The sequence below is a fragment of the Nostoc sp. NMS9 genome (genome assembly GCF_017114995.1).
Taxonomy (GTDB): Bacteria; Cyanobacteriota; Cyanobacteriia; order Cyanobacteriales; family Nostocaceae; genus Nostoc.
In genome coordinates this window covers 1-57,671 of record NZ_JABXKL010000091.1, presented here as the reverse complement: position 1 = coordinate 57,671, position 57,671 = coordinate 1, and the positions used below count along the sequence as shown (strand labels likewise).

The 57,671-nt window shown below is 42.2% G+C and carries 53 protein-coding genes and 3 pseudogenes (1 of these 56 running past the window's edge); 28 read left to right on the top strand and 28 right to left on the bottom strand.

Going from position 1 to position 57,671, the window contains the following annotated elements:
- Positions 1 to 383, top strand: partial view of a pentapeptide repeat-containing protein gene (locus tag HWQ40_RS29315; protein ID WP_292785200.1) — the 3' portion only. Its footprint begins 100 nt before the window's first position; 383 of the gene's 483 nt are visible here — the last part of the coding sequence; its start codon lies off the left edge, out of view; the stop codon is at positions 381 to 383.
- A 65-nt stretch (positions 384 to 448) separates the two neighbouring features.
- The gene (gene purT / locus HWQ40_RS29310) at positions 449 to 1,612 is read left to right on the top strand and encodes a formate-dependent phosphoribosylglycinamide formyltransferase (protein ID WP_292785198.1); all 1,164 of its coding nucleotides are present in this window, start codon (positions 449 to 451) and stop codon (positions 1,610 to 1,612) included.
- A gap of 214 nt (positions 1,613 to 1,826) precedes the next feature.
- Here purT and HWQ40_RS29305 read toward each other — a convergent pair whose 3' ends face one another.
- Positions 1,827 to 3,230 carry a serine hydrolase gene (locus HWQ40_RS29305; RefSeq protein WP_366934034.1) on the bottom strand — a complete coding sequence of 468 codons (1,404 nt, stop codon included), beginning with the start codon at positions 3,228 to 3,230 and terminating at the stop codon, positions 1,827 to 1,829.
- Positions 3,231 to 3,486: 256 nt separating this feature from the next.
- On the opposite strand from HWQ40_RS29305, the gene HWQ40_RS29300 reads away from it, so the two are divergent.
- Positions 3,487 to 4,431: a hypothetical protein gene (locus HWQ40_RS29300; RefSeq protein ID WP_292785196.1), complete on the top strand. Its 945-nt coding sequence runs from the start codon at positions 3,487 to 3,489 to the stop codon at positions 4,429 to 4,431.
- A 57-nt stretch (positions 4,432 to 4,488) separates the two neighbouring features.
- Positions 4,489 to 4,878 carry a hypothetical protein gene (locus HWQ40_RS29295; protein WP_292785194.1) on the top strand — a complete coding sequence of 130 codons (390 nt, stop codon included), beginning with the start codon at positions 4,489 to 4,491 and terminating at the stop codon, positions 4,876 to 4,878.
- Here HWQ40_RS29295 and crtH read toward each other — a convergent pair whose 3' ends face one another.
- Positions 4,879 to 6,369 (bottom strand): carotenoid isomerase, encoded by a 1,491-nt coding sequence (gene crtH, locus HWQ40_RS29290; protein WP_292785192.1) that lies wholly within the window; start codon positions 6,367 to 6,369, stop codon positions 4,879 to 4,881. It lies immediately after the preceding gene.
- Between the two features lie 380 nt (positions 6,370 to 6,749).
- On the opposite strand from crtH, the gene upp reads away from it, so the two are divergent.
- From upp to HWQ40_RS29275, 3 genes are all read left to right on the top strand, one after another.
- A complete protein-coding gene (upp, locus tag HWQ40_RS29285) occupies positions 6,750 to 7,400 on the top strand; it encodes a uracil phosphoribosyltransferase (RefSeq protein ID WP_292785190.1) in 651 nt (216 codons plus the stop codon).
- 75 nt (positions 7,401 to 7,475) lie between these two features.
- A complete protein-coding gene (locus tag HWQ40_RS29280) occupies positions 7,476 to 7,829 on the top strand; it encodes a hypothetical protein (RefSeq protein WP_292785515.1) in 354 nt (117 codons plus the stop codon).
- A 129-nt stretch (positions 7,830 to 7,958) separates the two neighbouring features.
- A complete protein-coding gene (locus tag HWQ40_RS29275; RefSeq protein WP_292785188.1) occupies positions 7,959 to 8,228 on the top strand; it encodes a YggT family protein in 270 nt (89 codons plus the stop codon).
- 85 nt (positions 8,229 to 8,313) lie between these two features.
- Here HWQ40_RS29275 and HWQ40_RS29270 read toward each other — a convergent pair whose 3' ends face one another.
- Together HWQ40_RS29270 and HWQ40_RS29265 are read right to left on the bottom strand one after the other, a co-directional pair.
- Positions 8,314 to 8,745: a biotin carboxylase gene (locus HWQ40_RS29270; protein WP_292785186.1), complete on the bottom strand. Its 432-nt coding sequence runs from the start codon at positions 8,743 to 8,745 to the stop codon at positions 8,314 to 8,316.
- Between the two features lie 87 nt (positions 8,746 to 8,832).
- Entirely contained in the window at positions 8,833 to 9,420 is a 588-nt protein-coding gene (locus HWQ40_RS29265; protein ID WP_292785184.1) for a Uma2 family endonuclease, read from the bottom strand.
- 230 nt (positions 9,421 to 9,650) lie between these two features.
- Here HWQ40_RS29265 and HWQ40_RS29260 point away from each other — a divergent pair, with 230 nt between their 5' ends.
- Positions 9,651 to 10,283, top strand: coding sequence for a hypothetical protein (locus HWQ40_RS29260; protein ID WP_292785182.1), 633 nt, complete (start codon positions 9,651 to 9,653; stop codon positions 10,281 to 10,283).
- 47 nt (positions 10,284 to 10,330) lie between these two features.
- Here HWQ40_RS29260 and HWQ40_RS29255 read toward each other — a convergent pair whose 3' ends face one another.
- The 5 genes from HWQ40_RS29255 to HWQ40_RS29235 all read right to left on the bottom strand — a co-directional run bounded on the left by HWQ40_RS29255 (position 10,331) and on the right by HWQ40_RS29235 (position 17,045).
- Complete coding sequence (locus HWQ40_RS29255; protein ID WP_292785180.1) at positions 10,331 to 11,533, bottom strand: alpha/beta hydrolase; 1,203 nt, start codon at positions 11,531 to 11,533, stop codon at positions 10,331 to 10,333.
- Positions 11,534 to 11,581: 48 nt separating this feature from the next.
- Positions 11,582 to 12,529, bottom strand: a complete 948-nt coding sequence (locus tag HWQ40_RS29250; protein WP_292785178.1) for a hypothetical protein — start codon at positions 12,527 to 12,529, stop codon at positions 11,582 to 11,584.
- A gap of 357 nt (positions 12,530 to 12,886) precedes the next feature.
- Complete coding sequence (locus HWQ40_RS29245) at positions 12,887 to 13,534, bottom strand: Uma2 family endonuclease (protein ID WP_292785513.1); 648 nt, start codon at positions 13,532 to 13,534, stop codon at positions 12,887 to 12,889.
- Between the two features lie 317 nt (positions 13,535 to 13,851).
- Positions 13,852 to 15,369, bottom strand: a complete 1,518-nt coding sequence (locus HWQ40_RS29240; RefSeq protein WP_292785176.1) for a pitrilysin family protein — start codon at positions 15,367 to 15,369, stop codon at positions 13,852 to 13,854.
- A gap of 44 nt (positions 15,370 to 15,413) precedes the next feature.
- A complete protein-coding gene (locus HWQ40_RS29235; RefSeq protein ID WP_292785174.1) occupies positions 15,414 to 17,045 on the bottom strand; it encodes a pitrilysin family protein in 1,632 nt (543 codons plus the stop codon).
- A 160-nt stretch (positions 17,046 to 17,205) separates the two neighbouring features.
- Here HWQ40_RS29235 and HWQ40_RS29230 point away from each other — a divergent pair, with 160 nt between their 5' ends.
- The gene (locus HWQ40_RS29230; RefSeq protein ID WP_292785172.1) at positions 17,206 to 17,820 is read left to right on the top strand and encodes a TetR/AcrR family transcriptional regulator; all 615 of its coding nucleotides are present in this window, start codon (positions 17,206 to 17,208) and stop codon (positions 17,818 to 17,820) included.
- A gap of 55 nt (positions 17,821 to 17,875) precedes the next feature.
- Here HWQ40_RS29230 and HWQ40_RS29225 read toward each other — a convergent pair whose 3' ends face one another.
- Both HWQ40_RS29225 and HWQ40_RS29220 read right to left on the bottom strand, forming a co-directional pair.
- Positions 17,876 to 18,316 (bottom strand): DUF4332 domain-containing protein, encoded by a 441-nt coding sequence (locus tag HWQ40_RS29225; RefSeq protein ID WP_292785170.1) that lies wholly within the window; start codon positions 18,314 to 18,316, stop codon positions 17,876 to 17,878.
- 194 nt (positions 18,317 to 18,510) lie between these two features.
- Entirely contained in the window at positions 18,511 to 19,254 is a 744-nt protein-coding gene (locus HWQ40_RS29220; RefSeq protein ID WP_292785168.1) for a class I SAM-dependent methyltransferase, read from the bottom strand.
- Between the two features lie 196 nt (positions 19,255 to 19,450).
- Here HWQ40_RS29220 and HWQ40_RS29215 point away from each other — a divergent pair, with 196 nt between their 5' ends.
- The gene (locus HWQ40_RS29215) at positions 19,451 to 19,915 is read left to right on the top strand and encodes a DUF29 domain-containing protein (protein WP_292785166.1); all 465 of its coding nucleotides are present in this window, start codon (positions 19,451 to 19,453) and stop codon (positions 19,913 to 19,915) included.
- 2 nt (positions 19,916 to 19,917) lie between these two features.
- Here the strand turns inward: HWQ40_RS29215 and HWQ40_RS29210 are convergent, their stop codons facing one another.
- Positions 19,918 to 20,724: a PhzF family phenazine biosynthesis protein gene (locus HWQ40_RS29210; protein ID WP_292785164.1), complete on the bottom strand. Its 807-nt coding sequence runs from the start codon at positions 20,722 to 20,724 to the stop codon at positions 19,918 to 19,920.
- Between the two features lie 311 nt (positions 20,725 to 21,035).
- Here HWQ40_RS29210 and HWQ40_RS29205 point away from each other — a divergent pair, with 311 nt between their 5' ends.
- Positions 21,036 to 21,293, top strand: coding sequence for a hypothetical protein (locus tag HWQ40_RS29205; protein ID WP_292785162.1), 258 nt, complete (start codon positions 21,036 to 21,038; stop codon positions 21,291 to 21,293).
- 47 nt (positions 21,294 to 21,340) lie between these two features.
- A complete protein-coding gene (locus tag HWQ40_RS29200) occupies positions 21,341 to 22,723 on the top strand; it encodes an aminopeptidase P family protein (RefSeq protein ID WP_292785160.1) in 1,383 nt (460 codons plus the stop codon).
- A gap of 149 nt (positions 22,724 to 22,872) precedes the next feature.
- Here HWQ40_RS29200 and HWQ40_RS29195 read toward each other — a convergent pair whose 3' ends face one another.
- Entirely contained in the window at positions 22,873 to 23,754 is an 882-nt protein-coding gene (locus HWQ40_RS29195) for a shikimate dehydrogenase (RefSeq protein WP_292785158.1), read from the bottom strand.
- Positions 23,755 to 23,852: 98 nt separating this feature from the next.
- Here HWQ40_RS29195 and HWQ40_RS29190 point away from each other — a divergent pair, with 98 nt between their 5' ends.
- Complete coding sequence (locus tag HWQ40_RS29190) at positions 23,853 to 24,779, top strand: alpha/beta fold hydrolase (protein ID WP_292785156.1); 927 nt, start codon at positions 23,853 to 23,855, stop codon at positions 24,777 to 24,779.
- Between the two features lie 157 nt (positions 24,780 to 24,936).
- Here the strand turns inward: HWQ40_RS29190 and HWQ40_RS29185 are convergent, their stop codons facing one another.
- Both HWQ40_RS29185 and HWQ40_RS29180 read right to left on the bottom strand, forming a co-directional pair.
- On the bottom strand, positions 24,937 to 25,656 hold the full coding sequence (locus tag HWQ40_RS29185) for a hypothetical protein (RefSeq protein ID WP_292785155.1): 720 nt from the start codon (positions 25,654 to 25,656) through the stop codon (positions 24,937 to 24,939).
- 684 nt (positions 25,657 to 26,340) lie between these two features.
- A pseudogene (locus HWQ40_RS29180) lies at positions 26,341 to 26,901 on the bottom strand (aldo/keto reductase).
- A 79-nt stretch (positions 26,902 to 26,980) separates the two neighbouring features.
- On the opposite strand from HWQ40_RS29180, the gene HWQ40_RS29175 reads away from it, so the two are divergent.
- Together HWQ40_RS29175 and HWQ40_RS29170 are read left to right on the top strand one after the other, a co-directional pair.
- The gene (locus HWQ40_RS29175; RefSeq protein ID WP_292785153.1) at positions 26,981 to 27,580 is read left to right on the top strand and encodes a DUF1802 family protein; all 600 of its coding nucleotides are present in this window, start codon (positions 26,981 to 26,983) and stop codon (positions 27,578 to 27,580) included.
- Positions 27,581 to 28,095: 515 nt separating this feature from the next.
- Entirely contained in the window at positions 28,096 to 28,359 is a 264-nt protein-coding gene (locus HWQ40_RS29170) for a hypothetical protein (protein WP_292785151.1), read from the top strand.
- A 61-nt stretch (positions 28,360 to 28,420) separates the two neighbouring features.
- Here the strand turns inward: HWQ40_RS29170 and ggt are convergent, their stop codons facing one another.
- Complete coding sequence (ggt, locus tag HWQ40_RS29165; protein WP_292785149.1) at positions 28,421 to 30,190, bottom strand: gamma-glutamyltransferase; 1,770 nt, start codon at positions 30,188 to 30,190, stop codon at positions 28,421 to 28,423.
- Between the two features lie 816 nt (positions 30,191 to 31,006).
- On the opposite strand from ggt, the gene HWQ40_RS29160 reads away from it, so the two are divergent.
- From HWQ40_RS29160 to crtE, 7 genes and pseudogenes are all read left to right on the top strand, one after another.
- A complete protein-coding gene (locus tag HWQ40_RS29160) occupies positions 31,007 to 33,991 on the top strand; it encodes a calcium-binding protein (protein WP_292785147.1) in 2,985 nt (994 codons plus the stop codon).
- A 51-nt stretch (positions 33,992 to 34,042) separates the two neighbouring features.
- Positions 34,043 to 34,669, top strand: coding sequence for a Uma2 family endonuclease (locus tag HWQ40_RS29155; RefSeq protein ID WP_292785145.1), 627 nt, complete (start codon positions 34,043 to 34,045; stop codon positions 34,667 to 34,669).
- Between the two features lie 302 nt (positions 34,670 to 34,971).
- Positions 34,972 to 35,821 (top strand): annotated as a pseudogene (locus HWQ40_RS29150) (IS5 family transposase).
- A 1,206-nt stretch (positions 35,822 to 37,027) separates the two neighbouring features.
- Complete coding sequence (locus tag HWQ40_RS29145) at positions 37,028 to 39,379, top strand: family 2 encapsulin nanocompartment cargo protein terpene cyclase (protein ID WP_292785143.1); 2,352 nt, start codon at positions 37,028 to 37,030, stop codon at positions 39,377 to 39,379.
- A 73-nt stretch (positions 39,380 to 39,452) separates the two neighbouring features.
- A complete protein-coding gene (locus HWQ40_RS29140) occupies positions 39,453 to 40,862 on the top strand; it encodes a family 2B encapsulin nanocompartment shell protein (RefSeq protein ID WP_292785141.1) in 1,410 nt (469 codons plus the stop codon).
- 125 nt (positions 40,863 to 40,987) lie between these two features.
- Entirely contained in the window at positions 40,988 to 42,397 is a 1,410-nt protein-coding gene (locus HWQ40_RS29135) for a family 2B encapsulin nanocompartment shell protein (protein ID WP_292785139.1), read from the top strand.
- Positions 42,398 to 42,609: 212 nt separating this feature from the next.
- A complete protein-coding gene (crtE, locus tag HWQ40_RS29130; RefSeq protein WP_292785136.1) occupies positions 42,610 to 43,539 on the top strand; it encodes a geranylgeranyl diphosphate synthase CrtE in 930 nt (309 codons plus the stop codon).
- Positions 43,540 to 43,780: 241 nt separating this feature from the next.
- Here crtE and HWQ40_RS29125 read toward each other — a convergent pair whose 3' ends face one another.
- From HWQ40_RS29125 to HWQ40_RS29115, 3 genes are read right to left on the bottom strand one after another with little or no spacing between them, the layout of a single operon-like run.
- The gene (locus HWQ40_RS29125) at positions 43,781 to 44,683 is read right to left on the bottom strand and encodes a glycine betaine ABC transporter substrate-binding protein (protein ID WP_292785134.1); all 903 of its coding nucleotides are present in this window, start codon (positions 44,681 to 44,683) and stop codon (positions 43,781 to 43,783) included.
- Positions 44,683 to 45,315: an ABC transporter permease gene (locus tag HWQ40_RS29120; protein WP_292785132.1), complete on the bottom strand. Its 633-nt coding sequence runs from the start codon at positions 45,313 to 45,315 to the stop codon at positions 44,683 to 44,685. Before HWQ40_RS29120 ends, HWQ40_RS29125 begins: the two co-directional genes overlap by 1 nt.
- The gene (locus HWQ40_RS29115) at positions 45,312 to 46,070 is read right to left on the bottom strand and encodes an ATP-binding cassette domain-containing protein (RefSeq protein ID WP_292785130.1); all 759 of its coding nucleotides are present in this window, start codon (positions 46,068 to 46,070) and stop codon (positions 45,312 to 45,314) included. The genes HWQ40_RS29120 and HWQ40_RS29115 overlap by 4 nt, the downstream gene beginning before the upstream one ends.
- Before the next feature lie 187 nt (positions 46,071 to 46,257).
- Between HWQ40_RS29115 and HWQ40_RS29110 the strand changes: the two genes are divergently transcribed.
- Both HWQ40_RS29110 and HWQ40_RS29105 read left to right on the top strand, forming a co-directional pair.
- The gene (locus tag HWQ40_RS29110; RefSeq protein WP_292785128.1) at positions 46,258 to 47,412 is read left to right on the top strand and encodes an AAA family ATPase; all 1,155 of its coding nucleotides are present in this window, start codon (positions 46,258 to 46,260) and stop codon (positions 47,410 to 47,412) included.
- Positions 47,409 to 48,014, top strand: a complete 606-nt coding sequence (locus tag HWQ40_RS29105; protein ID WP_292785126.1) for a DUF4276 family protein — start codon at positions 47,409 to 47,411, stop codon at positions 48,012 to 48,014. Before HWQ40_RS29110 ends, HWQ40_RS29105 begins: the two co-directional genes overlap by 4 nt.
- A gap of 160 nt (positions 48,015 to 48,174) precedes the next feature.
- Here HWQ40_RS29105 and HWQ40_RS29100 read toward each other — a convergent pair whose 3' ends face one another.
- From HWQ40_RS29100 to HWQ40_RS29065, 8 genes are all read right to left on the bottom strand, one after another.
- Complete coding sequence (locus HWQ40_RS29100; RefSeq protein ID WP_292785124.1) at positions 48,175 to 49,113, bottom strand: ABC transporter permease; 939 nt, start codon at positions 49,111 to 49,113, stop codon at positions 48,175 to 48,177.
- A 75-nt stretch (positions 49,114 to 49,188) separates the two neighbouring features.
- Positions 49,189 to 50,229, bottom strand: coding sequence for an ABC transporter permease (locus tag HWQ40_RS29095; RefSeq protein ID WP_292785123.1), 1,041 nt, complete (start codon positions 50,227 to 50,229; stop codon positions 49,189 to 49,191).
- Positions 50,230 to 50,346: 117 nt separating this feature from the next.
- Positions 50,347 to 50,529: a hypothetical protein gene (locus HWQ40_RS29090; protein ID WP_292785121.1), complete on the bottom strand. Its 183-nt coding sequence runs from the start codon at positions 50,527 to 50,529 to the stop codon at positions 50,347 to 50,349.
- 103 nt (positions 50,530 to 50,632) lie between these two features.
- Entirely contained in the window at positions 50,633 to 52,099 is a 1,467-nt protein-coding gene (locus tag HWQ40_RS29085) for an ABC transporter ATP-binding protein (protein ID WP_292785119.1), read from the bottom strand.
- Between the two features lie 360 nt (positions 52,100 to 52,459).
- Complete coding sequence (locus HWQ40_RS29080) at positions 52,460 to 53,518, bottom strand: BMP family protein (protein WP_292785117.1); 1,059 nt, start codon at positions 53,516 to 53,518, stop codon at positions 52,460 to 52,462.
- A gap of 171 nt (positions 53,519 to 53,689) precedes the next feature.
- Positions 53,690 to 54,085: a hypothetical protein gene (locus HWQ40_RS29075; RefSeq protein WP_292785115.1), complete on the bottom strand. Its 396-nt coding sequence runs from the start codon at positions 54,083 to 54,085 to the stop codon at positions 53,690 to 53,692.
- A gap of 142 nt (positions 54,086 to 54,227) precedes the next feature.
- A complete protein-coding gene (locus tag HWQ40_RS29070) occupies positions 54,228 to 54,470 on the bottom strand; it encodes a hypothetical protein (RefSeq protein ID WP_292785113.1) in 243 nt (80 codons plus the stop codon).
- 48 nt (positions 54,471 to 54,518) lie between these two features.
- Positions 54,519 to 54,767, bottom strand: a complete 249-nt coding sequence (locus tag HWQ40_RS29065) for a type II toxin-antitoxin system Phd/YefM family antitoxin (RefSeq protein ID WP_292785111.1) — start codon at positions 54,765 to 54,767, stop codon at positions 54,519 to 54,521.
- Between the two features lie 228 nt (positions 54,768 to 54,995).
- On the opposite strand from HWQ40_RS29065, the gene HWQ40_RS29060 reads away from it, so the two are divergent.
- The 4 genes from HWQ40_RS29060 to HWQ40_RS29045 all read left to right on the top strand — a co-directional run bounded on the left by HWQ40_RS29060 (position 54,996) and on the right by HWQ40_RS29045 (position 56,238).
- Positions 54,996 to 55,235, top strand: a complete 240-nt coding sequence (locus HWQ40_RS29060; RefSeq protein WP_292785110.1) for a hypothetical protein — start codon at positions 54,996 to 54,998, stop codon at positions 55,233 to 55,235.
- A gap of 31 nt (positions 55,236 to 55,266) precedes the next feature.
- A complete protein-coding gene (locus tag HWQ40_RS29055; protein WP_292785108.1) occupies positions 55,267 to 55,560 on the top strand; it encodes a DUF433 domain-containing protein in 294 nt (97 codons plus the stop codon).
- A complete protein-coding gene (locus tag HWQ40_RS29050; protein WP_292785106.1) occupies positions 55,557 to 55,925 on the top strand; it encodes a DUF5615 family PIN-like protein in 369 nt (122 codons plus the stop codon). The genes HWQ40_RS29055 and HWQ40_RS29050 overlap by 4 nt, the downstream gene beginning before the upstream one ends.
- Before the next feature lie 85 nt (positions 55,926 to 56,010).
- A complete protein-coding gene (locus tag HWQ40_RS29045) occupies positions 56,011 to 56,238 on the top strand; it encodes an AbrB/MazE/SpoVT family DNA-binding domain-containing protein (RefSeq protein WP_292785104.1) in 228 nt (75 codons plus the stop codon).
- A 205-nt stretch (positions 56,239 to 56,443) separates the two neighbouring features.
- Here HWQ40_RS29045 and HWQ40_RS29040 read toward each other — a convergent pair.
- Positions 56,444 to 57,671 (bottom strand): annotated as a pseudogene (locus HWQ40_RS29040) (hypothetical protein); the annotation flags it as partial.

Below are 57,671 nucleotides of genomic sequence, written 5' to 3'. Positions count from 1 at the left end.
CTCGTTATGATTTTTTAACCAAAATACGACTAAATGAAGCAAATATCATCTGTACGATGCGATTTTTTAAATATCCCAGTCAGCTAAAGTTTCCGAATCTTATAGGAGCAGATTTATCTGGTTTAATTTTAGATGGTGTCAACTTCATCCGAGGAAATTTGTCAGAAGCAAATCTACAAGGTAGTAGTTTAGTAAATGCAGACCTTTTATTTGTAAATTTCACGAAAGCCGATTTGAGAAATGCAGATTTACGAGGTGCAACTCTGAACGAGACTATTTGGTTAGAGACTCTAGTAGATAAGTGTCAGCTTGGCGTAGGTCTTGGTTTAAATAATCTACAACGTCGAGATTTACAACTACGCCAAGCTATATTTAATTCTTGAGAAATTAGTAATGAAAATACAAAAAATTATAAGATGATTGAATTGATATTGACCTGGATAAGTTAATGAGTATTAAGTTGCCCCAAAAATTGATGTTACTGGGTTCAGGAGAACTGGGTAAAGAATTTGCGATCGCTGCTCAACGTCTTGGTAATTATGTGATTGCCATCGACCGCTACGCCAATGCTCCGGCGATGCAAGTTGCTGATGCTTATGAAGTTATTTCTATGCTCAGTGCTGATGATTTAGAAGCTGTAGTGACAAAACATCAGCCACATATTATTATACCAGAAATTGAAGCAATCCGAACAGAAAAATTGATCGAATTTGAACAGCGAGGTATTATAGTTATTCCGACTGCGGCTGCTACGAACTATACAATGAACCGTGATAGAATTCGGGAACTAGCACATCAACAATTGGGCATCAGAACAGCTAAATATGGTTATGCAACAACTCTAGAAGAATTGATTGCAGTTTCTGATGAAATTGGCTTTTCTAATGTTGTTAAACCTGTGATGTCATCATCAGGGAAAGGTCAATCTGTAGTGCAGGATAAGACTGAGGTTGAGAATGCTTGGAATTATGCGATCGCTAATTCTAGAGGAGACAGTCAAAAGGTCATCGTAGAAGAATTTATTAATTTTGAAATTGAGATAACTTTATTGACAATTAAACAGTGGAATGCACCGACAATTTTCTGTTCTTCTATTGGTCATCGCCAAGAACGAGGAGATTATCAAGAGTCGTGGCAACCCGCAGAAATTTCTGAAGATAAAATATTAAAAGCTCAAGAAATAGCCATAAAAGTCACTGATGCTTTAGGAGGAGCCGGAATTTTTGGTGTTGAGTTTTTCATTACCAAAGATGAAGTGATTTTTTCAGAACTTTCTCCTAGACCGCACGATACGGGAATGGTGACATTAATCTCACAAAATCTCAATGAATTTGAACTACATCTACGAGCTATTTTAGACTTGCCAATTCCTCACATAGAACAACTAGGAGCATCAGCTAGTGCGGTAATTTTAGCTTCAGAAAAATCTGATTCTATTGCTTTTAGTGGTGTAGCCGATGCTTTGTCAGAAAAAGATGTAGATATTAAATTATTTGGTAAACCTAATGCTCATCCATATCGGCGAATGGGCGTAGCTTTGGCGAAGGGTGTGAATATCCAAGAGGCTAGGGAAAAGGCTACTAGAGCAGCAAGTAAAATCACGATTATCTAATTACTGTTGGGACGCACAGCTGTCATTGGTGTAAACTTAAGCTCAAACGCTTGTCCCCACATACACTTTACCCCTCCCCTCAATCCCCTCCCCTTGGCAAGGGGAGGGGCGGTTTTGGCTTTAGACAAAACCGGGGTGGGGTGACGCGGTGAGTAGCTGTAAGTGAATGAACTCAATATCACGTCTTGACATACACAGCTATGCGCCCCTATTGCTATCTCGTAACACTGTTAGGTGAATTAACCGCAGCAACTGGATTCGGCTGATTCAGATAATCGTAAACTAATCGGGAAACTTGACGGATAAAGTCTCTCCCTCTTGTGTCCTTATAAGGACGGGTGACGAAGATAGCTGCCAGGTAACGCTTACCATTGGGCATAGTTACAAATCCTGCATCGCCGATGAGAAAGCCGATATCTCCGGTTTTGTTAGCGATAACTGCACCTTTCCCCAAACCGGCGGGAAGCAGTGTATGAATTGTGGTGTGACGCAGAATATCTAAGGCTTGCTCCCGACTTTGTAAAGAAACTAGCTTGTTATTCACAACTAAAGCCAGCACCCGCGCCATATCTTGAGAACTTGTGGTGTTGGTTCCTCTCAAGTCAGCTAAAAGATGGCGAATTACTGTGTCTTTCAGTCCCCAACTACGGAAGCGCTGATTTAGTCGCGCCGCTCCACCTAAGCGATCAATAATCATGTTGGTGGCGGTATTATCGCTAATGGTAATCATCTTAGTGATGGTTTCCAAAGCTGTGTACTTCTTCCCAACTCGCTCATATTGCATACTACCAGAACCATTGGTAACTAAGTCACGCCGCATAGTCAGGTTTTCCTGAAGGGTGACTTTACCAGCATCTAAATCCTGGAAAAAGGCGATGAGTATTGGCAGTTTGATTGTACTAGCAGCCGGGAAAACGCGATCGCCCCCAATATCCAAATAATCCCCAGTATCCAAATCCGAGAAAAACATACCTGTTTTCAGAAAACTGTAGCGACTCATCAAGGCTTTAATTTGAGGTTCCAGCGCTTTCATCGGTGAATGCATTGGAACCACACCAGCAAAGAGAGTGCTATTATCATTCACTCTTGGAGAAATACTCGGAGTTATTTCTAAATATTGCGGCTGGGTTGCAGTCAATCGTATTGGTTTGGGTAACTGCACAGACCAATGATTGGGAGATTCCTCTTGCAGTTGCACCTGTGCTAAATCAAAAGTGTAACCTGGTGCTAAAGTAACTACCATGCGGGTAGTCTCTGCATTAAACTGCTCGATACCAATGTCTTTAATTACTAATCCCACTCTTTGACTAGTCTGTGGATATCCTAATGTAACTCCAGACAAATCAATTACCAGACGAGTCGGGTTGGTAAGTAGTTGTACCTTCGGTTGAACGTTCTCATCTGTGGTGAAATCCAGATGATTACGATTGCTATCAAAATGCCAATTTGCGATGGCTACGCCCGCCGCAGGCATCGCACCATTAGCTTTAACAGTGGAGCCAAACAGGATCAAGCTTAAGAAACTGGGTAGAAGCCAGCTAAATTTTACAATGTTTTCTTTGTGTGTGAGTAGCATCAGCGATCGCTTTGTGTGTGAGGAAGACTCTTGAACGAACAAAAGCCGCCCACCATTAAAGCACAATTATAAAAAGTTTTGTAAATTCTGCGTTTACACGCAAAAGCATCTGTTACAACAAGTATTTAATTTAATCAGTATACAAGTATTCCGTAATACTCTACGGTTACTAAAAATTCCAGCTTATTGGGAAAAAAGATTTAATTCGGACACAATTAGCTTTTTCATCATTTTTATACTGAATTATTTCATGGTGTAAATAAGTAATAACTTTATCTGGACACAGCTAAGTATGTCTATGAGGGTTTCCCATATCCAGAAATTCAGCTTATGGAAATTTTGTATAGTAGCCTGTACTATCAGTTTCACCATCAGCGGTTGTACGCCTGAAAAACGAGCGATGCTGCGAGTAACTGCCGAGACTTTTCGCGACCGGACCGCTGATGCTATTACATCGGTGAAGACAATTTACCAACTGAATAATTTACCTATAGATGATAATTTAGTTGTCGATCAATTACTAACTGATACCAGTATTGAATTCGGAATTCCTACAGAAGTAAATAGCATTATTACCGGAGAAAGTCAGCAAAATCTCCAGTCATCAGATGTCGATCAAACACTCGACGCTTTGAAAGCAGAATATGATACAGCCGTTGATGTATTTAACAATCTGGAAACAATTGATTATGAAAGTAAAAGGATAGTTGCTCAAACGGTCCAGCCAGCAAGATGTCTAACAGTAAAAATGCTACTTTTAGCCAAAAGAATTCAGGAAAGACCACCAAGACCAATGGATTGGGAACGGGTAATCATTAGTTCCAAGCTAAAGGATCTCGGTGAACGATATAGAAAGTTAAGTATATCTTCACAACCAGAAGCAGAAGAAATTAAGCGTCAAGTTATTGAAAAGATAGATGATTGGCGAAAGGTTAATGCTGCTGAACAAGAAAGTTTGAATGAATCTATCTCGAAACTTTTGGCAGCAGCTGACACTGGGCGAAAACTTTCACAACTTATTGACGACTATCCTAATCTTAATTTTGAAGTTATTGCTGCTAGGGTTACTCAGATTGTTGGGGTAGCCACCAGTTTAACTGGTAACAATTACAATTCAACACTTAGACATATTCACACTCTTGAAAGAGAAGTTAACAAAGATCAAGTTTTAAAAGAATTTATGAAAGAAATATCTCTTAGGAACAGACAGTTGCAACCACTAAACTCTCAATTATGCCAATGATTTTTAGGATACAACTAGTCATGAATCATGTTAAAAACTTAACTGAATATAGAAATCATGACCACCAATAATATTTTAGATACTTTTGCAGAAATAATTTCTCAGCTTAAAGAAATTAATGGCAATCAAATCGACTTAGAACAACTCAATAAGACAGAAGAAAAATTACAAGATATTCTTTTTCAGCTTAATTTTGAACTTGTCAACGCCCAACGTCAAAAAAACTGGGGAAAAGTCAATAAGTTTAAGTTAGCGGTTAGCGAATGCAAACTTACTCTTGATCAGGTAAGAGCAGCAATTATAAATGTTAGTATCATCGGCGTCAATCAAAAAAATCTGGCACAGATGCAGAAAATATTAGAGGAAATTGAGACTGCACGTCAAACTCAGGTAAATATAGATTTGGCTATCCGTTTACTAGGCTTTTTGCGTAAGCTGTTCCTGTAATTAAAATCCTAAATCTACGGCAATGCGATGGGCGCAAGCAAACCCAGAAAAAGCGACTGCATTCAACCCTTGACCCGGAAAGGTACTATCCCCTACACAATAAAGTCCTGAAATAGCTGTGCGATTAAAGGGCATATTCAATAATCCCCACAACTTACGCCGGGGAATTGGCCCATAAGTGCCATCCTCACGACCCAAAAAGCGGCGATGGGTGCGGGGTGTGCCCACTTCTAAATAATCCAATCCGGCATCTAAACCGGGAAAAAGCTTCTCTAGGCGGTCAATAATTCGCCAAGCTGCCTCTTCTTTCTTCGCTTCGTACTCACTCGGAGAAAGTTCTTGCCAATCATCAATCCAGTGAGGCGTGAAAGCATGAATGATGTGATATCCATTTGGTGCTAAATCTGGGTCAAGCAATGTGGGAATCGAAACAAACACTGTGCCTTCTGCTGCTGTCATTTTTTCCCAGTCTTCCAGCAAAATATGGTGACACTCTGTCCCCGCAGGTAAAACTGACTCCTTTACCCCGATGTGCAAACTCAAGAAGCTTGGAGATTTTTGGTAGTTTTGTTGCCATTTTTTCTCATTATCTGGCATTGCTTCTGCTGGTAGTAATTGTGTAAATGTATCCCAGCGTGTAGCATTAGAAACTATGCGTTTACCCCAATATACTTTACCATTAGCCAGTTGCACACCTACCGCTTTTCCCTGTTCTGTAAGAATTTTGGTGACTCTAGCTTGGTACTGAATCTGACCTCCAGCCTTTTCTAGACCTTCCACTAGTTTTTGAGCAATTTGTCCGACTCCGCCTTTGGGATAGTTAACTCCGCCATAATGTCTGTCAGAAAAGACCATCCCAGCATTAATCATTGGTGTCATGTCTGATGGAACCACCGACCAGCAATAACATTCCATATCGATAAATTGCAATAATTGTCGGTCTTTGATGTAACGCCGCGCCACATCCCCGGCATTTTGGGGCAGATACTTAGCTAAACCGAGACACGCCAAAGGATGCTGGAAAAATACGCGCAGTAAATACCGAGGTTCTTCCAACGACAGCAAATCCATGCTGTTGAGACACTTGAATACTTTTTGGCATTCGTCATAAAAGCGACGAATCCCTTGTTCTTCATGGCGAAAATGAGCAGTAAGATTTTGCAAAAATTTTTCATAAACCCGGTCAACCTTCAGGTCTAAACCTTGGGGTAGATGATAGTGAATCTGTACCGGATCTGCGATCGCATCTTGGCTGACATTTACACTTGATAATGCACGGGTGAGTAAGTTGGTAGTACCGTTCTGTCCCAACCCAAAAATCATTGATGCGCCAACATCAAATCGATAGCCTTGGCGTTCAAAATAACCAGCGCTACCACCTGGAATCAAATAACGTTCCAGTACCAGCACTTTCGCTCCCTTCGCCGCTAACTGGGTCGCTGTTACTAATCCGCCAATCCCAGAACCAATTACGATTGCGTCATTTGTCATTTGTCATTTGTCCTTTGTCATTTGTACTGAGCGTATCGCTAAAGCGAAAGCTCCGCTAACGCGTAGCGTCTCGTAGAGAAGTATTTGTCCTTTGTCTAGAGTCAATCAATATTTAATTTAACTAATGACCAATAACCAATCCCCAATCAAAAAAAAAGAGGGACGAGCCTGCTACTGCTGGCTAATCCCGTCTGCCGATCCTTAAAAGAGAGGAGAACACTGTATAAGAATATAGCCTTGATTGAGAATTAATGTCAACTACTAATGAAAAATTTTATCAATAAAATTGAGATCGTTAATTTTAAGCTGTCAGCCGGATGCAGGAAAGAGTATTATGGTGTTTCAGTTGTTATACAATAAAAAGGCGCCTATTTCTGGCTATGACGCTACAATTGCGCGTTTATGTTCCACCCCATCCCCTGATCAAGCACTGGCTAGCAGTTGCCCGTGATGCAGGCACGCCTTCAGTATTGTTCCGCAGTGCCATGACTGAGTTGGGAAGATGGCTGACTTATGAAGCTGCACGAGACTGGTTGCCGACTCAAGAAACAGCAGTACAGAGTCCCTTAGATACCTGTCCAGCAACGGTAATCGATCCGCAAGTACCTATGGCAGTAGTGCCGATTCTGCGGGCTGGGCTAGGATTACTAGAGGGAGCGCAGACTTTACTGCCTTTAGCATCGATTTACCACCTTGGCTTGGCGCGAGACGAAGAGACACTGCAACCTCATTGTTATCTGAACAAGTTACCAGAAAAATTTGACCCCCAAACACGAGTGTTAGTTACCGATCCAATGTTGGCAACCGGAGGGTCAATCATGGCGGCAATGGCAGAATTGACACAACGGGGTGCTGACCCAGCTTTGATGCGGATTGTTTGTGTAGTAGCAGCTCCACCAGCTTTGCAAAAATTGAGTGAAGCTTATCCAGGTTTAATAATTTACACCGCTACTATTGACGAAAAACTGGACAGCAAGGGGTATATTGTACCAGGATTGGGAGATGCAGGCGATCGCATCTTTGGGACTTAAGTTAGTATGCAGCTAGGGCAGGAAAATAGCATAACTACTGTAAAAGTTGCAAGGTTTGTTGAAGGCGGTAAATATATGAGTCAGCGAGATGGTTTTGGCAGTGGTTTTGTAGCGGGGGCGTTTGTTGGTGGCATATTTGGCGGTGTTATCGGGGCACTGATTGCTTCTCGACGCGAGCCAGAATTGTTAGTAGAAGAAGAGACAGAACTGACAGATAGCCAAGCCGAAGCTAAGAAAATAGCAGCAAAGCGGCGTCAGATGAAAGCCTCAGAAAGTGAGAGTATTGGTATAGAAACAGCAAGGCGATCGCTAGAAGATAAAATTGCTCAGCTAAATGCCACAATTGATGAAGTGCGAAAGCAACTGGGAAATGTTAATGGCGGTTCACCCCAAGCAACCAATGACCGCTCCCTCACTAAAGACTCCTGAAGTTTGTTCAGGCGTGGTGAAAGTGTCAAGTGTGGTAAACGTGAAATCCGCAAACACTTTTGACTTTGGACTAAATTAAAATTAAAAGATAAGACCGCGTTTGACACCTAGTAGGAAACAAAGCTATCCATGAGTTTACTGATTACGACACTAATTACCTTTGTCACCTTTTATAGCTATTTGCTAATTATCCGGGTTTTGTTAACCTGGTTCCCAACAATCAACTGGTATAACCAGCCATTTGCCGCTTTAGCCCAGATAACCGATCCTTATCTGAATCTATTCCGCTCAATTATTCCCCCATTGGGTGGTATGGATTTTTCGCCGATCTTAGCTTTCTTAGCACTCAATGTAGTTACTGGGCTTTTGAGTGCCATTCCATCTAACCTGCCCTTATAGAAAGATTTTGATTACTACCTTGGTAAAGAATTGTGTAGAGACGTTAAGTATACAAGCGTCTCTACAATTTTTTACGAATTACGAATTACCTACGCACTTGGCCGCTAAACCCGGCAGCCTTGAACTGTTTTAGCTTCAACGGAGTAGGCTGATTCGCAGGTACAGAAATTCTCAATTCAAAATCGCTAATACCTGGTGGCACCTCGGTAATAGAGCCTAAGCGAGTGCGGTTTTGCATCACCGAGTCATTATTGGCATCAAAGATGCGTCCAAAAATATCTGCGTCGTAGACTGTTTTATTAGTGCCATTTTCTGCTTTGCCAATGACAAGAAAACAATTGGCAGCAGCGCTACCACTACTGATAACAGCCCCTTGTGCTAGTTCTGGTGGACAATCTTTATAAGAGACATCAAATAGTTTAATCTGTGTCAGGGCTACAGCTGGGGGAGTAATCACCCACGATAGAAGGGTAATGAGACATGAAATAAAAACGACCGTGAGTGAACGCAACCGCATAAAAGACCCCGTGATTTAATTCAATAATTATTAACTGATAACCTCAGCTTACAATATACCCCTACTCTCTATTCTCTACTTCCCTGATTAATTCGCTACTGCAAATACCTGCTCCACGATCAATTCCCAATCAGGTACTACATCTGATGCAATCGTTGCCGTACCCTTCAAGACCGTATCTTCATATTGTCCCTCGACCCACTTGCAAACGGTGATTTGTTTTAACTCCGGATCGATAATCCAGTATTCAGTAATGCCTCTAGCTGCGTATTCTGTGCGCTTGTAACGGTAATCACGGCTGCGGTTCTCAGTTCCGGGGCTGACGACTTCAACCACCAGTGCAGGCGGGGGCATATCGCGGGTAATTAGATTGCGAGGACTGCCAATCAAAGCCGCTTTCGACTCTTCCGTATGCAACACCAGATCGGGTAGGCGACAGGTTGCTCGCCGCCCACTAACTTCAACTTCAATGTCCTTGTAAGCCAGCAAGGTAATAGGAAAACGCTTTGCCAACTCGAATAATAGAAATTTGGCAATATCACAATTTTCCTGACTCTCAGTTGGCATTTCTACTAGCTCTCCATCCACTAATTCATAACGGGTATCAGTGCGATCGTCATAAGCCAGAAATTCCTCAAAAGTCAGGAGTTTTGTGGGATGCTGAGTTTGAGTCATGGCAATTTTCCTAACTAGGTGATAAATAGGTCAACACTAGAAAATACCAAACCGATACCAAGAACTCAGGAGACAGGAGACGGAATCAAGTTTTTCTGCTGACTCCTGACTTCCTTGAATATTAGGCATCTTAAATTTAATTATGTCTATATTTAACTACAGGGTGATTGGAGACTTGAGTTTAACATTTGTAATAATTAGGGGAATAACCCCTCAATTGCTATTAACTTATGACTCCAGATGAGATTAAAGTAGCTATGTTCGCAGCCTTTAATGATTGTGATGCAGCAAGCTGTCCTCTCACTGACACGCAGAAACAGATATTACTGCAAGTGGTCGAGCAAATTCAGGGAAATTCTACCTCTGGGATGTTAAATATTGCTAATCCTTTAGACGAACTTACCCCAGAGGAGTTAGAAGCATTTTTACAATTTGTTAAGGATGAAGAACAACACAACCGCACTTGGAAAGTGCAATTACTCAACGACTGGTTGCTGGAAAAGGACTCTGGAACGGTACAATTTATTCGCCAACGCTATGGTTTACAGTGGCTGAATCGGGTTGAGTCATATCATTTTGATAAGTATTCTTATTTTGAGGATGCACTGAAGTTAAGAGTAGGCGATCGCATTGAAGTTTCCAATGCACTATGGGAATGGGTGCAGGAGGATGGGCCTTGTAAGCGGGAATGGTTTCCCTGTATGGTGATTAAGGTTGAGGAAATTAGCGATGTCTACGACGGGCTACGCCTACGCGATGATACCTCTACTAATTGCGTCGTCCGCTTCTTCAATGGCGCTGAGTATGAAATTCAAGGAATTTATGAATGGAATCGCTATAACTGGCGCTGGCCTCAAAAGTAGTAAGGGATGTGAGTTTTTAATACTTGTGAATGAGTCTGCGAATAAAATCATTGCCTGAACAATGCCCAAGCCAAAAACCTCTCAGTGTAATACAACGCTAATTGATTGCTCACACCGTTGAAAACAGCATCAAAAGCGTGTTCTGCCCAAGGAATTTCTAGAAAAACCGCAGTGTTGCCTGAGTCATGTAAACGTTCATACATTTGTCTGCCAAATCGCGCTTCCACCAAATGGTCACGACTGCCGTAAATTAATAAAGTTGGCGGTAAAGGATGCGTTAGGTAATTTATCGGTGAAGCAATTTTATACTGATTGGGCAATTCTTCTAAAGAACCACCAAGAAATGCTTTTAAAACAGCGCGAGAATTTATAGGATCGGGATTTGGTGGTGTTTTGTATCCTTCAGTTAAGTTAACAGGCCCGTAATAGTTCACCACAGCACGAATGGGTGGTGCATCGGGTTGATAAGCCGCTAGCATTGCTAAATGTGCCCCCGCAGAACGTCCTAAAAGTACCATACGTTCTGAATCGGCTTCATATTCAGCTGCATGTTTGCGAATAAAATTTAGGGCTGTACGCACATCATCTAATTGAGATGGAAACTGATATTGAGGTGCGTGTCGATAGTCGATCGCAAATACCGTATATCCATGATTAGCAATATATTGATTAAACTCGCTATTGGCATGAGTATTGCCATATTGCCAAGCTCCACCATAAATTACTACCACTGCTGGATATTTCCCTACTTCTGGGGGTTGGTAAACTCCCATTTTTAAAGGCACTCCTCCAGAAGAAGCAAAGAGAATATCTTTTTGATGACGCGTTTTCCCTAATGGAATACCCCGAAAGAAATTAACTAAGTCAAAGGGATGGGTTTGCATTTTAGCCCTTACTTGGACTGGAATTTGCTCTAGATAGTTTGCTCCCAACCCTTGTTTCATCGCTTTAGCCATTTGCATTTGAGTTGGTGAGATATTCACTAGCACCCATCCGCAAATTAGCAATCCGATTAAACTGAAAATGCAAACTAAACGTTGGAGTTGACGGCGACGGATATAGAATAAAGACAGCAATAAAAAGAGCAAATTTAATAATAATAACCAAGGACTGACTTCTGGCGCTCCTACTGCTAGCGTGAGTAAAAACATATTTGGAGCCGGAAGAATAATCCAAGCGCTAAGAAATAGACTTGTAAAACTGAATAATAATGCAAGCGATGATAAAAATATTTTGGGTTTAACAAACATAAATAAAAATACGGTAGTAATGACTTCAAAGAAACCAATCTCACGCTTTTATCTAGCACTATCTTTATGTTTTAGTTCCAGAAAATCTTTAGTTACTCTAACTATAGAATCTCCATTTATATAATTTGAAGTATAATTGGGCGTTAATGGTAGATTATCACCCGATTCTAGTACTAAAATAACCCGAAAAAAGTATTCGTCTATACTAGTATCAATCCGTTCAAGCTTAACATCAGTAATTTCGTTCAAATAATATTGAAAAACTGTTTTTCCTAACGTTCCAAACCACCTGTAACGACTAAGTTTTACAATATTTGCTTCTTTATCAAGGTTACAAGTTATAAATAAACCTGGTGACGCTACTAGCAACGCTAATATTCCACAGAATACAGTAACCCTGACAACAATGTAACCCATAAAAGTGTCATCAAGTATAACCGCTAAATTGTTCTCTGTAGGGGGTTTCAAAAATTTGTTAATTCTTAATTCTATTGATTGTAATTCTTCAAGTTTAAATTTTGGGTATGTTCTATCTGTAAAAGGAAAGCTATCTTTATCAGTTAATAGTAAAATTTTATATGAGTATTTAGGCTTAACTTGACTATCGGTTTGCATCTCTGTTTCCAATTTAGCCTCTAGTAACTCAGAAACTAGCACTTCACTTTTTTCTTGACCAAACCAATAGTTTTCTGTTAACTTACACATTACTGTTAAAGTATTTTGTCCCGCACTCAAATCAATATTTGAAGTAGATATATTGTTTGGATAACGATTGCAGACAAGTTGTGTAATAGGTGCGAATACAATAGACGCAAATAAAAATAAAACAAACAATTGACTAAAAAATATTCCCACACCTAAGAATACTTTTGGTCGAATAATAAAAATAAGTTTAGTTGATGTTTGTTCTGAGACTTTTAGAGGATTAGCTAGAGTCAAATAACATCCAGCACCTAAGTTAATTGCCAACAGGATGGAAAATAATAAAACAGTCATTTTGTAGCTCCAGAACTGCTTTAGCAGATAGAAATATTACGCGTTTACCAATTAGATAATAAACCAAGAAAGAATACCTCAACTACTCTTCTGTGCCTAACGCTATCGAATATGCCAGTATTAATCTACTCTCTACCCTTCACACTCCTTCATTTGATCTAGTTATAGCTCACCGTTCGCGTAATCGAGAATGAGTTTGATGAAATAAGAGTCTTGCAAGACGCGATAAATCGCGTCTCTACATCTGGGTTTTTGGCTTAACTAACGTATTTAATTCTACTTAAATTAGAGACTTAGCTTGTGCACTTCACTAACTTGAAATCTGCTGTATGTTATGAATTGTGGTGACAGCATAAGTTATTGCTGATGTATCTGTTTTTGTACCCAAAGACGAAAAGTTTTGAGCGTTGCATTTCTACCTGCTGTTGTACTTGGCTCTAGATATTGAGGAATGATTTCAATTAGTGGGATTAGAGGAAAATTTAGGCTTTGCTGAGATTCTATATAATGTTCATTTTGCAAAACATTAATTTTAAGCTTTCCTCGCTCAAAACGCCAAAGTTCAGGCGCTTTGAGCGCTTCATAAATATTAGGATGAGTACGAGAAGTAATATCAATTTCTAGCGCTAAATCTGGAGGAGGGTCTACTGCTAAATCTAGCCGCTTCTTGCCGCGAATCTTAGATTCATTTTTTATATAGAAACACTGATCGGGTTCTATGCCTTGAGCCATTGCTTGGTTTTTGAAAGTGGTAGAACCAAGGCATCTAAACTCAATATTTAATTCTTCCAAAAGAGCTTTGACTAAATCGCTAATAATTTCTTTGTCATATTCATGTTCTGGCAGTGGTGCCATAATCTCCAGTATTCCCTTGTCATAAGCAATTCGTGCTGCTCGGTGTTCCCCTAAATCTTCTAGAATTGCTTCCAATTCTTGCCAGGTTACATCTCGTAGTAGCACTCTTTGTCCTGGTGGAACATGGATGCGCTTTAATTCCAACAACATCATCTTCGCTCCCAGTAGTTGAAACTTAAATTTAGCTTACTCTAGTTGACCTGATAGGGGCGACAATTTTTGCTGCTTTATAGAAGTGTATGCTGGAGCGATCGCTCCTATAAAGATGAATAGAGTAGAGAAAAACCTCTGGAGTTCCCAGAGGTTTTGTTCCTGATTTAGTTTCTACTTGTTACTCCAATTTGTCCTTAGTCATTTCCCGATAATGGAGAAAATTATTTTAAAAACAAGATCCCCGACTGTCTAAAAAGTCGGGGATATGAGCCTTGCGATTTTATTTGGATATTGAGTGTCTACCTATCTAAGTATTAATTCTTAGCCTGTGGCTGCGAACCAGGAATCGTCACATCAATTGGTGTCACCTGTTTGGCTAACTGTGTCAATGGCGGTTGAATGGCGGTTTGATTCCCCACTACTAGAGTGACAATCTTTTCTGGCTTGAGATATTCTCGTGCTACTCGTTGGACATCGGCTGCTGTGGTGGCGGCGACGGCTTTTTGATAGCGAAAGAGAAAATCAGCAGGATAGCCATAATATTCGTATCGCATCAACCGTGATAAGGTTTGGCTGGGGTCTTGAAAGTTGAACACAAAGGAGTTGAGTGTAGACTCTTTGGCATAAGCTAGTTCTTTTGCTGTCACTCTTTGAGTTTGGGTGCGCTTGATTTCAGCTTGTAAGGCTTTGACAAACTGGACGGTAGCATCCGATCGCGTCTGTCCACCAGCGATAAATATGCCAGGATAATCGTAGCGGGGACTCCACTGGCCGTAGACAGAGTAAGCTAAACCTTGACGCGATCGCAATTCATTAAATAAGCGTCCACCAAATCCATTTAACACTCCATTCAATACATCCAGCGTTGCATAATCGGGATTGTCGAAACGTCCGCCCAAATGCCCGATAAGCACACTACTTTGCGTCAGTTGTGGCTGATTGACAAAAAAGACTCCACCTGTATTAGCTGGCAAAACCTTTGGTAATGTGGGTTTAGCAATCCCTGGGTTACGCTGCCAATCGCCAAACTTAGCTTGAATGAGCGATCGCATTTTCTTAGCATCAAAATCACCCACAATCCCCAAAATTATATTATTGGGGTGGAAATATTGCTGATAAAACTTGAGCAAATCCTCACGCTCAACTTTATCCACCGTTGCATACTCTGTGGTGCGAGCATAAGGGCTATCTTTGCCGTAGATCAATTTCCGAAATTCCCGACTAGCAATCCCATCTGGATTGTCATTACGACGGGCAATGCCACCTTTGGCTTGTGTCTTAGCCAAGTCTAGCTTTTCTTGAGCAAATACAGGCGATCGCAGTACCTCAGCAAACAGCCCAAACACTGTTTCTAAATCTTCACTGAGTGCGTCAAAGCTAGCACTACCAGAAGCTTCACTAATACCAACTTCCACAGATGCTGCCCGTTGTTCCAATATCTCGTTAAGTTCATCAGACGAATGGTTCTTAGTTCCTCCAGTTCGCATTACCGCGCCTGTAAAACCAGCCAACCCAACTTTCTCCATTGGTTCCAAGCGATTCCCTGTCCGTACAAATGCTGTACCATTCACCAACGGTAACTCATGATCTTCCATTAAATACACAACCAAGCCATTTTGCAGCACAAACCGCTCATACTTGGGTAACTTAATCTCAGGTAGCGGTGGTAGCTGTAATTCTGTGTAATGTTTCGCCTCAGCCGTCGCCGCCAGAGAAAAATTACAAGTTAAAAGTAAGCACGCAAAAACCGCAACCAAAGCATAAATCAACCCCTTCCTATTTTGAATTTTCAACGCTATCTGCCTTTTCCCCTTCACCTTATACCTCTGCATACCTCTCTTCCTTTGCGCCCTTAGCGTCCTTCGTGGTTCGTTTTTCATGCTTCTTTCGACAACAGCTTCCCAATCGTGCGATTTTTCGGCGTAAACGTCTCCTTTGCCACCCGCACAATATCAGCCGTCGTCACCGCTGAAATGTCATCCAACTGCTTAAACAAATTCCGCCAAGAGCCAGTTTTCACCTCATATTCCAACAATTGTTGAGCCATGCCCATATTGGAATCGAGAGTACGTAACAAACTCGCCCGTGCTTGGGTTTTCACCCGTTGCAAATCAGCCGCCGCTACAGGCTCAGTTTTTAATTTGTCAATTTCTTGACGTAAAGCCACCGCCAACTCATCAACTGTATGACCAGGAGCTGTGAGAGCATAGAAAAATATCAAGTTTGGGTACTTATCTCCAGGAAATCCACTGTAACCTTGAGCATTTAGCGCCAAACGCTGCTTTTCTACCAAAGACTTATATAGCCGCGATGTGCGCCCATCACTTAATAAACTGCCAATGATTTCATAGACGGCATTATCTGGATGAGTAATCGCCGGACGATGATAACCTTCTAAATACCAGGGTTGTGAAGGTAGCTGTAAAGTAACTTCCCGTGTTTGTTGTTGTGGCGGTTCCACCGGGATTTGTTCAACAGCTTTGGTTTTGGCTTGATAGCGGCCAAAATAAGTTTGCGCCAGTTTTTTCACCTGAGCGGGATTGACATCTCCGACAATAGCGATCGCTATATTACTTGGTACGTAGTGAGTATCAAAAAACTTTTGGACATCTTCTGGTGTCAGATTGCGGATATCTTCGTCATAACCAATCACCGGACGCCTGTAGGGATGGGTTTTGTAAGCAGTATCGACAAACTTTTCCACCATCAATCCAATGGGTGAGTTCTCCACCCGCATCCGTCGTTCTTCTAAAATTACATCTTTCTCTTTATAAAATTCACGACGAATTACCGGATCGAGAAATCGCTCCGATTCCAACGACATCCAAAGTTCTAGCTTATTAGCAGGAAAGCTGTACAAATAACGGGTAGCTTCAGTTGAAGTATTAGCATTTAAACCCACACCTCCCGCTTGTTCGACAATTTGTCCCAATTCGTTTTGCTTGACTAGCTTGGCTGCTTGCGTTTCCACTTGCTCAAACTCAGTTTCTAACCGAGCAACCTCAGCTTTTTTGCCATCGGCTTTCGCTGTTTTAATTTGAGCATTCAACTGCTCTAAGGTATCTAGTAGCGGTTTTTCTTTTTTGTAGTCTTGTGTACCAATGCGCGTTGTGCCTTTAAAAGCCAAATGTTCCAGAAAGTGAGCTACACCAGTTTTACCATCTGGCTCATCCACACCGCCGACATTCGCATAAGTAAGAAAAGAAACCACAGGCGCTTGATGTCGTTCCAAGACAATGAATTTCAAACCATTGTCGAGGCGAAACTCCGTTAATTGCTTAATAACTCGATCTAGATAAGGTTGGATTGAACTTTGAACTGGTGGGGTTTGAGTTTTAGCTTCTTGAGGAGGTGCTGTCTGAGTTTGAGCTAGAGCGACTTCTGGCAGCAATCCCCACGAGAAGATAATTAAAGTCAACAAAGTGACAAACAACCGCCGCAATATGACAGATACTCGATCTGACCAATCTAAAATCCCCAATCTAAAATCTAAAATTGACCGACTCATCTGGTTCATAAGCGAGAATTAAGATAAAGTTACATTACCTAAATAACAGGATACTTAGCAAAAGAGCGTTAATCTTGTATTAAACTTTCAGTGGCTCTTTGCACTTGACATTAGACAATAATGCTACAAGTTTTGTTACGGATATCTAACCATAACTGTTATGCGAGTTTTTAATTCTTCTTTGCCCTCAGAGGTTCAGACGCGCACCCGGATTTTACAGGCAGCGCAACGGTTGTTTGCCTCTCAGGGATTTGACGGTACTACCACCCGCGACTTAGCACAAGCGGCAGGTGTAGCTGAAGGTACTCTATTTCGTCATTTTCCGAATAAAAAAGCAATTTTGGTGGAAGTAGCCACGAGTGGCTGGGTAGAGATTCTTACAGATTTGCTCACAGAATTAAGTGAAATGGGCAGCTATAAAGCCGTCGCTCAGGTGATGCGCCGTCGGATGTGGAATTTCCAAAAAAATGCCGATTTGATGCGTGTTTGTTTTATGGAGGTGCAGTTTCATCCCGATTTACGCGATCGCATTCAATTAGAAGTGATTACCAAAATGACTGATGTGGGCGAAGCATTCTTTCAAACAGCGATGGATAAAGGCATTTATCGTCAAACGGACGCCAAGCTAGTTGCGAAAGTTTTCTTAGGAATGTTTGCGATCGCAGGTTTTTCTAACAACACCCTCATCGAACCTGACGCCTCTCCCCAACAAATGCAGGAAATGGCGGAAGGACTCGCTGATATTTTTCTTAATGGTGTTTTAGCTAAAGAGTGAAGAGTTATGAGTTATGAGTTTTAACTCCTCGCTCCTAACTCCTAACTCCTAACTCCTAACTAATGATTGCTTTAGCTTGCTGACTCCACTGTTGTACTAGCTCAATTGCTGGACACAAATCTCGGCGCTGCATTGTTGCTACTTGCAAGCGCATAATTTGTTGGTGCAATCTGTGAGTGGGAGTTTGAGCTAACTGCACTACAGAACCAATACCTGCATGAAGCAATAAACCACAATATTGTGTCCCGACACTGGGAATACGCGCCAAGTCAGCTAAAGCCATCCATTTATTTACATATTGAAGATGAATCTGTAATTTATTTGCTAACACCAGTCTTGACTCTAAAGTTTTACCTTGTTTGACTAGGGCTACTGTGCTAGTAATCCCACAATTTTGGAGTTGAGATTGTTCTTCGTGGCTCAGTCCAGGTAATTGCTCAATTGGCCAATCACGAGATTGGATTCTAGTTCTACTATCTTTGTGTTTAGCAGACATTTTTGCAATTAAAATATAGGCTTGTTTAAATATTGTGACAGTTGCTTCTTGGCAAAAGTACGCTCTTGCGGTTTAGTGTTTGTATTGACGTGCAATTTTAACTCAATCTTCTGCAATGCGATTGTTTCGCCTGACAATGCGATTGTTTCGCCTGACAATACGATTGTTTCGCCTGACAATGCGATTGTGCGGCGCTATTTTAGGCAGGTAATGCCTATCATATCGGGATAGTCAATGTAATCCTGCCAGAACTCGGAGCCAAATTTCTGTATGCCTTTGGGAGAGACTATTGGATGGTGCCAGCGGATCTCTTTAAAACCAGCACTCATCAAAGCCCATTCATAAGTCGCTTGGCTAAGGTAGTAGTTATCAATACTGATAGACTCACCGTCATCAGGAATGCTCAATGTTAAGGTTATGGGAGTACCTTCCTGGAGCGACTGGGCACATCTCCTAGCAATGCCATATTTCTGATGTTTATGATAAAACTCTGGAAGCAGTTCTAAATTATTGTTCAAACTGACGAATCGACCACCAGGTTTCAGATGAATTGCTATGGCCTGACACATTTTGAGTAGTTGCTCTTTAGTTGAAGCGTAATTCAGCAAGTAGGAGGCTACCACAAGATCGAAGCTGCCAATAGAACCAATTTCCATGACATCACCGATGATATATTCAATTTCAAGTGGAACAGAAGCTTCTTCAAGTCTTGCCAATTTGATCATTTCTGAGGAAATATCCACACCAACCAAACGTGCAGCGCCATTCTGTTTGAGCAATCGTGTGAAAAATCCTTCTCCACAAGCTAGATCGAGGATTGATTTCCCGGCAACATCTCCGATTAAATTTAAGTATGTATATGCCTCACCATACAAGCGATAAGGCAATTTATTAAGTTTTTGAAACTGGAGAGCTATGCTATCATACTCGGCTGCCATTTTTTCACCTCACTTGCTAGTTTTTTATTAAAGGATGTCTGAAAAGTTAAATTCTACGCCTGCCACCTCAACATCAACAGTTCAAGATAAGCGCGTTACGGCTTGTATGGCTAAAAAGATGCGATCGCTTTCTTGAAGTTAAAATGGGCGTAAAGTATCTCTAATTTAGCTAGTATACGGTAGATTGCAGAAGCTCATGACCCAGATTCCGAAAAGCGCAGCCCAGTTGTATGAAACAGACTTTGCAGCATGGACAGAAAAAACTGTACAACTCATTCGTGCTGGACAATTTGGACAAGTAGACTGGGATGCTGTGATTGAGGAGATTGAAAGCTTGGGACGGTCAGAACGACGAGAGTTGAAAAGCCGCTTGGAAGTATTATTACAGCATTTGCTCAAGTGGCAACATCAGTCTAGTTTGCGGAGTGGCTCTTGGCGAAATACTATTGATGAGCAGCGCCACAAAATTGCAGATTTACTGCAAGAGAGTCCCAGCCTCAAGTCTTATTTAGAAGAAGTTTTAGCCCAATGCTATCATCGAGGATTGAAAGCTGCTAGTAATGAAACTGAACTACCAATAAATACGTTTCCAGTGGAATGTCCTTATTCCATTGCCCAAGTTCTTGATGGTGAGTTTTTGCCGGATATTATTGATTTGTAATATTAGGTTGATGCGGTAAATAACTCACCTCGCAAGACAGTTACCGCTTGTCCGGCGAGAAAGACGCGATCGCCACCGTCATAATACACCTTCACCACGCCACCGCGACTAGAGGCTTGATAAGCCAAAAACTCATTTTTGTGCAAGCGATCGCGCCAGAAGGAAGCAAGGCAACAATGAGCCGCTCCTGTCACTGGGTCTTCATTAATACCTAATCCCGGCGCAAAGAAGCGAGAGACGAAATCATATTGAGAATTAGAGTCAGTGAGGCTAGTGACAATGACATCAGAAATCGGTAACGTTTTGAGTAGTTGAAAATTAGGCTGTATTTGTCGCACCAATTCTTCAGATTCTAATTCCACTAAATAACCTAGTGAATTCTGCAAGAGTGATTTGTAGGGTACACCCAAAGCTTGCTTGAGTTCTTCCGGGGCGATCGCTGTTTGTGAGTGATTTACAGGAAAATCCAACTCAATCCAGTCACCTTGTAACTTAGCAATCAGCACTCCACTTTTGGTATAAAAACGTGCAACTTTATCAGGTGACAAATGTCCCTCTGACCAAAGTACATGGGCACTAGCTAAAGTTGCGTGACCACAAAGCGGTACTTCTACCGTGGGCGTAAACCAACGCAGATTAAAGCCATCATCCTGTCTGACTAAAAAAGCTGTTTCAGATAAATTCATCTCCTGCGCTATGTTCTGCATCCAGCACTCATCTTGGGGAGTAGGCAAAACACAGACAGCAGCCGGATTACCTGCGAAAGGTGTATTGGTAAAAGCATCAACTTGAGTAATGATTTGTCCCATTAGAGTCACGTCGCTTCGCTCCGAATTCAAAATTCAAAATTCAAAATTAATGATGCCCATAAATAAATTTAGTTGCTCTGTATCCTTTTCGTTTTCGGTCACTTTGAAAGTTAGACAGCAATATATTTATCAGGAGTGCGTTAGAGATTTATGCATCATAGTATTTTGTCAAGCTAGCTTTGAGGGTTGGTAGTAAAGATTTTAGTGCTTAGAAAATAAGGACTAAAGTCCTTACTACGAACTTGTTTAATGAGAACCACTATATACAGTACCTTAGAAATTAGGAATACAATCTCCAAAAACTAGGGTCAATGTCAAAGCAAAACGGAAATGTGAGGATAAAAATCTTCAGAAGCATCTTTGCTGCTGTCAACTTAGTGCTAATTTCTGGAGGATTAGTTAGCTGTGCTGTTGAGGTACCGCAGCCACCTGCTCCAACTGAGCAAGAAAAACCAGTCCTACAACCTAACCAACAGCCTAACCAGACAAAGCTAAAGGACAAAGATGACGACAAAGATGGCGATCGCAGGGATGATAAAAAAGATGACGATAAAGACGATAACGACTAAATAAAGGCAAAACTATCATCTTTATCTTTTTCTTTGAGTTTACATTTATGCTTATCCCACAAACCTCTACTTCCCTCGGCGATACTTTACGCCACCGACGGCAACAATTAGCCAACCTCATTGATTTTCCAGCAATTCTGTGGTCAGGTAGCAACAATTCGCGCAACTTTCCCGCCAATACCTTTCCGTTTCGTGCTAGCAGTCATTTCCTTTATTTCGCCGGACTGCCATTACCAAAGGCGGCAATTCGTCTAGAAGCGGGTAAGCTAGAACTATTCATCGACGATCCGTCACCCAGTAGCGCCCTTTGGCATGGAGAAATGCCAACGCGCGAAGAAATAGCCGAGAAGATTGGGGCGGATGTGGCTCGACCAATGGCAGAATTAGAGTCTTGGCTAGAAGATGCTGCTACACTTGCTGTCCAAGATGCAGCTACTTGGACGCAGCAATCGCAGCTATTAAATAGATGGGTTTTACCACAAAGTCCTCCCCAAGGAATTGACTTGGAGTTAGCTAAGGCGATCGTTTCTCTCCGCCTCACCCACGATGATGGTGCATTAACCGAGTTGCGAAAAGCTGCGGCTGTCACTGTCAAAGCTCACAAAGCTGGAATGGCAGCAACACTCCAAGCCAAACTAGAAGCAGAAGTTCGGGCAGCGATGGAAGGGGTGATTATTGCCCACAATATGACTACCTCTTACAACAGTATTGTCACCGTTCACGGTGAAGTTTTGCATAACGAGCAGTATCACCATAGTTTGCAACCAGGTGATTTACTGCTTGCCGATGTTGGCGCTGAGACTGAGACTGGTTGGGCAGGTGATGTGACTCGCACGTGGCCAGTTTCGGGTAAGTTTTCATCTACCCAAAGAGATATTTATAATGTGGTGTTGGCAGCCCATGATGCTTGCATTGCCAAAATACAGCCTGGTGTAGAGTATGAGGATATTCATCTGCTAGCGGCAACAGCGATCGCTGAAGGTTTAGTAGAGTTAGGCATTTTACAAGGAAATCCCCAAGATTTAGTAGAAATGGATGCCCACGCGCTGTTTTTTCCTCATGGTATCGGTCATCTACTGGGTTTAGATGTGCATGATATGGAAGATTTGGGCGATTTAGCAGGGTATGAAGAAGGACGTGAAAGGAGCGATCGCTTTGGCTTAAGCTATCTCCGTTTAAATCGTCCCCTGCGTCCAGGAATGTTAGTCACAATTGAGCCTGGTTTTTATCAAGTACCAGCAATTTTAAATGATGCTAATGTCCGTTCAAAATATCAGAATGTGGTGAATTGGCAGCGTTTATCGGAATTTGCCGATGTGCGTGGAATCCGCATTGAAGATGATGTTTTAGTTACTAAAGAAGGCAGCGAAGTTTTAACAGCCGCATTGCCGAATGATGCCGATACTATAGAAAATCTAATTAATAGCTGAGTTGACGCTAAATTTTACCCCACCCTAACCCTCCCCTTGGAAAGGGGAGGGAACCGGAGATCCGATTTCCCGCCTTTGCAAGGGGAGGGAACCGGAGATCCGATTTCCCCCCAATGCATCGGGGGGATTAAGGGGGGTAATAAGTTTTATCATTGCTCTAAACCCAGGTGATTTTGTAACGCTTGGCGCATCACTTCTACAGGCAAAGTTTCCGGCTGCAACCAGATTTTTAATGCTGCTACCCCTTGTTGAACTAGCATTTCTAATCCATCGATCGCAATTGCGCCTTGTTTTTGTGCCTGCTGGAGAAATTGCGTTGGTTGAGGAATATATATTAAATCGTAAGCGATCGCACCTGTTGGTAAATTCGCTATTTCTTCTACACTCAAAGGCGATTCATCGACTTTGGGATACATCCCAATCGGAGTCGTATTTACCAGCAGATTTGCTTGGGGAATTAGCTTTGGTAATTCTTCCCATTGATGAACCTGGAATTTATCAGCCAGGGATGAATTGCTCCAACTATTGCGGAATTCCTGTAATCTCTGCATATTACGCCCAACAACATGAATTTGGGCAAAACCTAGCTGAGTACAACCTGCTACAACTGCTCTGGCTGCACCACCATTGCCTAAAATTACTGCTACTTTCTGACTCCAATCTTGTTTATATGTTGTCTGTAAAGGGGCGATAAATCCTTCTATATCTGTATTTGTGCCTACCCATTGGTTATTTTGGCGGCTAACAGTATTCACGGCTTTGATAGTTTGAGCCAGGGGCGTAATTTCTGAGAGTAGGGGAATGATTGCCTGTTTGTGAGGTATTGTCACATTAAATCCGACAACCCCAACAGCAGCAAAACCTGCGATCGCTACTTCTAAATTTTGTGGTTCGATCGGAAAAGGCAGATAAATGTAATCTAATCCTAATTGTGCGATCGCAGCATTATGCATCACCGGCGACAGCGAATGCTCCACCGGATGTCCAATTACCCCTAGTAGTTTAGTTTTGCCTGTAATTTCTTTTGTCATTTGTCATTTGTCATTTGTCATTTATCCCCCCTGCTCCTCACTCCCCACTCTTCAGCTAGCCTACAATTATTAAAAGCTCCTTAACATTTCTTTGAATCATGCAGGCAACTACCGCCCCCTCTACAACTCCAATTCCTGGTAAATATTGGCAGTGGCGCGGGCACAACGTTTACTACGTGCGTGCGGGAGAGAAGCAAACCCAACGTCCGCCCTTACTTTTGGTACATGGATTTGGTGCTTCTACAGACCACTGGCGCAAGAATATCACAGGATTGTGTCAATATTTTGAAGTATTTGCGATCGACCTTTTGGGCTTCGGGCGATCGGCAAAACCAAAATTGCAGTATAGTGGCGACTTGTGGCGCGACCAACTTCATGATTTTATCAGCGAAGTGATTGGTCAAAAAGCAGTATTAGCAGGTAATTCCCTTGGTGGTTATGCTTGCTTGTGTGTTGCGTCACAACGTCCCGACAGTGCAGCTGGTTTAGTCTTGCTCAATAGTGCCGGGCCTTTTAGCGAAAACCAGCCAACATCTGAACCGGAAGCTTTGCAAAGCGAAATTCAGCCACCCAAAAAACCCTCTTCTTTAGAGAAACTTTTGGGTGACTCAGTTAAATGGATGTTTCAACAACCTTTAGCTCAGTTTGTGTTATTTCAATATGTACGACAACGTTGGGTAATTCGCCAAACTTTAGAAAAGGTATACCTTGATAAAAGTGCAGTTACAGATCAATTGGTAGAAGAAATTTCTCGTCCTGCTTTTGATCCGGGTGCGTTGGATGTATTTGTTTCAGTTTTTAGCAGTCCTCAAGGGGAAAAAGTTGATGTACTACTAAAGCAATTAACTTGTTCTTTATTGATGTTATGGGGAGAAGCCGATCCGTGGATGAATGCTAGAGAACGTTCTCAAAAGTTTCGTCAATATTGTCCTCAACTTACAGAGCATTTTTTAACAGCAGGTCATTGCCCTCACGACGAAGTACCCGATAAAGTAAACCAACTTTTACGCGATTGGGTTTTGTAAAGGTTAATACAGTTCAGAATGAGCAACAAAACCCTCATGTAGAAACGCGATTTATCGCGTCTTGAAAAACCAATTATCTACACGAATAACCCTTAACCCAAGCGTATTGGATTAAAGGTTTGTAGTAAGCGTCTGGAGGCGCTTACTACGAACAAACTTATTTAAAAACGTAAGATTTAATTTCTTGCTCTATTTGGTCACTAATAATTTCAGTTCCCATACCGATTTTATCGAGGTTAACCCTCACAAAATTTGTTTTGTCTTCTTTTGTAAACTTTTTATCATTATCTGAATCTTTAATAATTTTTATAAAAATTGCATTTTGACTTGGAACAACAACCCAACTGATTATTCGAGTATTATTTGGGGTAATTTGCTGGAGGTTCTTACCTGATAAATCAGAAAGATAGCCAATAGTCGCATCTTCGCTGTTAAGTTTTTTATCTGTATTTGTATCTTGGTCAATGATTTTATATAACCAAACTCTTGTAGTGGACTTGTCTGCCACTTTTACCTCCAATAAATCGAAGGAGGTGATAATGGCTTTTTTATTTAATAACAGATGAGCTTCACTACCTTGCTTTTGATAAAAAATGATGTTATACAATTGATTATTTCTTTCATTTTCATAAGAACGTGAAAGGCTTAAATCAATTCCTTTATCTTCATTTTGCTCTGCAATACTAACAGGAATCATCAGATAATCTGATTGTTCTTTAATAATTAAATCGCCATAGATAAGATTTGGTTGTGGCTTCGGTTTCTCAGTTGCTTTTGCCTGTTCTGCATTTCTACTAACAGAAGACTTACACGAAAAAGAAAGGGCAGCTACAATCATAGCTGTAGTAATCTTATTTAAAAAGCGATACTTTTTCATCAAATTCTCCTAGCAGGATATGTTGCTGTCCTATTTTATTCCCTGCTAGAAAATTAGCTATAGTCTAATACGCTTCAATACAGTTCAGTTAAACCTAAAAATTATACTGATGCAGGTTGGAGAGCCACTGCGTTGGGCGGCTCTGCCGACTTGTTCGCCTTTGGCGTTCCCGCAGGGTAGCAAGTGGCGTTTGAGGAACGAAACCCACCATTATCGAGAAAATCATATTACAATAAAATGCCAAAAACCTGGTCGAGGTTGACCAGGTTTTATCGAGTTTACAGGTTTCAAATTTTAAACTAATTAACTAACTGAAGGTTAATAACTAGGGTGGATTAAAAAACTAACAAACTCAGCACTCTTGCGTTTTTCCGCTTTAGGATTTGGCTTTGCCTTCTACATTAGGCTTTTTGCCACTTGTATCACATTTGATATGCTGAAATTTGCTTGGGCTGATGACAAGGGGACACTAAGTCATTGACCCTTTTTGTTTGGTTTTATTTTGTTTGGTGTCCTACTATCTAAATTATCACTTAATTTGTGAGTTGCAACCCTTGGTTTACTAAAGTTGACGTTTTGTTAGATTTTGCAATCTAGAGCCATAAATTTGATCCCCAACCGTATTTTAAAGAAAGTTTAAGGGATCTTGGATAGATTAAGCATAGTAACCAAACTACATTGTCATCAATCCCACATAATCTGATTGTCATCCAGATGGTCGGTGACAATACGTCCAATAGCATCAATTTCTGCCAATTCGGCTGTGGAAAGCTTGATTTGGGCGGCTAATGCATTGAAAGAGTGCTTGTTCGGGATAACGCCCTCCAGCGATGTCTGGCGACAAGCCGCTAAGACGCGTCTACGCATTTGTTTGAGGTTGAGCAATTAAACAGGCTAAAGCTAACTGAGCAAGGGTACAATTATGAAGAAGGGCTATAGGACGCAGTTTTTCTAGCGCTTGTTGGGCACGTTCAAAGTTTTCGCCTTGAAACAGTTTATTTTTAGCATGGTTATCTGTTGGGTCAAATTTATGACCGAGAGCAAATCTTCCTGTTAAAAACCCCTGTGCTAAAGGCGAATAAGCGCAGTATCAATTGTCGTGATCCCAGCTTCATAAACGGCTCGAATAGTTTTATTCGAGTCAGCATCCTCAATTCCTACCCACATTCTTTTACCAGCTTGCAAAGTTCCCATGAGGATGGGTGTGATTTTGACTTCACTTGTACCTAGCGTTCGCTTTTCCATAACTGCTTCCTAATTCATTACCTTGGACAGGTTCATACTTTATCAGTCTTAGCTTCAAATTAAATCAGAGTTACAGTAGATGCCGATGGAATTGACTACAACTTTTCATGCTCTCAAAGAATGGGCAGTTGCCATAAATGCCTTGGAAAGTGGCAAAACAATTATGTTGCTCCGCAAAGGCGGTATCCACGAACGAAATGGACATTTCCAAGTTGCCCACAAGCAAATTTTGCTTTACCCTACTTATGAACATCAACAAGCTTTCATGCTGAAAGCTGAATACGCCAATAATGTCTATCCAGTAACATCAGGCTGGCATCCTGAAACTGTTCGCATTGGCAGTTGGGCTGAAATTACAGATATTTTGCCAGTAAGTGACGAGTCTATTGTCAACACCTTACTTCCCTTCCATATTTGGAACGAGCATTTTATTAGCGATCGCCTCAAATGGAAAGCACGTCAACCCCTTTATATTCTCCTTCTGCGGACATATAAACTACCCCAAGAGCAAGAAATTCCCTATTACGCTAAATACGCTGGCTGCAAGTCATGGATTGATTTAGATCGATCTATTCACTTGCAAACAGCACAACCAATTTTATCTAACTTTGCATACACCCAACTAGTAGAGACAATTCGCGAGATTGTCGGCGATAAGTTGTATGCTCCATCCTTCTAATAACCCAACTTGTTGCCCAAATCCCCGACTTTTTAAAGAAGTCGGGGATTTAAATTTAGCTTATAGATAAATACGAAATTGTTTCTCGTCATCAAACGGACGATTGTATACAACAAGCATCAAAATAGATTTTATATTGTTTGCTCATAATGTTTAATCAACGGAACTTTATAACTAACTTCCAGAATCTGCGCTTATATATGTAAGCAGAAAAACAAATAGTCCAATTGCTAACCTCAGGCAAAATAGTAGTTATTGTTACACACGATCGCAAAAAACGCGGATAACATGAGAAAAATCTCACCCAACAAACAAGGTGAGGCAAAACTGTTTATCTTTATGTCCCGTTAGCAGCTGTCTTCCAGGCTATGAGTTGTTAAGCAATTATCCCGCAGTGGATAGAACTTAATTACATTTTGTCTAAAGTATTAGGCAAAAATTATCCCCAAGGGTGATAATTAGCTTGACAAAATTCAGTTACTATGCATCATTAACTAAAAGCAAAGGAGTTTGCAATGCATCGACAAATGTGCTGGTTATCTAAGTCTGGTGGCGACGGAGAGAAAATTTTGTATTTGCAGACAGAACCCAATCAACCCTGGCGTCCCTACACAGCTTTTGGACATTTTGCAGTCCCAGATTATCAAATACCAGGTGGTTCTAAAGGTTGGGCAACTTATCAAAAACTTTTGAAAGCAGGTTGGACACTAGTACCTAGCGCACGGGCAAATGAGTTTGGCAGCAGCAGCTACGCAGAATCAACAATCCAAAATCAATAGTTATTGGTCATTTGTCATTTGTCATTTGTCATTAGTTATTCTTTGCGTCTCTGCGTCTGGCTCACAAACCTCTGGGGGAACCTTCACCGCGAGGATCGGCGGCTCCTTCTAAAGTTCCATCAGATGTAACAGCGATCGCGTTACCATTACCCCAAGGAGTAGTTTCCTTTATTTTGTGTCCCCGTCTGCGTAAATCTTGCAAAGTCAGAGCATCCAAGCCCCAGGATTCAACGCGCAACTCATCTGGCAGCCATTGATGATGTATGCGTGGAACAGAAACAGCCGCACCAACATCCATGTTGTATTCCAGCACATTCAGGATTACTTGCAAAACCTGGGTGATGATAGTGCTACCTCCAGGCGCGCCCGCTGCCATCCGAAAATGACCATTTTCTGTAACAATTGTGGGAGTCATGCTGGATAAGGGAGTTTTGCGGGGTGCAATGCTGTTGGCATCATTACCAACTAAACCAAAAGCATTAGGCACTCCTGGCGCAGCAGCAAAATCATCCATCTCATTGTTGAGAACAATTCCAGTTCCCGGTGTCACGACACCAGCACCAAAAATGAGGTTAATCGTGAAAGTCAGACTTACGGCGTTGTGTTGTTCATCCACAACATTCAGATGAGTGGTTTGGAGAGATTCATGCGGAAGACAAGGGGATGAGGCAGGGGAAGTAGGGGGAGATGAGGGAAGACGTAGACATTTTGAATTTAAATCTACTGGCTTGACTTCGGTGGAGGGTCGAGCCATTTGCATATTAATTTCTTGACGGCGTTTTTTGGCGTAAGCTGGACTGAGCAGCTCTTGTACAGGGACTTTGACAAAATCAGGATCGCCTAAATATTTTGAGCGATCGCTGTAAGCAATCTTCATTGCTTCTACCATTAAATGTATCGCGTCTGGATGATGCCATCCTAAAGATTTTAAATCAGTGTCACCGATAATATTTAAAATCTGCAATAGGTGAACGCCTCCTGATGATGGTGGTGGCATTGAGCAAATTTTAGCTTTGCGAAAGTTTCCACAAACGGGAGTGCGCCAAATTGGTTTATAGGCTTTCAGGTCTTCGAGAGTAATTAAACCACCATTTTTTACCATATCAGAAGCGATCGCACGAGCAATATTTCCGGTGTAAAAACTTTGGGGATTTTCGGCAATTGCTGTTAAAGTGCGTGCCAAATCACGCTGCACCAGTTTCTCCCCTGGTTGGTAAAATTCACCATTACGAGTGAAAATTTCCCGCGCTGCTGGATTATTGAGAATTGCTTGCTGGCGCTGGTTAAGCCTCTGAGTTAGCACATTGCCAAGAATAAAGCCATCTTTAGCGAGTGCGATCGCAGGTTTCATTACCTCTTGCCAAGAAAGCTTACCATAACGACGATGCACTTCATAAAGTCCTGCTACCGTTCCTGGTGTCGCTACTGCCAAATAACCATTAATACTTGCATTCGGACGCACCTTTCCTGCTGCATCTAAATACATATTTCTTGTAGCTTTCAGGGGTGCGCGTTCGCGGAAATCTAGCGCTTTTATGTCGCCAGTTTTCTCAGAGTGCATCAGCAAAAATCCACCGCCACCGATTCCCGCCGAAAAAGGCTCAACTACAGAAAGTGCAAAGGTTGTGGCTACAGCTGCATCCACTGCATTACCCCCTTTGCGTAACATCAAAATTCCTGCTTCACTTGCTAGGGGATGGGCTGAAACCACCATTCCCTTCTTACTGCGTAGGGGTAAAGTTAAAGCAGCTGATGCAACTTGGCTGTAAAGCAAGATGGTGAAAGAAAAGATTACGCTCGCAACTCGCTTGGGTTTAGCAACAGTAAGCATTTTATACCATTCCTCAGAAAAACTTATACATATTTAGCATATTGGTGTACTTAATTTATCAGATTTTGATTACTATTGTTTGCGTAGCTTGCCACCGTAGGCATCGCTCTCCTACCATTGGTGTCAACTTAAGCTAAAACCCTTTTCAAACCTCGTTTCCAGCAAGAGGCTGGAAATGCACATCATTGGGCTGTTGCCGCAAGTCTTGAGGCGGCAGCCCCAAGGACGGCATTCCCAGTTGGAGCAGGGGAACGAGACAACGAGACAATATCTAAAAGCTGGTTATATATAACCTGGCTTTCACGTTAAGTTGACACCAATACTCTCCTACCCCCCGCTTGAACGGTTACAAATATGAAGAGTATGCAAAGATTTTTTCAAAAGATAGACATCGAAATAAATATTCGATATTTAGTTATTGTTGGGTTATTTTGATGTTTCCTATTTTCCAGATAGAAATTCCAGGGCGATGCCTACGGCGGCAAGCTACGCTGACAACGAATGCATAAAGATTTCCTGTTTTATGCTGTCTCAAGTGTTCCCTATTTTGAAACTAGTAAGACTTATGCGTTGACAAACCAACTAAATTTTGTACAGTGCTTAAGACTTAGATAGTCCTCAATACTGGGATAAGTCATGTTTGCAAGTGAATTAAAGAGGAAATCTTTAATGAACAATTTGCGACTCTATCTAAAGACTGAATAAAGTATGCCGAAAGCTTCAACTTTTGGCAAATTATTTGTGCCATCAAACAGCACTAACTCGATTATTGACAACTGAAGTTACTCCAAAAATCGATTCAGGTAGGAAAAACTTATGGCAATTATCATTGGAACCAGCGGTAACGATACCCTACAGGGCGCTTCCGATCCTTTCTATGAAACCCAAACCACCGTAACTGGTGGCGGTGGCAAGGATATATTTGCTTACAGTAGTGAAATAGGTTTCTATATCAGTGTAATAAATGATTTTAGTGGAGTAGGTAAAGGAACAAACCCCACAGCAGCAGTCATTGCTGAAGTGGATACCCTAAATTTCCAGAACAATAGTGGCTTCACTGCCCAAAACTTGATCCTCACCCAGAATGGTAACAACCTGCAAATCAACTTTCAAGGGTCTACCTTTCGCAAAATCATTTTGGAAAACTTTGCCCTAGAAACCCTGGATAACCTCACCAAATCTACTGGAGCCACTGTAGATTTGGGCAATATTCTGTTTTATGGGCAAACTACCATCACCGACAGCTTTGATGTCTTCGATGCTAACTCCACCCAAAGCACTGTCTTTAAAAAAAACACAGTCACCTTCCTAAACGACCTAGACAACAATGTTAGTGGATTTGACAATTCCAATGATGTCATCAATGGTCAAGGGGGTGATGACATTATTGAAGGCTTAAGTGGCAATGACATTTTGAGGGGTGGTGCGGGTAATAATACCCTCAACGGTGGTGTTGGTGACGACTCTTTGGATGCTGACTCCCCCTCAAGCAATAATCTGCTTAATGGTGGCGATGGCCATGATTCTCTAACAGCCTCTGGCAACTACAAGTACTTCGCCTATTACGGCGGAAATGTCGACGATCGCTCTTTAGGCAATAATACCCTCAACGGTGGTGTTGGTAACGATACATTGGATGCTAGCGGTTCATTCGGCGATAACCTCTTAGATGGAGGCGATGGCAATGATTCTCTCTCCATCTCTGGGAGTGAAAGCAGTGAGGAGTACACAGCGGATAACTCTCGCTCACATGGCGATAACACCCTCAACGGTGGTGCTGGTGATGATACCTTAAGCGCTAGTGGATCATCAGGCGATAACCTGCTTTTTGGAGGCGATGGCAATGATTTTCTAGATATCTCTGGTTATGTTTACCAATATTTTGACTCCTACTTCGACTCTCGCTCATCTGGCAAGAACCTCCTCTCTGGGGGCGATGGCAATGATACTCTAACAGCCTCTGGTGCCACTGGTAATAACACCCTCAACGGTGGTATTGGCGATGATAGCCTTACAGGTGGTGGTGGTAAGGATAGCCTCACAGGCGGCGGTGGTAAGGATAAATTTGTTTACAAAGGCTTAAGCAACGACACGACTAATACTCTCAGAGACATCGACACGATTAATACTGGCACTCATACAATTGCCGATTTTACTGGAGTAGGTAAAGGAACAAACCCCACAGCAGCAATCATAGCCGAAGTGGATACTCTGATATTCCAGGACAATAGTGGCTTCACTGCCAAGAATTTGCTTCTCACCCAGAATGGTACAAGTTTGTCAATCAGCTTTCAAGGGTATGGTAATACCAGATTCATCCTGGAAAATTTTGCTCTGGAAAAACTGGATAACCTCACCAAATCTGCTGGAGCCACCGTAGATTTAGGTAATATTCTGTTTTATGGGCAAACTACCATCACCGACAGCTTTGATGTCTTCGATGCTAACTCCACCCAAAGCACTGTCTTTAAAAAAAACACAGTCACCTTCCTAAACGACCTATCTAACAATGTTAGTGGATTTGACAATTCCAATGATGTGATCAATGGTCAAGGGGGTGATGACATTATTGAAGGCTTAAGTGGCAATGACCTTTTGAGGGGTGGCGATGGCAATGATACTCTCAATGGTGGCGATGGCAATGATACTCTCAATGATGATATCGGCAATAACACCCTCAATGGCGGGAATGGCGATGATTCTTTAAATTTCTACTCCCTATCGACGTTAGTGAGTCAAACAGTAGACGGGGGAACAGGTAACGACACCTTGTCTTTGAGTTATAGCAGTGCTACCACCGGAATTACTTCAACTTTTGATGCGACTACTAACATTGGAGTAATTTCTACGACGGCGGACACAACAGTGTTTAGCTACAAGAATATCGAACAATTAAATATCACAGGTACAGACTACGATGATTATGTTCTGGGAAGCAATGGTAATGATACGCTTCGCTTAGGCAATGGTAACGATACAATAGATGGCGGCGCTGGTGAAGATTTCTTGGATATTAGTCTTTCAACAGGAAATCACCTCCTCAATGGAGGCGATGGCAATGATTTTTTACGCGCCTGGAGTTACTTTTACGACGAATTCGGAAATTATGTTGTGGGTAGCACCTCTGGCGATAACACCCTCAACGGTGGTGCTGGTAACGATACATTGGATATTTACGGTTCAACAGATAATTATCTATTAGATGGGGGCGATGGTAATGATTTTCTCTATACCCGTTATTTCACCACCTCTGGTGATAACACCCTCAACGGTGGTGTTGGTAACGATACATTGGATGCTGACAGTTCAACAGGCAATAATCTATTAGATGGGGGCGATGGTAATGATTCCCTGATAGGCTCTTCTGACTCAGATAATAACACCCTCGAAGGTGGCAATGGGGATGATACCCTCAGAAGTGATTATGGCGATGCTATCCTCTTCGGTGGCAACGGTAATGATTGGCTCTTTGGAGAAGGTGGTACTGATACCTTTGCTTTCAATAGTTTCGATGAAGGTCTTGATTTGATACGTGACTTCGATGCCATTAATGAACCTAATGAACTAATTCAGGTGTCGGCTGCTGGTTTTGGTGGCGGTTTATCAGCAGGTGTACTTAAAGCAAGTCAGTTTACACTTGGAGAATCTGCAACCACTAGTACCCAGCGATTTATTTATAACTCCACTACAGGTGCATTGTTCTTTGACCAGGATGGTAGTGCAGGCGCATTTACTCAGGTACAATTTGCCGGATTATCTGCTGGGTTGTCACTAACGAACAACAATTTTGTGGTTGTTTAATTATTATCCTCCATGTAATGCGATCGCCAATATCTAGAATGTGAGCTAATTATGGATACCGTAATTACACCAGAAAGAATCGAGTTACCACCTGGCGCGGTGTTGAAGCTTTTGGGAGACTGGAAAGACTATCAAGTATTGAGTCAGCAACTAGGCGATCGCTCCTCACCTCGCATTAAATATCGCAGAGGAGAAATTTTACTGATGGCACCGCTCCCAGAGCATGGAAGAGATGCGAGTTTGCTGGCAGATATTGCTAAGGTTTTGCTGGATCATTTAAACCGTGCATACGAGTCATTTATGCCCATTACCATGAGCTTGCCAGAAATTAGTGGTATTGAACCAGACTTTTGCTTTTACATTGAAAATTGCAGAGCAGTAGTAGGTAAAAAAAGAATTGATTGGGAGTCAGATCCACCACCAGATTTAGCAATTGAAATAGATGTGACAAGCTACACCGACATTAATGATTTCTTGCCTTATCGAGTGCCAGAAGTTTGGATATTAAAGAGTAATCAGTTGTTAATTTATCGATTGCAGGAAGAAAGTTATGTGCTTACAGAAAGCAGCTACTTTCCTAAAGTCAGACAAATTGTGCAGCAATGTCTCCAAATGGCCAATGAGCAAACAACAAGTGAAGTCATTAGGTGGTTAAAGAACCTTTTGCGCGAACAGTAGTAGTACAATGTTTAAGCGAGTTTTGAGGGTTTTTAGTAAGGACTTTAGTGCTTAGAAGATAAGGACTAACGTCTTTACGCAACGGGAAAGTTAGTTGCTCATGGGGGAAACCCCCATCGCCCTTGGCGTCTCCCCTTGGGAGAAGACCGCGCTAACTCACTACAAACTTACTTAGAGCCTATTTATAAAGTAAATCTAAAGACGAGTAGAAAGGGATTGTCGCAAGAATAAGATACTTAATATACGGTGTAATTACATAGTTGCTCAGGGGTCGAAAGTCTTACGCCACAGACTTAAATGATATGGAGTGGGAAATCCTTGCCCCTCTAATTCCAGCAGCCAAATCTGGAGGACATCCTCTCCCCTTGGGAGACGCTCCGCGAACGCACAACGGATATCCGGGAAGTATGTAACGCCATTTACTACCACTTAAAAACGGGGTGTCAGTGGAATATGCTGCCTGGGGATTTTCCACCAAGCTCAACGGTATACAACTACTACCGTTCATGGCAGCGCAAGGGGGTTTGGGAAAAATTCAACCATACACTGCGTGGTCAAGTTCGCTCAAAACTAGGTAAATCAACACAAAACGAGCGCGTTAGCAAAGCTCGCCGTAGGCATCGCCGCAGACAGTCAATTGATAAGAACGACTGAAAAAAGGGAGCCAGTGCGTTGGGCGGCTCTGCCGACTTGAAACAACTGGCGTGGGATGTGTACGGCTTCGATGGCGGTAAAAAAGTAAAAGGTAGAAAGCGGCAGACTTTGGTTGATAGTCTAGGATTGTTGTTAAAAGTAGTTGTCAGTGAAGCAAATGGTTTAGAACGAGTACTTGCTGCCTATGCTTTGATGGAACTTTTAGAAGAGCGTCCAGAATTACTGGAAAAAGTCAAAATCATCTGGGTTGATTCTGGTTATGACGGTGATAAATTTGCGCTTTCAGTTTGGTTAATGATCCAAGCTCATGTTGAAGTCATACGGCGTACCGATCAAGAATTTCAGGTTTTGCCCACGCGTTGGGTAGTAGAAACAACATGATTGCTGGTTGAACCAGTACCGTCGTCTTAGTAAGGATTATGAACATCTCCCAGAAATGAGTGAAGCTGTCATATATGCCTTATGACTCGTATTATGCTACGTCGTCTAGTCCTCTAAAGATTTACTTTATAAATGGTCATCTTAAATACAATATTATTTTACCTAAAAAAGTAGGAAAGGTGGGAAAAGTAGGATATTTTGTAGTTTCTCTTGATTATCCTGTTGATAAGGTGTAAATTGATAGGTAGTAAATAGTCAATGAATTTGAGTCAGAATTCAGAAGTCAGAATCAATCAGTCGGGGATTCAGACCCGCGACTGATTGAATTTTAAACCCGTTTATTCATCCACCAGTCGCGCAGAATTCATTCTGAATTCTGGCTCCTGACTCCTGAATTCTGCTTCGATAAAAAAATTTGCATTAACCTATCCTAATAATAGTATTCTTTGAATCCAGATATGTATACAGTCTTAAGTGTCTACTTAATTATTCTCTTAACTGTCTACTTAATGATAACTAAATGTTTGAACTCTCATTGCATTTTATTGATAAAGCTGAGATTGTCTTATAGACAACTGTTTATGGTTATTTTTGGAGTAGAGCAAATACAATACTTGGGTGAAGGTGCATGATAAATTTTCTGGCATTGCTGAATTAGGGGATGATTTCGCACAATTTATAACGAATTCCCAATGGTTTCAACCGCCAAATCATCCTGCATTTATGCAACGCCAATTTTCTTTCTTAGTGGATTCGAGTTGCTGCGGCACGTGAACCTAGTCCTTCAAAAGCAGCAATTGATAGTTAATCAATATATATTTATTAAGACTATTGCATAATAAAAGTTTCATTAACAAGCCACTTGACAAGAGTAAATTGTGAATTTTTTCATTACAAGGAGTAACTTCATTGCATCAAAGATTAGCCGCAAATGTCAAATTTGAGAATAATTCAGCAATTCAGAAGTCAGAATCAATTAGTAGGGGATACTCTATGGCAACAAGCTACAGACCCACCACTGATTCTTCGGCTTTAGCGTTCCCGTTGGTGCAGTCTCTTATAAAGAAGGGTAGACCACCAAATTGAAAATTTGGTGTGGTATTTCACCATTTATTCATCCGCCCTGACGCTCGATGACTAGCTAACGCTGCGCTAACGGGTGACGCTCTCTACGAGACGCTGCGCGAACGCAGGCTCGCTAACGCTGCCTCACCACTCGTACAGAATTCATACGCTTATTCTGACGACTGACGCATGTATTCTTTTTTGTCAACACGACTTCAATCAAGACAATAAGCTTAAGATGATAGGTTTAAATAGACAATGAGCAAGCAACCTTTTAAGTTGCCAAGTTTTTATGTGCCTTGGCTGGCACGACTGAACCCAAACCTGGAAGCGGCACGGGTACATTCTAAAGCCTGGGCTTATGAAATGGGGATTTTGGGTGGGGAAGAGGGATCAGAAGATTATGAGATTTGGGATGAGCGCAAGTTTGATGCTCATGACTATGCACTATTGTGTTCCTACACCCATCCAGATGCCGATGAACCGATGCTTAATCTGGTAACTGACTGGTATGTTTGGGTATTTTTCTTCGACGATCACTTCCTTGAGCTTTACAAGCGTAGCCAAGATATGGCTGGGGCTAAGAAGTACCTCAATGGACTACCAGCGTTTATGCCTGTGCAGCCCCAAGAAACGCCGCCAGAACCCACCAATGCCGTAGAACGGGGTTTAGTAGACCTCTGGACTCGCACCATCCCTAATGCCTCCCAAGACTGGGTAATCCGATTTTCTGAGAGTACCATCAATCTTCTCAAAGAATCTCTCTGGGAACTCGCTAATATCAGCCAGGATCGAGTTGCTAACCCCATTGAATACATTGAGATGCGACGTAAGGTGGGGGGAGCGCCCTGGTCAGCTAACTTAGTGGAACAGGCGGTTGGGGCAGAAATTCCGGGTGCGATCGCCCCTACTCGACCAATGCGTGTCCTCAAAGACACCTTTTCTGATGGGGTACATCTGCGAAATGACATCTTCTCTTACCAAAGAGAAGTTGAAGAAGAAGGAGAAAATGCTAACTGTATCCTGGTCTTGGAACGATTCCTCGATGTCAGTACCCAAGAGGCGGCCAACCTCACTAACGACTTACTAACGTCTAGGGTGCAACAGTTCGAGAACACCTTTGTTACTGAGCTTCCTTCCTTGTTCGAGGAATATAGTCTGACTCCTGATGAGCGTCTGAAAGTAGTCCTATATGCCAAAGGACTTCAAGACTGGCAGTCGGGGGGTCATGAGTGGCACATGAGATCGAGCCGCTACATGAACCAGACATCAGACAAATCTTCGACAGCAAGCTGGCTTTTAGGTGGCCCTACTGGACTAGGTACATCAGCGGCTCGTTTAGGAGCCTTATACGATAGTTTGGGACTAAAACGGTTCAAAAGCTTCACCCATGTTCCCTATCAGCCTGTAGGGCCAGTAACCTTGCCGCAGTTTTATATGCCTTTCTCCACCAGTTTGAATCCCCATCTAGAAGAGGCTCGGCGGCATTCTAAAGAATGGGCGCGTCAAATGGGGATGCTGGACGTACTGCCAGGGATGCCCAGCATTTACATCTGGGATGACCACAAATTCGATGTGGCCGACGTAGCCTTATGTGGTGCTTATATTCATCCCAATGGATCTAGTGGTGAATTGAATATCACAGCCTGTTGGCTGGTTTGGGGAACCTATGCTGATGACTACTTTCCTGCACTGTATGGCTATAGCCGCAACATGGCAGGGGCAAAAGTTTTCAACACTCGGCTATCAGCGTTTATGCCCCTTGATGGGAGTCCTATTTCCGTACCAACGAACCCAGTTGAACGGGGTTTAGCTGATATTTGGGCGCGGACGGCTGGCCCAATGACAGCTAATGCTCGTCGCCAGTTTCGTCAGGCGATCGAGGATATGACGGAAAGTTGGTTATGGGAACTGGCTAACCAGATCCAGAATCGCATTCCAGACCCGATAGACTATGTGGAAATGCGTCGTAAGACCTTTGGCTCCGATCTAACCATGAGCCTGTCTCGACTTTCCCAAGGGAACGAGATCCCACCAGAGGTCTTTGCCACCCGAACCATGCAGGCAATTGATAATTCAGCCGCCGACTTCGCCTGTTTGACGAACGATATTTTTTCTTATCAGAAAGAAATCGAATTTGAGGGCGAGATTAATAACGGTGTGCTGGCGGTTCAGAATTTCCTGAATTGCGATATTCCCCACGCTGTCGGCGTTGTTAACGACCTGATGACCTCCCGTGCCCTTCAGTTTCAACATATCGTTGCGACTGAACTCCCTATCTTGTGTGATGATTTCGACCTGGATACCAGTGCCCGTAAGAAACTGTACGGTTACATCAAGAAACTAGAGCAGTGGATGTGTGGGGTACTCAAATGGCATAGGGCGGTAGACCGCTATAAGGAATTTGAGTTGCGGAATAACTCAACAGAAAAACGCTTACTCCAAGGCCCTACAGGCTTAGGCACTGTGGCGACCAAAATTAGACCAAGTGTCGGTCAGGAAAAAACTCAAACCAATGTTCAGCCAGTGGTGCAGAACTTACTGAGTAGTCCAACAGGGTTAGGGACTTCAGCTACCAAAATCGGATCACTGTTAGCAAGGAAAGGTTAGCTCAACTCAACTTGAGTCCCGATTCCGGTCAATCAAATAACTTGTCAACTAACATTACTAATGGAGATTAATCATGACTAATGCAGCAAACACTCCTATAGAAAATCAAATTGAGCAATTGCCAATGAGTTTGCAGACGGAAGCGGCGCGTAATTTGGCAACGACCACCAAAACCCAACCCCAAATGCAGGGAATTACCTCACGGTGGCTCTTAAAATTGCTGCCTTGGGTAGAAGCAGTGGGTGGTAGCTTTCGGGTCAACCGTCGCTTAACCTATACGGTTGGGGATGAACGGGTCAGCTTTACCAATACAGGGGCCCAGATACAGGTCATTCCTCAAGAACTCACTGAGTTACCTTTGTTGCGGGGATTTGAAGATGTCGGGGTCTTAAACGCCTTGGCTAGTCAATTTGTGCAACAAGAATTTGCTGCGGGAGATGTGATTATACGAGCAGGGCAACAAGCTAATCAAGTATTGCTGATTGCCCATGGTAAGGTAAATAAAATTGGCCCAGGTAAGTATGACGATCAAGTTGTTTTGGCTGTATTAGCTGATGGCGACCATTTTGGCGACTACGCTTTAGTCGAATCCCAAGATACTTGGGATGTCACCCTCAGTGCCATTACCCGTTGCACGATCTTGTCTCTACCTCAAGCAGCCTTTCAAAACCTGGTTAATCAGTCTGAGGCTCTGCAAGCGCAAGTGGATCAATTTAGAGCAAAATTGCGCCAACCCAAAAACGAAGAAGGGGAAGCCTCAATCGATATTACCTCCGGCCACCTCGCAGAGGCAATATTACCTGGGACTTTTGCAGATTATGAAATCAATCCACGGGAATATGAGTTAAGCGTCGCTCAAACCATTTTGCAAATCAATACACGGGTTGCTGACCTCTACAACGAACCCATGAACCAGACGGAGGAACAATTACGGCTCACCATCGAAGCATTACGGGAACGCCAAGAACACGAAATGGTTAACAATCGTGACTTCGGACTTTTACACAATGCCGATCTCAAACAACGCATCTTTACTCGCAGTGGCCCCCCAACTCCTGACGATCTCGATGAATTGATCTCCATTGTTTGGAAAGAACCGAGCTTTTTCTTAGCTCATCCCCGCACTATTGCCGCGTTTGGTCGGGAATGCAACCGCCTTGGACTTTATCCCAACCCTATTCCTATGGGTAACAGTGCAATTCCGGCTTGGCGTGGTATTCCCATCTATCCTTGCAATAAGATTCCCCTTACGAAAGAGCGTACTAGCTCCATCATGTTAATGCGTGTGGGAGCAACCAACCAGGGTGTTATTGGTCTGCATAAAACTGGCATTCCTGATGAATATCAACCTAGTTTGTCTGTCCGCTTCATGGGTATTAACGAAAAGGCCGTTATTTCCTACCTGGTTAGTGCTTACTACTCTACAGCCATTCTTGTCCCTGATGCACTGGGCATCCTTGAAGATGTAGAAATTGGTATCTAAGTAGCAAGATATCCTCTTCAAAGTAGGGGCGGGTCGTACCCTGCGGGAACGCTAAGAGCGAACGCCCCTACCCCCCGATGCTCTCTGTTAGGAATGTAAATTTAGTCGCATGAAACGTTAATTTTATGACAGATGCTTTGATTAGGCCAGATTTATACCAAGAAAACGGGCAACCCCAGATGAGCTTAAGCACGAAAGGGGCGCGGAATTTAGCCAAAACCACGAAAACTCCGCCCCAGATGCAAGGCATCACCCCAAGGTGGTTGTTACAGATGTTGCCTTGGGTGCAAATCACGGGTGGGGCCTATGGGGTTAACCGTCGCTTGACTTATGATGTTGGCAATGGACGGGTTAGCTTTATCAATACAGGGAGCCAGGTGCGGGTCATTCCCCAAGCACTTTGTGAACTATCTTTATTGCGTGGGTTTGAGGATATTGAGGTACTCAACGTCTTGGCAGACCGCTTTGTCCAACAAGAATTTGCTCCAGGTGAGGTCATTGTAGGGGAAGGTCAACCAGCCGACCAGGTGTTATTAATTGCTCATGGTAAAGTTAATAAGCTGAAGGCAGGAAAATATGAGGCGGAAGCTTTACGGGATATCTTAGCTGAGGGTGATTGTTTTGGTGGCGAAGCTATAGTTCTGTCTCAGGACACTTGGGAGGTTAGCCTCAGAGCTGTTACACGTTGCATAGTTTTGTCTTTGCCAATACAGGCGTTTCGGGAGTTAATGAACCAATCTGAAGCGTTGCAGATTCAGGTTGATCGCTTTAGAGCTATGTTGAGCAAACCCCAGGATAAGCACAATCAGGCGGAGATTATCATGACCGCTGGTCATAGTCCGGAAACTGAGTTACCCAGGACATTTGTTGATTATGACTTGAATCCACGGGAGTATGAGTTAAGCGTCGCTGAAACCATTTTACGGGTGAATACGCGAGTTGCTGACATCTACAATGAACCCATGAACCAGACGGAGCAACAATTACGGCTGACTATCGAAGGGTTGCGGGAACGGCAAGAATACGAAATGCTGAATAATCCTGATTTCGGGTTGTTGCATAATGCCGATCTGAAGCAACGCATCTTTACCCGCACCGGGCCACCGACTCCAGATGATTTTGATGAATTGCTCTCTCGGCGGCGCAAATCCCATTTTTTCCTCGCTCATCCTCGCGCGATCGCTGCTTTTGGCCGGGAGTGTAACCGTCGTGGCATCTATTCCCCAAGCAGGGAGGTCAATGGAAAGATTGTACCTGCATGGCGCAACTATCCGATTTTTCCTTGTAACAAAATTCCGATCACTAAGGAGGGTACTAGCTCTATTTTGGTACTCCGTGTCGGAGAAGAAAACCAAGGGGTGATAGGTTTACATAAAACGGGTATCCCTGATGAATACCAGCCCAGCTTGTCCGTCAAATTCATGGGTATCAACGAAAAAGCTGTGATTTCTTATCTTGTCAGCGCCTACTACTGTGCAGCCATTCTCATCCCCGATGCACTCGGCATCCTTGAAGACGTAGAAATCGGGCACTGAGGGAAGGGTAATACCATTTCACTTTAAGGTTGATACAAATAGAAGGCTGGAGAGCAGGGGGAAGAGGGTTTTCCTATTTCTGCATAGATTACGGTAATTATAAGTAATCAAACAAACATGATATTAATTCCTAAAGCAACGTTGTTTAATAGTTCCTGTCAGCCAGATTTTGTCGATTAGGTGTAGTACTGTAATTTTAAAGATAAATATTTATGGTGAATACTCAAATCTTTGAATGGTCATCTGTTAAAGGAACTACTTTTGACCTTAAAGCCTATTTATCAGAACGGCAATCGCAAGTTGAAGCAGCGCTTGAACAGTCAATTACTGTAGCCTATCCAGAAATACTCTACGAATCTATGCGCTATTCCTTGCTAGCTGGAGGAAAGCGCTTACGCCCGATTCTATGTCTTGCCGGTTGTGAACTTGCTGGAGGCACTATCGAGATGGCGATGCCTACTGCTTGTACGCTGGAAATGATTCACACCTTTTCTCTAATCCATGACGACTTACCTGGAATGGATAATGATGACTATCGACGCGGAAAGTTAACTAACCATAAAATTTATGGCGAAAACATTGCTATTCTAGCTGGTGACGCACTTTTAGCCTACGCCTTTGAGTTTCTTGTGGTTCAAACCAAAGGAGTTGCTGCCCAGCAGTTGTTGCAGGTTGTTGCTCAGTTGGCTCATGCAGTAGCAGCAACAGGTCTTGTTGGCGGTCAAGTTGTTGATTTACAATCTGAGGGATTGCAGAATATTGACATTGAAACCCTCAACTTTATTCATGCCCACAAAACTGGCGCTTTATTGGAAACGTCTGTTTTATCAGGAGCACTATTGGCGGGAGTGGACGATAAAATTCTGCTGCCGCTTTCTCACTATGCTCGCAATATTGGTCTAGCTTTCCAAATTATTGATGATGTGCTTGATATGACTGGTACTCAGGAGGAACTCGGTAAAACTCCGGGCAAAGATCAAAAGGCGCAGAAAGTGACTTATCCCAGTTTGTGGGGTATTGAGGAATCAAAACTCAAAGCGCAAAAATTGGTTGACTCAGCGAAAGCAGAATTAGTTTGCTTTGGCGAAAAGGCTCAACCTCTAATGGCGATCGCAGACTATATCACAGCTAGAACACATTAGTCGCGCTCACTCTGCCAAGTTTTTTAACTTTCTATGGTTCGTAACTGGCTATTTTTTGGGTAAAAGTATATATATGGTACAGGAGTCTTTGGCACTAAGAAAAGCTAAAAGGAATGCTAGATAATCATTACAGGCTGTAAAGCCATTTTTGGTCAAAGTTACAAATCCCTAGCTAGCATTTCATAGTAATTGCGATCGCCATCAGCAGTCCGCTTCTGTTGAGCAATCACCTGCTTACGAACTATTTTAATCCCTTCGATTTCCGAAACTCCTGAACAACATCTTTAACATCACGTAATTCTCCCTCAACTAAATAGTTTAATTGCCGCATTTCATCTGCCGAAATTTTTCCAGCTAGTTGTGCGATCGCTGTTCTTACTTCAGGATATTTTTTTAAAATTTCTTGCCGAACAATTGGCGCAGCTTCGTAAGGAGGAAAATATTTTTTATCATCCTTTAGTACCACTACATCCAAGCGAGAAATCTGCCCATCTGTGGAACTACCCGCCACCATATCTACCTGTTTTTGAATCAGAGCGCGATATACTAAACCCAAATCCATAATTTGGGGAGGTTTAGCAAAAAGTAATCCGTAGGTTTTAGCTAATCCCGGAAAACCATCTTCCCTTTCCAAAAATTCATAGCCAAAACCGCCGCGCCACTGAGGTGTATATTGAGAAGCTTGGGAGAGAGTTTGAATATTGTTACGCTTGGCATCTTCACCCCGGATAATCATCGCAAAAGTATTTTCAAAACCCAAGCTTGGCATCACTTCCAAATTAAATTGCTGGGCATAAAGTTGTTTTAACTTCTGATAAACTTCTTTCGGGTCATTAACTGCTTTTTGCTTTAAAATCCCAGTAAAAGATGTGCCTGTGTACTCAATATACGCATCAATTTTTCCAGAAGTAATAGCACTATGACAGATGAAAGAACCACCCAAACGGAAACGACGAGCTACTTTTAAATTAGTTGTTGCCTCGATTTGCTCTGCTAATAGTTCACCTAAAATATCTTGTTCGGTAAAATCTTTGGAAGCAACAATAATATCAGCACCGTTATTACTATTTAAATTCGGCGTACAACCAGCGATTAACAATAACAAAGCAAAACTTAACAAGCAAAGCGTGAAAAATCTTTTCATTAATTTTTAATTTTTAATTTATTCTCCATCCAGCCAATTGCGAAGTCAGCCAATAATGCAATTGTCGCTGCCGGAACTGCACCAGCTAAAATTAACTGATCGTTCACTACTGATATGCCGCGAAAAATAAACACTCCCAAACCACCAGCCCCAATTGCTGCGGCAATAGTTGCAATACCAATGGCAATTACTGTTGCTACTCGCACACCTGCCAAAATTACTCCCATTGCTAAGGGAATCTCAACTTGTAATAATAATTGTCTATCTGTCATCCCCATGCCTCTCCCAGCTTCTCGAATCGCTGGATCGACACTAGTAATACCTGTGTAAGTGTTACGAATTATCGGCAGCAAAGAATATACAATCAGGGCAACAATTGCTGGTACTGGGCCAATTCCGCCAATTATGGGAACAGGAATGAGTAAGCCAAACAGCGCCAAACTAGGAATAGTTTGGAAAATATTCGCTATGCCGAGAATTGGTTGGCGGAGATAAGTTTTACGTGTAATTAAAATACCTAAGGGAATACCTACAAGTATGGCAATTCCAATTGCAATGCCTACCAAAAATAGGTGTTCGAGTGTATGCTGAAGAATTTCTGGAGCATACTTAACCAAGAAGAAATTTTTCATAAAGTATCTTGTAAGGAACGCAGACATTGCAGAAAGGCGAGGCTTTCTGGGTGTTGCGATCGCATAAATTCATCTCTCGTCCCCAATACTATCAATTCTCCGCCAGACATTAAACCAATTCTCGATGCTAAGACAAAGGCTTCTTGAATATCGTGGGTGACAAACACAACTGTTTTACCTAACTCTTGCTGCAAATGCCGAAACTCTTGTTGAAGTTCTAGGCGCGTAATTGGATCGAGTGCGCCAAAGGGTTCATCCATCAACAACACTGGCGGATCTGCTGCTAAAGCCCTCGCTACCCCGACTCTTTGCCTTTGTCCTCCCGAAAGTTCGTGCGGGTAACGCCCAGCAAATTGTGCTGGTTCTAAGCCTACCAATTGCAACAACTCATAAACCCGCATTTTAATTTGTTTCGGTTGCCAACCTTCTAAAGATGGGACTAAACCGACATTGCGTTCAACTGTAAAATGGGGAAATAAACCAATTTCTTGAATGACGTAACCAATTTTTCGCCGCAGTTTAATTTCATCCCATTGAGTTGTGGGAATGCCATCAAATAAAACTTCGCCTTGTGTAGGTGTAAATAGGCGATTAATTAACTTCATTGTCGTCGTTTTGCCGCTACCACTGCGCCCAAGTAATACTAGTGCTTCTCCTTGGCGGATGGTGAAATTGAGATTTGACACCAATGGGCGATGGTTGCGGCTAAAAGTGACATCGCGGAATTCGACGGTGGTTTGGTTATTTTGCGGCATGAGTAGCTTTTGATATAAACATATATCACATTATTTGTTGATTTTGCTATTATGCTAACGCCCGCGTTGCCCTATTCAGATTTTGTGGATACTGCTAAGAATTGCCTTAAGGCTTTACAGTAGGGAAAAGATCAGAAAGTACGGACAGTAGAAAGCAATAGGTACAACAGTTGGTAATAACTATATTATGAACTCGTTTGAAAGTATAACAATTGAAGGATATCGTCGCTTGTATAATGTACAAGTCGATATGCATGAGCGACCCCTGACGGTGATGATTGGTGCTAATGGTGTAGGTAAAACCTCTCTGTTAGAAATTTTTTCACTTTTAGCAGCATCAGCAAATGCTCAACTAGGAACCAAAATTTCCGAATTGGGTGGACTGGGTGATATTATGACGCGCGATCAGGCTAAAAGTATAACAATTTCTTTGTCCATGAGTGTGCCCGGTTATGCACCACTCGACTACTCGCTAGAAGTCGCTCCTAAAGGGTTAGCATATGAAATTGCTTTAGAAACACTTACTCAACAAAATGATCGTCAGGCATCGGAACCCTTTAAACACATTGACTCTCGTGGTTTAGATGTTAAATATTTTAATACAGAAGATCAAAAGCTATTGCGCCCAAATTGGGATCATAATCCCTTAGAAACTTCTCTTGCTCAAGTTCCCAAAATGTACCAAGAGCCAGAGAATCTGCGAAAAAGATTAGCTTCTTGCACTTTTTATGGAGCATTAAATGTTGCTCCTAAAAGCCCAGTTCGTTTACCACAATCAATGCGTCCAGTGACCTTACCAGGTTCTCATGGAGAAGATTTAGTTTCCTGCCTTTATTATTTGCGAGAAACTGATTCAGAAAGATTTGAAATTATTGAAGATACCCTTGCTGCTGCATTTCCAGATTTTGAGCGTTTATCGTTCCCGCCAGTAGCAGCAGGAACTTTAGCAATGACTTGGAAAGACAAAAATTTTTCTAAGCCTCTTTATATGCACCAGTTGTCTGAGGGGACTTTGCGGTTTCTTTGGTTAGTAACACTGCTGCAAAGTCCAGATTTAACTGCTGTCACTCTTATTGATGAGCCAGAAGTCAGTTTACACCCAGAATTATTAAGACTCTTAGCTGATTTAATGCGCGAAGCTGCCCAACAAACTCAGCTAATTGTGGCAACCCATTCAGATAGATTAATAAGATTTTTAAAACCTGAAGAAGTTCTAGTTTGTGATTCTGAGGATGGTTTAACAACTATGAATTGGGGTGACTTTTTTGATTTAGAAAAATGGCTAGAAGATTATAGTTTAGATCAAATTTGGGCGATGAACTTAATTGGTGGTCGTCCATGAGAATAGCAATTTTAGTTGAGGGTGCAACAGAAAAAGCTTTTGAGCCGATTTTACGAGATTTCCTTAAGTCACGCTTGCAACAACAGATGCCTAAACTTCAGTTTATACCTGATGATGGTCGGATTCCTAAAGAAGAAAAACTCAGGCGTAAGGTTGAGAATTTACTGACAGGGAGAGATGCTTTCAATGCTGTGATTGCACTAACAGATGTTTATACAGGAACCAATGATTTTCAAGATGCCGCAGATGCTAAAGCAAAAATGAAAACGTGGGTGGGGAATAACCCTAATTTTTATCCCCATGCAGCGCAGTATGATTTTGAAGCTTGGCTACTACCTTATTGGCCAACTATTCAAAAATTGGCTGGACATAATAAGTCAGCACCAAGGGGCTTACCTGAGCAGGTGAATCACAATAAATCTCCGTCATATCATATTAAAGAAATATTCGAGTTAGGTAAAAAACGCAGTTATAGTAAAACTCGTGATGCAGCCAAGATTTTAAAAAACAATAATCTAATGGATGCAGTTAATCTGTGTCCTGAATTAAAGGAATTTTTGAATACTATTCTGTCTCTTTGTGAGATTGATTTGATTCCATGACTGAACTGCCTTAATTAAATGGCGTTCCGGTTCAGCAGAACTCGCAATTTTGTCTCATAAAATTTTCAGGTTATAACGGTAATTTTTCGGTATCTAATCAGTAATGTAAGAAGGCAAAAGTTAAACCGCTCCCGGTACAAAGAAGACCGCTCACGTTAAATTAGTCTGAGTGGTGATTTTCTCCAAAGTAGGGAGTACCTAAAGCTTTCGGGGGTGTAGATTTCCCCAACTTACCCACTAATGCTAATAAAGCGATCGCATAAGGTAGCATTACTAAAAATTGGTAAGGGATATTTGCCCCTAATGCCTGAATTCGCAGTTGTAAAGCTTCTGTAGCCCCAAACAGCAAACAAGCCAAAGCACTACCTACAGGATGCCATCTGCCAAAAATTAATGCTGCGATCGCAATAAATCCTTTACCAGCACTCATCCCCTCGGCAAAAAATCTTACTTGTACCAGAGTTAAATAAGCACCTCCTAAACTTGCAAGACAGCCACTAATTACCACAGCGATATAACGGACAAATGATACGGAAATTCCAGCCGTGTCAGCAGCTTTCGGAGATTCACCCACTGCCCGCAATGTCAGTCCAAAGCTAGTTTTAAATAAAATGTATGTAGTTAAAATAACTAATATAAATAATAAATATACTAAAAAATCTGACTGAAATAGTAGCGGCCCCATCAGGGGAATATTGGCTAAACCAGGAATAATAATTGCCCCGATTCCAGGTAACTGCTGTGTACTACTGCCACTAAACACTAACCGGGCCAAAAACGATGTTAATCCAGCTGCGACAAGATTAATTGCTAGTCCAGATACCAATTGATCGACACGCAAAGTTACACACAAAACAGCATGGAGTAGTCCGACTAATCCCCCAGCAATTAAGGATGCAAGGATACCAAGCCAGGGATTACCAGTGTAGAAAGTAGCCGCAGCGCTAGTAAAAGCACCTGTAAGCAACATTCCTTCTAAGGCGATATTTAACACCCCCGATCGCTCCGAGTATAATCCTCCAAGGGCTGCAAATGCTAAGGGGACGGCTAGACGTAAGGTAGCTATTAAGTAATCAGAGAAGAAGTTGAGATTATTCATAGAGTTATTTTTTAACGCAGAGGTTCGCAAAGAGAAGCGCAAAGTTTCGCAGAGTTTTCTCCGTGTTCCTCTGCGTTAAACCTTCGCGCCCCTCTGCGTTTTTACTCTTATTTCTCTTTCCACGGCGAGACTGATAGCAATAAACAACACCATAAACCCTTGAATCGCGTAAACTACAGTTACCGACACACCTGCACTACGCTGCATCACATTTGCACCACTGCGAAGTCCTGCAAAAAACAAAGAAGTTAATACTACACCGATAACACTACCACGACTTAAAAAAGCGATCGCAATGGCATCAAATCCATAACCTGGTGAAACTTGTTCAAATAGCCGATATTTCAACCCCATCACCTCACAACTCCCAGCTAACCCAGCTAAACCACCTGAAGAAGCCATCACCAGCATAATGGTACGTTCAACAGATATATGAGCATAACGGGCAGCAATCGGGTTAAATCCCACTGCTGTAATTTGATAACCTAGTGGCGATCGCACTAACAATACCCATAAAATACCTGCGGCAATTAAACCGAATAAAATCCCAGCATGGGCGAGGCTTTGCGGTAATATAATCGGCAAACGCGATGTTTTGGCAATTAATGGCGAATAAGGACTAGGCGCACCTGTTGCCATTAATGGATTTTGGACGAGGTAGCTAACTAAATTCACGGCGATATAGTTGAGCAACAATGTAGTAATTACCTCATTTACTCCGCGCATGGCTTTGAGATAACCAGGAATCCAACCCCAAACTGCACCAAAGAAAAATCCTGCCAAAAGTGCTAAGGGAATATGAATCACCGCAGGTAATCCTGGCACATATAACCCAATTAAAGTACTTCCCAACGCACCGAGATAAATTTGTCCTTCCCCACCGATATTAAATTGCCCAGCCCGCAATGCTACTAACACGCCTAAACTAGCGAACAGTAAGGGTGTCATTTTGGTGAGGGTGTTACCAAATCCAAAGTAGGTAGAGAGAGATTCTTGAAATAGGATGCTGTATGCAGTGATGGGATTTGCCCCAGCAATTAGCATCAGGATAGCACCGACGATGAGAGCGGAGGCAATCGCAATCAGCGGTGATAGGATTGGTAAGAGGAATTTCATGCGATTACTTGCGATCGTTAGGTTTGGAGATATGATTTCCTATGCAGTTCATTAACTCCTCAAAGCTGAATCAAATTTAACAATTTATAAACATCATTTTTAGTTTTAAATTTTGTTCTAACTGTTCTGCTGATTCTGAATCGCTGTAATTTCATCAGGCGTTAAAGTTACAACCTTTCCTTCTCGCATAATACTAATCGATTGACCAAGCTTACGATGTCGTTCTATTGCTGCTGCGATTGCTGCTTTGACTCCAGCATCAATCTTACAGTGTAACTTTTTCATCTCTTCTTCAGTCATTTAATACCTCTATAATTTGGTTCCAAATCTCATTTATATAAAGACTCGGCATACAAATTTTGTATGATTAAATTTTTCCTCTCCGTGTTATTTTCTCTCCCCGTCACCGTATCCCCCCAGCCATCAACAAACCAATATCTTCTACCTTCGCCGTGGCTGCATCCAAAATAGCCACAAACTCACCTCTGTAGATTACAGCAATGCGATCGCTCATTGCCATCACTTCTTCTAACTCAGTAGAAATATACAAAATTGCCGCACCGCGATCGCGTTCTGTTAATATTCGAGACTGGACAGCTAATGTCGCCCCTACATCTAACCCCCTGGTGGGTTGCATGGCGATAATTAAAGCTGGTGTTTGTGCCAGTTCTCGCGCTAACACCACTTTTTGTTGATTTCCTCCCGAAAGCTGACTTACCTTGATATCAATTCCATTCGCTCGAATGTCAAACTCTTGCATTGCAGCTTGGGCACGATTAGCGATCGCTTCTTGTTGTAACAAAAAATGGCGACAAAATGGCAGATATTTAAAAGCTTTTAAAATCAAATTTTGGGCGATGCTAAATTGCAACACCAATCCCATTGTCTGCCTATCTTCTGGGATGTAGCCCACTGAGGAATGCTTGGGCGTAAACTCAATTTTACCCTGCTTAATAGTCCGCACAAGAGCGATGGCATCAGCTAATTCTCGCTGTCCATTGCCATCTACACCAGCAATTCCTAAAATTTCTCCCGCCCGCAGTTCAAAAGAGACATTATTTACAGCCGGAATATTTCTTTCATCAGCAACTTGTAAATTTTGCACCGACAGGATGATTTCTCCTGGTAATGTCGGACTTTTATTTAACTGTAAAGCTACCTCCCGTCCTACCATCAATGTTGCTAACTGCTGTCGTGTTGCCGCTTCAGTTGATATTGTTGCTACTACCTTTCCCTGGCGCAAAACTGTGACTGAATCACAGAGATTCATTACCTCTTCTAATTTATGGCTGATAAAAATGATTGTGTTGCCTGCGGCTGCCAATTGGCGCAAGATAGCAATTAATGATTCTACTTCTGGCGGTGTCAAAACTGCTGTAGGTTCATCAAGAATCAACAACTTTGCTCGACGGTAGAGAACTTTGAGAATTTCTACTCGTTGTTGTGCCCCAACAGATAAATTTTCAACTTTGGCAGTGGGGTCAATTTCTAATCCATAAGCTTGAGATAATGCGGTGATTTCTTGCTGTTTATATTGTAAATTTAGCCGCCAAGTTTTCTCTGTACCTAAAATGATATTTTCTGTGACAGTAAGTTTCGGTATAAGCATGAAGTGTTGGTAAATCATGCCAATGCCTAATTTAATTGCCTCATTTGGTGAAGTAATTTTTATTGGTTGTTCTTGGAGATAAATCTCACCAGCATCAGGTTGATAGAGTCCACTAATAATATTCATTAAAGTACTCTTCCCTGCACCATTTTCGCCTAGTATTGCATGAATAGTTCCAGATGCAACAGAGAGATTGATATTGTCATTAGCAATAAAAGACCCAAAGCGTTTGGTAATATTGTTTAAGCGTAAATAGTTCATGTTCACAAAACTGATATACCTCTTGCAAAAGTCCCTAACACCCCACCCTCAACCCCTCCCCTTAACAAGTTACGGTGTACACACAAGTCTGAAATAGCTTATTAACCAGGGTTTTACCCCACCCTAACCCTCCCCTTTACAAGGGGAGGGAACTAGATATCTTTTTCCCCCCTTTGCAAGGGGGGATTAAGGGGGGTAATTCAACTTGTGTGTACACGTAGCCTTACCAAGGGGAGGGGAGCGTTTGCTTTACTCAAATGCGGAGTGGGGTTCTTTATTGTTGATTTATGCAAGAGTCTAGTCATCAAAATCTGGGCTAAAGTCCTCACTAAGAAAGTTTTTTGATATAGTCTGCTAAACCTATGTTGTTGCTTTCTTCACGCAGCGCGTATCCTTACCAGCCTGTTTACAGTCTTCAAAAACGATTTTTTTATTAACAATTTCTTGGTTTGCATTCAATACCTTTTGCTTTACTGCTTCCGGTATGATTGCTCCGAATTTCCCTAAAAATAAGATATCTGTTCTTTCTAGCCCAATTGTATATATTTGTCCTTTGATTTGTTTTTGTTTGGCTAATTCTACTATATAAGCGATGGCTAAATCTAAGCGTTTGACAGCGCTGGTTAACACAGCTTTTGGTGCAACGTCTAATTGATCCTTGGTATTACCAAAAGCATATACTCCTTTTTCACCTGCTGTTTGTAAGACTGCGGCTGAGGCATTATCTAACCATTGATAGATGACATCAGCACCAGAAGATATTAATGCCAGAGTCGCTTCCTTGGCTTTGGCAACATCATTCCAATCACCCGTAAAAGTAGAAGTAATTTGGATATTTGGTTTAACAGACTTTGCTCCTAATTCAAATCCCCGCAGTTCTCCCTCGGTAGCGGGAAACTTCTCTCCGGCAATATAAGCTAATTTATTAGATTTAGTTACAGAAGCACCGATAATGCCACACAAATAACTAGCTTGTAGGTGATCTATTCGTAAAGAAGCAATATTCTCACCCTTGAGATTACCATTTACTCCCACAAAAAATGTGTTGGGGAACTGTGAAGCTACTTGTTCAATTGCGGCATCAAATTGTCCACCATGCGCGAAGATGAGATTGTAGCCTTTACGAGCAAAATCTGTTAATACTTCTGTTTGATCTGCTTGTGCTACTTTTTCTACATAGGCGGTTTCTGCACCTAGCTTTTGTTTTGCTAGATTGATTCCTTCATAACCAGATTGATTCCAGCCTTTATCGGTAATCATTCCAGGGAGAGCGATCGCTATTTTAAACCCTTCAGTACCACCCGTTGTTGTCGCTGTTGGTGTCGTCGGCTTATTACTGCAAGCTTGCAGCAGTAAACTAGTACCAAACCCTGCTGAACCAAGCAAGATAAATTCACGCCGACTAAAGTTTGTTGTCATACCTCGCCTTCAGATAGCTATTTGAGTTATTTCAACACTCTAAAGTCGGAGGTGGTACTTTGGAAACAATTTCTCCCGGATTTCTCCAAGACGCGATAAATCGCCGTCTCTACAATAATTAGTCTTTTGTAAAAACGGCGATTCATTGCGTCTCTTACCTTATCCTGCATTTTATGCAGTTTTAGCACTTTCATCAGATGCTTGTTCTGCAACATTTTTCAAGCGGCTCGATCTGATTTTGCGGATGCGATCGCTATAGCGAACACCACCCGCCATCTCATACTCACGGCTGTCTTTGCCGTACTTAATAGCAACCACCATCAACATCTTCTCAGAAAGCTGACTCAAATTTTTTTCCATCTCTTCAATTTCAGTTTTAGAAGAGTCAACTACAGATAGAGCAGTATTATAAACATCAATTTTGTTACGTAACTGCTCGATTGATTCAACTAATTTTTCTAGACTATAATCTTCATCAAATTTGATGCTTGGAACAATTGATTTCAGTCCGGCGGATCTTAACTGAGCTTTTTCTAAAATGCGAGATGTGCGTTTTTTACGAGACATAAAACTACCTCTTTAAAATGCTTATAGAGCTAGCTTGGCTCAATTCAACTGCATTCGGGTTCAGCAAAACTCACAATTTTTGTAATAAATTTTTCAAGTTATAGCAGTAATTTTTCGGAATTTAATTACTAAATGTTGGTATTTATAGAGATAATTGTCTAAGCTTCATCAAAACTTTAAGGGAGACTGCTCCCATAAGTTGCGAAGTTGCTCCCATAAGTTGCGAAGCTGCTCCCATAAGTTGCGAAGCTGCTCCCATAAGTTGTGTAGCTGCTCCCATAAGTTGTGTAGCTGCTCCCATAAGTTGTGTAGCTGCTCCCATAAGTTGTGTAGCTGCTCCCATAAGTTGTGTAGCTGCTCCCATAAGTTGTGTAGCTGCTCCCATAAGTTGTGTAGCTGCTTCAGTTTGTTTGGAAGTGCGTAGACGCAAATACTAGAGGAAGTTAGAATTCTCAAAATCACTCAAGATTTCTTCTGGTAAAGGCTCGTTGAAATCTGGTGCAATAAACACTTTACCTTTATCTAAGCCTGGAATGCGAGGAGAACTGATATTCGTAAAGGCGACTAGACGTGCAACTGGAATCCCCTGTTCAGCAATCACGACTTCTTCACCGAGCAATACCTGACTCAGAAGTTCACTAAATTTGGCAGTTGCTTGGGCAATGTTGACAGTAATAGTCATCTGCCTTGGTAATTAATTCCTAATATTCTTTACGATAACATCGAATGCTTGGGCGATTGCGATCGCAGTTTAGGCAAATCTAATTGCTGCGCCGCACCACACAAGCGTGAAATTTAGATGCATTTGTCCTAAAATACAACCCAAAGACTTTCGGCTTGACAAAAATATAACTGTTAAAGTCAGCATAATGGTGTCAAAATGCGAAAAAATACACCCAATAGGAGAAAAATGCCAGCCATTGTTAAATTACAACTCTCCTTAGAAACTTTAGCAGAAGCAATATCTTCCCTTGATTTAACAGAAAAACGTCAACTTCAAGAGCTAATTGAGCAACAAATTTTTGAAGCCGAAGAAGCGTTGTACGAAGACGATGCAGAAACACTGGCAGAAATTCAAGCAGTTCGCGCTGAATATAAAGATGGTGAGTACGTGATTATAGATAAATATCTTGCTAACCGCTCAAATTAGAGATAATGTAAAAAATTTCGGAGAACAAGTTTTGACAACTATTACTGATATTGGCACACTGATTAACCATAATCCTGAAATACACGGCGGTTGTCCGATTATTTCTGGTACAGGGGTGACAGTCAGGCGCATAGCAATTTGGTACAAACAAGGTTATAGCGCCGAAGAGATTGCAGATCAAATTAGTCATTTGACCTTAGCGCAGGTTTATGCAGCTTTAGCTTATTATCATGCTAACCGCGACCAAATTGACGCTGACATTGCAGCAGAAGAGGCAGAGGGAGACAGATTAGAGAAACTGCATAAAACTCAAAAACTTTCATGAGCCGAATTCGCTTGTATATGGATGAGGATTCTACCGCACGTTCTCTAGTTCTGGCTCTACAAAACCGTGGTGTAGATGTGATTACAAGTCTAAATTTGAATAGGCTGGGATATACAGATGAAGAACAGCTAACGTGGGCAACTGAACAAGGTTTTGTCTTATATAGTTCTAATATCAGAGATTTCTACCGTTTGCACACTGATTTTTTGACCAAAGAACAATCTCATGCAGGAATGATTTTGGTACAGCAGCAACGTTACTCAGTGGGGGAACTAATGCGCGGTATTTTGAGGTTAATTGCAGCTAAGTCAGCAGAAGAAATGCAGAATCAGGTAGAATTTTTGAGTAGTTGGATTGATGAATAGTATCCAATACGGTTCAGTTAGAGCTAAAAAGTGGGAAGCGCTATAGTTTAACGATTAGCAACTGCAACAAAAGAAAAATCATATTATGAACACCGCCAAACTCAGCACTGATGGCACTCACCAAGTTGTTATTTTGCCCGAAGATTTTCAACTCACTGGCACAGAAGTCTATATCAAAAAAATTGGTAACGCTATTGTTCTCATTGCCCAAGATAACCCCTGGCGATCGCTCATCGACAGTCTAGACAATTTCTGTGATGATTTTATGACTAATTGCGATCGCTCACTCATAGACACCAGAGAGAGTTTGTAAATTCGATACCTGGCATTCAGCGCTGTTGTTAGAGAATTGGGTTGAGTAGCTGTAAAAGGCGATCGCACTTCGTTTAAAACTATAGATCCTGCATCCCTTATACCAATTGACCAAAATCAAGCTACAGATGCAAGTTAAATCTAACTCTCTTAAATTACGAATTAGGTTGCCGAGCGAAGCCGAGGTACGAATTACGAATTATAAATTATTTCCACCATCGCCCCACATCCACAATTGCATGGGCAATTTCTACCGTTGCTGCTTCGCCACCTAATGCAAAGGTAACTGGAAACAATACTTTGATATCTTGCAGCAAATTAGGGCGAGTGCGAAGGGATAGCTGATGAAGTATATCTTGCCAAAGGGGGAAAAGTTCGGTAGATGGCATTTGTGACAAACTGTCAGCTAAGGCACTCAAGGCATAGGCACGAGAAGACTCAGACTGTATTGCCCTGGCAGCAGCAAGGGCTTCTGGCAATATATCTGGCAGTTTCTGGGCTAAGGCACTCAAGGCATAGGCACGAGAAGACTCATCCTGAATCGCCCTGGCAGCAGCAAGGGCTTCTGGCAACAACTCTGGTGGCAGTTTCTGTGCTAAGGCACTCAAGGCATAGGCACGAGAAGACTCATCCTGTATTGCCCTGGCAGCAGCAAGGGCTTCTGGCAATATATCTGGCAGTTTCTGGGCTAAGGCACTCAAGGCATAGGCACGAGAAGACTCAGACTGTATTGCCCTGGCAGCAGCAAGGGCTTCTGGCAATATATCTGGCAGTTTCTGGGCTAAGGCACTCAAGGCATAGACACGAGAAGACTTATCCTGTATTGCCCTGGCAGCAGCAAGGGCTTCTGGCAACAACTCTGGTGGCAGTTTCTGGGCTAAGGCACTCAAGGCTTTGGCACGAGAAGACTCAGACTGTATTGCCCTGGCAGCAGCAAGGGCTTCTGGCAATATATCTGGCAGTTTCTGGACTAAGGCATTCAAGGCATTGGCACGAGAAGACTCATCCTGAATCACCCTGGCAGCAGCAAGGGCTTCTGGCAATATATCTGGCAGTTTCTGGACTAAGGCATTCAAGGCATTGGCACGAGAAGACTCATCCTGAATCACCCTGGCAGCAGCAAGGGCTTCTGGCAATATATCTGGCAGTTTCTGGACTAAGGCATTCAAGGCATTGGCACGAGAAGACTCATCCTGAATCACCCTGGCAGCAGCAAGGGCTTCTGGCAATATATCTGGCAGTTTCTGGACTAAGGCATTCAAGGCATTGGCACGAGAAGACTCATCCTGAATCACCCTGGCAGCAGCAAGGGCTTCTGGCAACAACTCTGGTGGCAGTTTCTGGGCTAAGGCACTCAAGGCATAGGCACGAGAAGACTCATCCTGTATTGCCCTGGCAGCAGCAAGGGCTTCTGGCAACAACTCTGGTGGCAGT

What these genes read in the sequence shown, in the direction of transcription:
- purT (WP_292785198.1), top strand. Translation starts at nt 449, where the DNA reads ATGAGTATTAAGTTGCCCCAAAAATTGATGTTACTGGGTTCAGGAGAA.
- HWQ40_RS29300 (WP_292785196.1), top strand. Translation starts at nt 3,487, where the DNA reads ATGAGGGTTTCCCATATCCAGAAATTCAGCTTATGGAAATTTTGTATA.
- HWQ40_RS29295 (WP_292785194.1), top strand. Translation starts at nt 4,489, where the DNA reads ATGACCACCAATAATATTTTAGATACTTTTGCAGAAATAATTTCTCAG.
- crtH (WP_292785192.1), bottom strand. Translation starts at nt 6,369, where the DNA reads ATGACAAATGACGCAATCGTAATTGGTTCTGGGATTGGCGGATTAGTA.
- upp (WP_292785190.1), top strand. Translation starts at nt 6,750, where the DNA reads ATGACGCTACAATTGCGCGTTTATGTTCCACCCCATCCCCTGATCAAG.
- HWQ40_RS29280 (WP_292785515.1), top strand. Translation starts at nt 7,476, where the DNA reads ATGAGTCAGCGAGATGGTTTTGGCAGTGGTTTTGTAGCGGGGGCGTTT.
- HWQ40_RS29275 (WP_292785188.1), top strand. Translation starts at nt 7,959, where the DNA reads ATGAGTTTACTGATTACGACACTAATTACCTTTGTCACCTTTTATAGC.
- HWQ40_RS29270 (WP_292785186.1), bottom strand. Translation starts at nt 8,745, where the DNA reads ATGCGGTTGCGTTCACTCACGGTCGTTTTTATTTCATGTCTCATTACC.
- HWQ40_RS29265 (WP_292785184.1), bottom strand. Translation starts at nt 9,420, where the DNA reads ATGACTCAAACTCAGCATCCCACAAAACTCCTGACTTTTGAGGAATTT.
- HWQ40_RS29260 (WP_292785182.1), top strand. Translation starts at nt 9,651, where the DNA reads ATGACTCCAGATGAGATTAAAGTAGCTATGTTCGCAGCCTTTAATGAT.
- HWQ40_RS29255 (WP_292785180.1), bottom strand. Translation starts at nt 11,533, where the DNA reads ATGTTTGTTAAACCCAAAATATTTTTATCATCGCTTGCATTATTATTC.
- HWQ40_RS29250 (WP_292785178.1), bottom strand. Translation starts at nt 12,529, where the DNA reads ATGACTGTTTTATTATTTTCCATCCTGTTGGCAATTAACTTAGGTGCT.
- HWQ40_RS29245 (WP_292785513.1), bottom strand. Translation starts at nt 13,534, where the DNA reads ATGTTGTTGGAATTAAAGCGCATCCATGTTCCACCAGGACAAAGAGTG.
- HWQ40_RS29240 (WP_292785176.1), bottom strand. Translation starts at nt 15,369, where the DNA reads ATGCAGAGGTATAAGGTGAAGGGGAAAAGGCAGATAGCGTTGAAAATT.
- HWQ40_RS29235 (WP_292785174.1), bottom strand. Translation starts at nt 17,045, where the DNA reads ATGAGTCGGTCAATTTTAGATTTTAGATTGGGGATTTTAGATTGGTCA.
- HWQ40_RS29230 (WP_292785172.1), top strand. Translation starts at nt 17,206, where the DNA reads ATGCGAGTTTTTAATTCTTCTTTGCCCTCAGAGGTTCAGACGCGCACC.
- HWQ40_RS29225 (WP_292785170.1), bottom strand. Translation starts at nt 18,316, where the DNA reads ATGTCTGCTAAACACAAAGATAGTAGAACTAGAATCCAATCTCGTGAT.
- HWQ40_RS29220 (WP_292785168.1), bottom strand. Translation starts at nt 19,254, where the DNA reads ATGGCAGCCGAGTATGATAGCATAGCTCTCCAGTTTCAAAAACTTAAT.
- HWQ40_RS29215 (WP_292785166.1), top strand. Translation starts at nt 19,451, where the DNA reads ATGACCCAGATTCCGAAAAGCGCAGCCCAGTTGTATGAAACAGACTTT.
- HWQ40_RS29210 (WP_292785164.1), bottom strand. Translation starts at nt 20,724, where the DNA reads ATGGGACAAATCATTACTCAAGTTGATGCTTTTACCAATACACCTTTC.
- HWQ40_RS29205 (WP_292785162.1), top strand. Translation starts at nt 21,036, where the DNA reads ATGTCAAAGCAAAACGGAAATGTGAGGATAAAAATCTTCAGAAGCATC.
- HWQ40_RS29200 (WP_292785160.1), top strand. Translation starts at nt 21,341, where the DNA reads ATGCTTATCCCACAAACCTCTACTTCCCTCGGCGATACTTTACGCCAC.
- HWQ40_RS29195 (WP_292785158.1), bottom strand. Translation starts at nt 23,754, where the DNA reads ATGACAAAAGAAATTACAGGCAAAACTAAACTACTAGGGGTAATTGGA.
- HWQ40_RS29190 (WP_292785156.1), top strand. Translation starts at nt 23,853, where the DNA reads ATGCAGGCAACTACCGCCCCCTCTACAACTCCAATTCCTGGTAAATAT.
- HWQ40_RS29185 (WP_292785155.1), bottom strand. Translation starts at nt 25,656, where the DNA reads ATGAAAAAGTATCGCTTTTTAAATAAGATTACTACAGCTATGATTGTA.
- HWQ40_RS29175 (WP_292785153.1), top strand. Translation starts at nt 26,981, where the DNA reads ATGCCGATGGAATTGACTACAACTTTTCATGCTCTCAAAGAATGGGCA.
- HWQ40_RS29170 (WP_292785151.1), top strand. Translation starts at nt 28,096, where the DNA reads ATGCATCGACAAATGTGCTGGTTATCTAAGTCTGGTGGCGACGGAGAG.
- ggt (WP_292785149.1), bottom strand. Translation starts at nt 30,190, where the DNA reads ATGCTTACTGTTGCTAAACCCAAGCGAGTTGCGAGCGTAATCTTTTCT.
- HWQ40_RS29160 (WP_292785147.1), top strand. Translation starts at nt 31,007, where the DNA reads ATGGCAATTATCATTGGAACCAGCGGTAACGATACCCTACAGGGCGCT.
- HWQ40_RS29155 (WP_292785145.1), top strand. Translation starts at nt 34,043, where the DNA reads ATGGATACCGTAATTACACCAGAAAGAATCGAGTTACCACCTGGCGCG.
- HWQ40_RS29145 (WP_292785143.1), top strand. Translation starts at nt 37,028, where the DNA reads ATGAGCAAGCAACCTTTTAAGTTGCCAAGTTTTTATGTGCCTTGGCTG.
- HWQ40_RS29140 (WP_292785141.1), top strand. Translation starts at nt 39,453, where the DNA reads ATGACTAATGCAGCAAACACTCCTATAGAAAATCAAATTGAGCAATTG.
- HWQ40_RS29135 (WP_292785139.1), top strand. Translation starts at nt 40,988, where the DNA reads ATGACAGATGCTTTGATTAGGCCAGATTTATACCAAGAAAACGGGCAA.
- crtE (WP_292785136.1), top strand. Translation starts at nt 42,610, where the DNA reads ATGGTGAATACTCAAATCTTTGAATGGTCATCTGTTAAAGGAACTACT.
- HWQ40_RS29125 (WP_292785134.1), bottom strand. Translation starts at nt 44,683, where the DNA reads ATGAAAAGATTTTTCACGCTTTGCTTGTTAAGTTTTGCTTTGTTATTG.
- HWQ40_RS29120 (WP_292785132.1), bottom strand. Translation starts at nt 45,315, where the DNA reads ATGAAAAATTTCTTCTTGGTTAAGTATGCTCCAGAAATTCTTCAGCAT.
- HWQ40_RS29115 (WP_292785130.1), bottom strand. Translation starts at nt 46,070, where the DNA reads ATGCCGCAAAATAACCAAACCACCGTCGAATTCCGCGATGTCACTTTT.
- HWQ40_RS29110 (WP_292785128.1), top strand. Translation starts at nt 46,258, where the DNA reads ATGAACTCGTTTGAAAGTATAACAATTGAAGGATATCGTCGCTTGTAT.
- HWQ40_RS29105 (WP_292785126.1), top strand. Translation starts at nt 47,409, where the DNA reads ATGAGAATAGCAATTTTAGTTGAGGGTGCAACAGAAAAAGCTTTTGAG.
- HWQ40_RS29100 (WP_292785124.1), bottom strand. Translation starts at nt 49,113, where the DNA reads ATGAATAATCTCAACTTCTTCTCTGATTACTTAATAGCTACCTTACGT.
- HWQ40_RS29095 (WP_292785123.1), bottom strand. Translation starts at nt 50,229, where the DNA reads ATGAAATTCCTCTTACCAATCCTATCACCGCTGATTGCGATTGCCTCC.
- HWQ40_RS29090 (WP_292785121.1), bottom strand. Translation starts at nt 50,529, where the DNA reads ATGACTGAAGAAGAGATGAAAAAGTTACACTGTAAGATTGATGCTGGA.
- HWQ40_RS29085 (WP_292785119.1), bottom strand. Translation starts at nt 52,099, where the DNA reads ATGAACTATTTACGCTTAAACAATATTACCAAACGCTTTGGGTCTTTT.
- HWQ40_RS29080 (WP_292785117.1), bottom strand. Translation starts at nt 53,518, where the DNA reads ATGACAACAAACTTTAGTCGGCGTGAATTTATCTTGCTTGGTTCAGCA.
- HWQ40_RS29075 (WP_292785115.1), bottom strand. Translation starts at nt 54,085, where the DNA reads ATGTCTCGTAAAAAACGCACATCTCGCATTTTAGAAAAAGCTCAGTTA.
- HWQ40_RS29070 (WP_292785113.1), bottom strand. Translation starts at nt 54,470, where the DNA reads ATGGGAGCAGCTACACAACTTATGGGAGCAGCTACACAACTTATGGGA.
- HWQ40_RS29065 (WP_292785111.1), bottom strand. Translation starts at nt 54,767, where the DNA reads ATGACTATTACTGTCAACATTGCCCAAGCAACTGCCAAATTTAGTGAA.
- HWQ40_RS29060 (WP_292785110.1), top strand. Translation starts at nt 54,996, where the DNA reads ATGCCAGCCATTGTTAAATTACAACTCTCCTTAGAAACTTTAGCAGAA.
- HWQ40_RS29050 (WP_292785106.1), top strand. Translation starts at nt 55,557, where the DNA reads ATGAGCCGAATTCGCTTGTATATGGATGAGGATTCTACCGCACGTTCT.
- HWQ40_RS29045 (WP_292785104.1), top strand. Translation starts at nt 56,011, where the DNA reads ATGAACACCGCCAAACTCAGCACTGATGGCACTCACCAAGTTGTTATT.